This is a genomic window from Burkholderia sp. BCC1988, assembly GCF_905339895.1.
Lineage (GTDB): Bacteria > Pseudomonadota > Gammaproteobacteria > Burkholderiales > Burkholderiaceae > Burkholderia.
Map to the genome: position 1 here is coordinate 112,328 of NZ_CAJPHA010000009.1, position 57,671 is coordinate 169,998.

A 57,671-nucleotide genomic window follows, 5' to 3' on the forward strand; every position below is an offset into this window, starting at 1 on the left:
GATCGGCGCGCTGTTTCCGCTGTCGCTGATCGTCACGGTCGATCATGCGGCGACGCCGGCCGACGCGGCATCGCTGACGGGGTTCGTGCAGGGCGTCGGCTATCTGGTTGCCGGGTTGTTTCCGTTCGCGGCCGGCATCGTGCGCCAGCATCTCGCGGATCTGACGCCGGCATGGATCGCGATGGCATGCCTGTGCGTCGTGCTGTTCGCACTGGCGGCGGGCTTCGCGCCGCAGTTTGCGCGGCGTGTCGCGCGTGCGTAGCGCCGATCAGACGCGGCGCGTGAAGGCGTCGACCCGGTTCGTGGCCGGCGCGCGGTTGCCCGTTGCCGGTTCATGCGGTGCCGTTCGACGATGGGTATTGATCGGCGGCCCGGCTCGCGAGGCAACCCATTGTCGCGATGCCTCGCAACGCGAAGTGCGTTGCGTTCCGTACACGCGTCATCACCCCCCGCTCGCGTACAGCGTCGAATCCGCGAACCCTTCCGCGTCGAGCACGCGCCCGATCAGGATCAGCGCGGTGCGTTCGATCTGCGTGCCCTGCACCTTGCCGACGATGTCGGCCAGCGTGCCGGTCACGCGCTCCTCGTCGGGCCAGCTCGCGCGGTAGATCACCGCGACCGGGCACGCGGGCCCGTAATGCGGCAGCACTTCGTCGACGATCCGCGCGAGATGCCGCACGCCGAGGTGAATCGCGAGCGTCGCGCGATGCGCGGCGAGCGCGCCGAGCGCTTCGCCTTCCGGCATCGTCGTCTTGCCCGCGAAGCGCGTGAGGATCACCGTCTGTGCGACACCGGGCAGCGTCAGCTCGACCCCGAGCGTCGCCGCGCAGGCGGCCGTGGCCGTCACGCCCGGCACGATTTCATAGGGAATCCCGAGCGCTTTCAGCCGGCGGATCTGTTCGCCGATCGCACCGTACAGCGACGGATCGCCCGAATGCACGCGCGCGACGTCCTGCCCTTTCGCATGCGCGTCGGCGAGCAGCGCGACGATTGCGTCGAGGTCGAGCTCGGCGGTATTGACGACCCGTTCCGCACGATGGCCGTCAAGCACGGCCGGCGGCACGAGCGACCCTGCATACAGGATCACCGGGCACGTGCGCACGAGGCGCTGGCCCTTTACCGTGATCAGCTCCGGGTCGCCGGGGCCCGCGCCGATGAAATACACCGTCATCGAAAAATCTCCGTCAATTCATGGGTCAGCCGGGTCGCGTGGCATCAAGCACGCGCGGCCGGGTCGAGCGCATCGAGCAGCGCGGCGGCCGAGTCGAACGCGCGGTCGGCGTCGGGCAGCGGCGGCCGGCGCAGCATCACGACCGGCAGCCGGCGTTCGCGCGCGACGTCGAGCTTGGCTTCGGTCGCGGCGCCGCCGCTGTTCTTGCTGACGACGACGTCGATGCCCGCGAGCGCGAACAGCGCGCGTTCATTCTCGAGCGTGAACGGCCCGCGCGCGGCGACGATCTGCACGCGCGCGTTGCCGGGATGCGCATCGAGGCAGCGCACCAGCCAGAACTGGTGCGGCGGGATCGCGTCGAGATGCGCGAGCGGTTCGCGGCCGAGCGTGAACAGCGGCCGCCGGAACGGCGCGAGCGCGGCCTCGATGCCGGCCCAGTCGTCGACCATCCGCCAGTCGTCGCCGGGTTGCGGCGCCCACGGCGCGCGGCGCAGCGCCCACAGCGGCACGCCCGCGTCGCGCGCGGCGGCCGCCGCGTTCGCACTGATGCGCGCGGCATACGGATGCGTGGCGTCGATCACGAGGCCGATGCCGGCACCGCGCAGATACGCGGCGAGCCCGGCCGCCCCGCCGAAGCCGCCGACGCGCACGTCGCAGCGCAGGTCGTCGGGCACCTTGCCGAGACCCGCGAGGCTATACACGTGCCGCGGACCGAGCGCGCGTGCGATCTTCAGCGCGTCGCCGGTGCCGCCGAGCAGCAGGATGCGCGCGCTCATCGTGCGATCCCGACGAAGCGGCCCTGCCGGTCGATCGCGAACATCTCGACGGCGACCGATGGCGGCACGATGTCGCGCGCGACCCGCAGCGCGTGCGCGCAGACGAGGTCGCCGAGCGGCACGCCTTCGGCCTGCGTGAGCTTCAGCGCTTCCTGGCTGGTGTTCGCCGCGCGCATCGCGGCCTGCAGCGCGTCGTTCGCGCCCGCCTCGGCCGCCCACTGCGCGAGCAGCGGCAGATCGATGCTCGAATGGCGGCTGTGCAGGTCGAGATGGCCGGCCGCGAGCTTGCTGAGCTTGCCGAAGCCGCCGCACATCGACAGGCGCGCGACCGGCGCGCGGCGCAGGTGCTTGAGCACCGCGCCGGCGAAATCGCCCATTTCGATCAGTGCCATGTCGGGCAGGCCGTAGTGCGCGCGCATCGCATCCTCGCTCGCGTTGCCGGTGCACGCGGCGATGTGCGCGATCCCGTTCGCGCGCGCGACGTCGATGCCCTGATGGATCGACGCGATGTACGCCGAGCACGAGAACGGCCGCACGATGCCGGTCGTGCCGAGAATCGACAAGCCGCCGACGATGCCCAGCCGCGGGTTCATCGTCTTCAGCGCGAGCGCCTCGCCGCCCTCGACACCGATCGTCACGTCAAAGCCGCCCGTGTAGCCGTATTCGGCCGCGAGCGCGTCGAGGTGCGCGGTCATCATCTGGCGCGGCACCGGATTGATCGCCGGTTCGCCGACCGGCAGCGTGAGCCCCGCGCGCGTGACGGTGCCGACCCCCGGCCCCGCGTGAAAACGCACGCCGGGCGCGGCGGCGAGCGCGACCCGCGCGAAGATCAGCGCGCCGTGCGTGACGTCCGGATCGTCGCCGGCATCCTTGATCGTGCCGGCTTCCGCGCCGTCGGCCGTGGCCCGGCAGAACGCGAGCCGCATCATCACGCGCTGCCCCTTCGGCAGCACGATCTCGACCGCATCGTCCGCGCGGCCCGCGAGCAGCACGCGTGCGGCGGCAAGCGACGTCGCGGTCGCGCAGCTGCCGGTCGTGTAGCCGAACCGCAGCGGTGCCGGTTGTTCGGGGGTCTCGTCGCGCATCAGGCAGGGTCCGCGAGGTCGGTCGCCGTGGAAGCGGGCTTGTGCACGTCGTACAGCGTGACGGGCAACGGCTGCCGCCACGTGTCGAAGCGGCCGAGCGGCTCGGCGTGCGCGAGCGATACGCGCGTGAGCGTGCCGCCGTGCGCGTCGCGCCACGCGGCGAGCGCCAGCTCGCCCTGCAGCGTGACCGCGTTCGCGACGAGCCGGCCGCCGGGCTTCAGTGCCGACCAGCACGCGTCGAGCACGCCGGGCACGGTCGCGCCGCCGCCGATGAAGATCGCATCGGGCGCGGCGAGCCCCGCGAGCGCATCGGGCGCGCGCCCGGCCACGAGTTGCAGGCCCGGTACGCCGAGCGCGTCGCGGTTGTGCTCGATGAAGCGCTGCCGCTCCGCATGCGACTCGATCGCGATCGCCTGGCACGACGGATGCGCGCGCATCCACTCGATGCCGATCGAGCCGCTGCCTGCGCCGACGTCCCACAACAGTTCGCCGGGGGCAGGCGCGAGGCGTCCGAGCGTCAGCGCGCGCATGTCGCGCTTGGTGAGCTGGCCGTCGTGGCGGTACGCGTCGTCGGGCAGGCCGGGCGTGAGTGCGCGGCGCGGCGCATCGGGGCCGGCCTGGCAGTCGAGCGCGACGAGATTGAGCGCGGCGGTTTCGTCGATGTGCCAGTCTTGCGCGAGCCCGTCGATGCGCCGCTCGAGCGGGCCGCCGAGGTGCTCGAACACGCTGATGCGCGTCGGGCCGAAGCCGCGCGCGGCGAGTTCGGCGGCGACCGTGGCCGGCGTGCGGCCGTCGGCGCTCAGCACGAACAGGCGCCGGCCCGGCAGCAGGTGACGCGCCAGCGTCGCGAGCGGCCGGCCGACGAGCGACACCGCGCCGACGTCCTGCAACGCCCAGCCGAGCCGCGCGGCCGCCAGCGACAGCGACGACGGTGCGGGCAGCACGCGCCATTCGTCGGGGGACAGTTCGCGCGCGAGCGTCGCGCCGACGCCGAACAGCATCGGGTCGCCGCTCGCCAGCACGCAGACGGGTGAACCGCGCTGCGCGAGCAGGCCCGACAGGTCGAACGGCGACGGCCATGCGGCGCGTTCGGCCGGCAGCCGCGCGGGCAGCATGTCGAGGTGCCGCTTCGCGCCGACGACCCGCTTCGCCTCGAGCAGCGCGCGCCGCGCGCCGCGCCCGAGCCCCGCGTAGCCGTCGTCGCCGATGCCCACTACCGTCAGCCACGCCGTCATGCACCCTTCCCCTTCGTCCGATTCCATCGAGTCGCCGCACGGCGGCCGTGAAGGCGCCGGTGCGGCCGTCCGCATTGCGAAAGTCGGCATGGTACCGTGTTCCACCGCGCGTTTCATCTGCGAGCCCGCCGACGCCGGGCCGCGTTTCGCGTCGGCCACGGCGCCTGCCCGACGGTCGCCTGGGGGGCCCGAAACGCCGGTGAAATCGGGTATCCTACGGCCGTTCGTTCGCCGGTGCCCTTCGGGGCCGAAGAGGGAACACAGGGCGCGCCTCGCGCCGCTGTGGCTGCCCCCGCAACTGTAGACAGCGAGCCGATCTCCCCCCTCATGCCACTGGTTTCACCGGGAAGGCCGGGAGCCGGCGCCGACCTGTCAGCCAGGAGACCTGCCGGCCTGAAAGTGCGTGCGTGCCAGTCGGCGTCGGGCGGGGTGTACCGATGCGTTGGCCGCGGCGCGACACTGTCCCGGTATCCCGTTGAGATCCGCCCCCGATTCGAATCCTGCTTCGCCCGTCGTGCGCCCTTCGGCTTGCCCGGGGCTCGTGCGCGTCGTCGCGGCCGCCGACGGCGGGCTGTGCCGGATCAAGCTGCCGGGCGGCCGGTTCGACACGCGGCAGGCGCGCGCGATCGCCGCCGTCGCGCGTGCCTGCGGCTCCGGCGCGATCGACGCGACCAATCGCGCGAATCTCCAGCTGCGCGGCATTCGCGACGGCACGGCCGATACGCTGGTCGACGCGTTGCTCGACGCGGGCCTGGGCCCACGCATCAACGCGGGCGAGGCCGCTGACGACCGCGCCGCGCTTGCCGCAAGCGACGACGTCCGCAACCTGATGCTCAGCCCGCTTGCGGGGCGCGATCCCGACGCGCTGCTCGACAGCCGCACACTCGCGCTTGCGCTGCTCGACATGCTGACGCACGAGCCGCGCCGCGGCGAACTGTCGCCGAAATTCTCGATCCAGCTCGACGGCGGCGAATCGGTCGCGGCGCTCGATCATCCGCACGACATCTGGCTCGCCGCGTGGCGTCGCGGCGACGGCGCGGTCCGCATCGCCGCGGGCCTGGCCGGCTGTCCGCCGGTCGCGCCCGGCGATCCGCCCGCCGCGTTCGACGTGGCGCCGGACCAGGCCGTCGCGCTCGTGCGCGCGTTGCTGCTGGCGTTCCTCGATCTCGCGCCGGCCGACGTCACGCGGATGCGTGCGTGGCTCGCGACCGGCGGCGCACGCGCGTTGCGCGAGCGTGCGCAGCATTACGTACCGTTCCCGCTCGAAGCCGATCCGGCACTGGCCGGCTGGCGGCGCACGCAAGCGGATGCCGCGCTGCGTTTCGGCGCACGGCCGTCGCGCGACGCGGATCGCTGCAGCGTCGGCGCGCAGTTCGTGCTCGGCCGGCTCGACGCGTCGCAACTGGAACGGCTCGCGGCACTGGCCGACGCCGACGGCGACGGCACGCTGTCGATGACGCCGTGGCAAGGCGTGTTCGTGCACGGCGTGCGGCACGAACGTGCGCCGGCCGTGCTCGACGCGCTCGCGTCGCTCGGGCTCGTGTGCACGACATCCGACCCGCTGGCGGCGCTGGTCGCCTGCACCGGCAGCGCGGGCTGCGCGAAGTCGCGCGCCGATACGAAACGCGATGCGCTCGCGCTGGCCGCGCGCGTCGGCCATCCGGTCGACGTGCACCTGACCGGCTGCGAGCGCCACTGTGCGCTGCCGCACCCCGCGACGCATACGCTCGTCGCGGTCGCGCCCGCGCGCTACGACCTTTACCGGCGCGACGCCGCCGCGGGCCTCGGCGCCCCGCTCGCGCGCCATCTGACGATTGACCAGGCCGCGGCCCGACTGACGGGCGCGCGCCACAGCCAGGACACCACCGATGCTTGACTACATTCGCGACGGGCAGGAAATCTACCGCCAGTCGTTCGCGACGATCCGCGCCGAGGCCGACCTGTCGCAGGTTCCGCCCGATCTCGAGAAACTCGCGGTGCGCGTGATCCACGCGTGCGGGATGGTCGATGTCACCTACGACCTGCGCTTCTCGGCCGGCGCCGGCACGGCGGGCCGTATGGCGCTCGCGGCCGGCGCGCCGATCCTGTGCGACGCGAAGATGGTTGCCGAAGGCATCACGCGCGCGCGGCTGCCGGCCGGCAATCGCGTGATCTGCACGCTCGGCGAACCGGAAGTGCCCGACCTCGCGCGGCATCTCGGCAACACACGCTCGGCCGCGGCGCTCGAACTGTGGCGCCCGCATCTGGCCGGCAGCGTCGTCGTGATCGGCAATGCGCCGACCGCGCTGTTCCACCTGCTCGACATGATCGACGCCGGTGCGCCGCGCCCAGCGCTGATCCTCGGCTTTCCGGTCGGCTTCATCGGCGCGGCCGAATCGAAGGCGGCGCTCGACGCCGACAGCCGCGGCGTGCCGTACGTCGCGCTGCTCGGCCGGCGCGGCGGCAGCGCGATGGCGGCTGCCGCGGTCAACGCACTCGCGACGGAGGCCGAATGACGGCCCCGCGCGGACGCCTGTTCGGGGTCGGCGTCGGCCCCGGCGATCCTGAACTGATGACGATCAAGGCGCTGCGCGTGCTGCAGGCCGCGCCGGTGGTCGCGTATTTCGTCGCGAAGGGCAAGAAGGGCAATGCGTACGGAATCGTCGAGGCGCACCTGCGCGACGCGCAGACGCAATTGCCGCTCGTCTATCCGGTGACGACCGAGGCGCTGGCGCCGCCGCTTTGCTACGAGACCGTGATCGCCGACTTCTACGACACGGCGGCCGAGATCGTCGCGTCGCATCTCGACGCCGGGCGCGACGTCGCGGTGATCTGCGAAGGCGACCCGTTCTTCTACGGGTCGTACATGTACCTGCACGATCGCCTCGCGCCGCGCTACGACACCGAAGTGATCCCGGGCGTGTGCGCGATGCTCGGCGGCACGGCCGTGCTCGGCCAGCCGCTCGTCTATCGCAACCAGAGCCTGTCGGTGCTGTCCGGCGTGCTGCCGGAGGACGAATTGCGCGCGCGGCTCGCGCAGGCCGACGCGGCCGTCGTGATGAAGCTCGGCCGCAACTTCGACAAGGTGCGGCGCGTGCTCGACGAACTGGGGCTCGCGAAGCGCGCGCTGTACGTCGAGCGCGCGACGATGGCGGCCCAGCGCATCGTGCCGCTCGACGAAGTCGATCCGATGGCGTCGCCGTATTTCTCGCTGCTCGTCGTCCCGGGGGAAAAATGGCAAGGATGACGACCCCGCCCGCGATCGTGATTCTCGGCGCGGGCGCGCTCGATACCGCGCGGCGCATCCAGGCGCGTTATCCGGGCGCCGCCGTGCACGGGCTCGCGTCGCGCGTCGAGGCCGACGTGCCGTTCGACGAACTCGGCGCGCACCTGCGCGAACTCTACGCGCGCGGCTTGCCGATCGTCGCGCTGTGCGCGGCCGGCATCGTGATCCGTTGCGTCGCGCCGGCACTCGCCGACAAGGGTGTCGAACCGCCGGTGCTCGCGGTCGCGGAAGACGGTTCGGCCGTCGTGCCGCTGCTCGGCGGGCTGACGGGCGTCAACGTGATCGCGCGCGAAATCGCCGAATGCCTCGGCGTCGCGCCCGCGATCACCACGAGCGGCGAGCTGCGCTTCGGCGCATGCGTGCTCAACCCGCCAGACGGCTATGCGCTCGCCGATCTCCAGCAAGGCAAGCGCTTCGTGTCCGACCTGCTCGCGGGCGCGGCCACGCGCGTCGACGGCGCGGCGCCGTGGCTCGACGACGTCGCGCTGCCGCGCGACGACGCGGCCGCGCATGCGATCCGCGTGACGCCCGATGCGTGGCGCGGCGCGCGCGACGAACTCGTGATCCATCCGCGCAGCGTGGTGGTCGGCGTCGATACGCGCGGCGTGCGGGCCGATGCGGCGCCGTCGCTTGCCGAACGCATCGACGCGCTGCTCGACGCGCACGGCCTCGCGCGGCTGGCGCTTGCCGCGCTCGTCGCACCGGCGACGTTGCTCGGCGATGCACGGGTCGAAGCCGCCGCACGGACGCTGGACGTGCCGCTGCGCTTTGCCGATGTCGAAGGCGATGGTGATAGCGATGGCGATGGCGATAAGGCCCGCGCTGGCAACACCGCTGCCGCCACCCTGCTCGCCCGCACGTTGCGCGTCGCGCATACGCTGCGCGCAGCGACCGATGGCCTCGCGTGCGCGGTCGCGGCGCAACCGGTCGATCCCGCCACGCTCGGCCGTGCACGCGGCCGCCTGACGGTGCTCGGCCTCGGCCCGGGCGACGCCGCATGGCTCACGCCCGCGGCGCGCAGTGCGCTCGCGGACGCCACCGATATCCTCGGCTATACGACCTACGTGACGATGGCCGGCCCGTTCCGCGCGGAGCAGCGCGTGCACGGCACCGACAATCGCGAGGAAATGCAGCGCGCGCGTCATGCGTTCGAATTGGCGGCCGAGGGCCGGCGCGTCGCGGTCGTGTCGTCGGGCGATCCCGGCGTGTTCGCGATGGCCGCGGCCGTGCTCGAAGCCCTCGACGAAGCGCGCGATCCGCGCTGGGCCGCGGTCGAACTGCGCATCGAACCCGGCGTATCGGCATCGCTCGCGACCGCCGCGCAGGCCGGCGCGCCGCTCGGCCATGATTTCTGCGCGATCTCGCTGTCGGACAACCTGAAGCCGTGGGACGTGATCGAGACGCGCCTGCGGCATGCGGCCCAGGCCGATCTCGTGATGGCGTTCTACAACCCGATCTCGCGTGCGCGGCCGTGGCAGCTCGATCGTGCGCTCGATGCGGTGCGTGCGCACCGCGCGGCCGATACGGTCGTCGTGCTCGGCCGCGACATCGGCCGGCCCGGCGCGACGCTCGCGACGACGACGCTCGGCGCGCTGCGCAGCGATCAGGTCGACATGCGCACGATGGTGATCGTCGGTTCGTCGACGACGCGGCGTTTCGCGATCGGCGACGGGCGTGAGTGGGTGTATACGCCGCGCTGGTATCGCTGAACTTTGATGCGGATTGAGCCACAGTCCAGCCTTGCTGGCCGGGGCGGTGGCGTGGTTCGGGCGTCGAGCTGCCCGGATATCGCGCAGCAGCCGTACGCGTTCGCAGCGACCTTCGGGAAGCTCGACGGCGAGCGGCGTACCGGCATGTGATGCGATGCGGCCGTTCCCGGTCGCTATCCTGCATCGCGGTGAACGGGACGCGAAGCGAAGCAACCACTCCGCCCCGCTTCGCGGCCTTTGCTAGCCGCGCCCCTGCTCGGCCAGCAGCCGCGCCTTCGCATCGACCAGCAGCGCTGCATGCGTGTCGCGATGCTGGCGGATCCGCTCGGTCGGCCCGACGACCGACAGCCCGTACCAGTCGCCGTCGAGCGTCAGCGCGACCGCGATCGCCGACAGCTCGGGCGCGCTCTCGCCGAAGTTCTCGGCCCAGCCGAGTTCGCGAAACCGCGCGGTTTGCGCGACGAGCGCCGGCAGGTCGGCCACCGTCGCATCGGTGAAGCGCTCGAACGACAACTGTGCGCCGAGCGCCTGCTGCGCATCGCTCGCGAGTTCCGCGAAGATCGCCTTGCCGATCGAGTTCGCATGCAGCGGGCGCAGTTCGCCCGGCTGGCGCGTATAGCGGATCGCCTGCTCCGACTCGACGACGTCGAGATACGTGACCGACGCGCCCTGGATCTTGCCGAGCACGGCCGTCTCGCGGCTCGCGTCGCGCAGCGCGACGAGATGCGGATGCACGATGTCGACGACGGGATCGGTCGCGTCGATCGCGGCGGCGATCGTCTGCAGGCGCCGCGTCGGATAGTAGCCGCCGCGCTTGCGCACCTCGTACAGATAGCCGCGGCTCACGAGCGTGCGCGCCATCGCCAGGCAGCTCGACGCCGGCACGTTGAGCAGGCGCGCGAGTTCGGTGAGCGGCAGCGGCCGCCGTTCGGCGGCGAACAGCTCGAAGAGATCGAGCGTGCGGGCAACGAGTTTGACGTCCATGACGAGCGCTTGATTCGGAACGGGAAACGCGCGCCGGGCGAGCCGCCGCGTGTCAGTACGACTTCGGCAGCCCGAGCACCTTCTCCGCGATGTAGCACAAGATCAGTTGCGGACTCACGGGCGCGAGCCTCGGAATCATACACTCGCGCAGGTAGCGCTCGACATGGTATTCCTTCGCATAGCCCATCCCGCCGTGCGTCGCGATCGCCGTCTGGCACGCCTGGAACGCGGCTTCCGCGCCGAGGTACTTCGCGGCGTTCGCCTCCGCGCCGCACGGCTGCCCCGCGTCGTAGCGCGTCGCGGCCTTCATCACCATCAGCCACGCGGCCTCGAGCTGCATCCACGCCTGCGCGAGCGGATGCTGGATCGACTGGTTCTGCCCGATCGGCCGGCCGAACACGACGCGCTCGCACGCATACTGCGTCGCGCGTCGCAGCGCGGCCTGACCGAGGCCGATCGCCTCGGCGGCGATCAGGATCCGCTCGGGGTTCAGCCCGTGCAGCAGGTAGCGAAAGCCGTCGCCTTCGTTGCCGATCAGGTCGTCGCGCGGCACGCGCAGGTTGTCGATGAACAGCATGTTCGAATCGACGGCCTTGCGGCCCATTTTCTCGATCTCGCGCACCTCGACGCGCGAACGGTCGAGGTCGGTGTAGAACAGGCTCAAGCCGTCGGTCGGCTTCGCGACCTGGTCGAGCGGCGTCGTGCGCGCGATGATCAGCATCTTGTTCGCGACCTGCGCGGTCGAGATCCAGATTTTGCGGCCGCTCAGCACGTAGTGGTCGCCGTCGCGGCGCGCCTGCGTGCTCAGGTGCGTCGTGTCGAGGCCGGCGTCGGGCTCGGTCACCGCGAAGCAGGCCTTGTCGCGCCCGGCGATCAGCGGCGGCAGGAAGCGCGCCTTCTGCGCGTCGTTGCCGAACACCTGCACCGGGTTCAGCCCGAAGATGTTCATGTGGACGGCCGAGGCACCCGACAGGCCGGCGCCCGACGCGCTGATCGCGCGCATCATCAGCGCGGCCTCGGTCATCCCGAGACCGGCGCCGCCGTGGGCCGGATCCATCGCGATGCCGAGCCAGCCGGCCTCGGCGAGCGCCGCGTGAAAGTCGGACGGAAATCCGCCCGCGCGATCGCGCTCGAGCCAGTAATCGTCGCCGAAGCGTTCGCAGATTTTCTCGATCGCGCTTTCGATCGCGCGCTGGTCGTCGGTCAGGTCGAACTGCATGGATTGCTCTCCAGGAAAACGTGAACGGCCGCGCCGCGCTCGAGACGATGTCGGGCTTCGAGGCGCGTCGGTGGCGGCCGGCGCGGCGCGACAGGCACGCGGACGCTCACAACGGAAACACGCCCGCCACGACCGCGGCGAAGACCATCAGCACGGTGGCGGCGAACAGGAACGGGATCGTGAACTTCTGGTGCTCGGCCAGCTCGACGCCGGTCAGGCCGACGATCAGGAACGTCGCGGGCGTGAGCGGACTGACCGGGAACCCGGTGGTCATCTGGCCGAGCAGCGCGGCCTGCGCCATCTGGATCGGCGGTACGCCGAGCAGCTTCGCGCTTTCCGCGAGCACCGGCAGCACGCCGAAGTAGAACGAATCGGGATCGAACAGCAGGCTGAGCGGCATCGACAGCAGGCCGAGCACGAACGGCATGTGGCGCGCATGCTCGACCGGCACGTGCGCGACGACGACCTCGGCCATCGCCTTCAGCATCCCGGTGCCGGACATGATCCCGGTGAACGCGCCGGCCGCGAGCAGCACGCTCGCCATCATCAGCGCGGCCTTCGCGTGCGCGTCGATCCGCTCGCGCTGCGCCTGCACGTCCGGATAGTTGATGACGAGCGCGGCGACCGTGCCGAGCATGAACATCACCATCGGGTCGACGATGCCCGACACCAGCGTGCCGAGCACGACGAGCGTCAGCGCCAGGTTGATCCGGAAGCGGCCGGGCCGGCGCAACGCGCGCTCGGCGTCGGTCAGCTCGCGCGGCGCGACCGCGAGCGACGCCGCGCCGGCGCGATCGAGCCCGAGCCGCTTGGCCTCGCGCACGCCGAGCACGTAGGCGGTGCCGAACACGAACGCGAGCCCGACGATCTGCACCGGGATCATCGGCATGAAGATCGCCGAGCCGGGAATGTGCAAGGCCGCCGACGCGCGCAGCATCGGCCCGACCCACGGCAGGAAGTTGACCCCGGCCGCCATCGACGCGACGCACGCGAGAATCCGCCGGTCCATGCCGAGCCGCGTATAGAGCGGCATCATCGCGGGCAGCGTGACGAGAAACGTGACGGCGCCCGAGCCGTCCAGGTGGATCAGCAGCGCGAGCAGCGCCGAGCCCGTCACGATGCGCGGCGGATGGCAGCCGATCACGCGCAGCACGCCCGCGATGATCGGGTCGAGCATCCCCGCATCGGTGAGGATTCCGAAAAATAGAATCGCAAAAACGAACATCCCGGCGATCGGGCCGATGTTCTGCACGCCGCGCACGATGAACGTGCCGGTCGAGAGTCCGAAGCCGGCCGCGAGCGACGCGGCCACCGGCACGACAATCAGTGTGACGAGCGGCGACAGCCGCTTCGTGATGATCAGGCCGAACAGCGCGACGATCGCGATCGCGCCGATCCATGCGAGCATGATGTGTCTCCTCTGGCGCCGGCGCGCGTCGGGCGCGGTGCGGCGCGATGTCCGAAGCGGCGTGCGGGCGTGCGGCGGCGTCGGGCGCCTTCGCACGGCCGCCGGCCGCCACGCGTGTCAGTTGCGGCGCGTGCGGCCGGCGTTGTCGTTGGCGTCGTTGCCGTGGCCGGCGTCGCATGCATCGGCGAACACCTGAGCCGCGTGTTCGTTCAGCGCCGGCGGCGGCCGCCGGTACGTAGCCGGTGTGCGGCCGAGCTTGATCGGCGACGCGATGCCGCGATGCCGGCCCAGTTCGACCTTCATCTGCCGATGCGCGACGTGCGGATGGTCGAGCGCCGCATCGAGCCCGAGCACCGGCGCGCACGGCACGCCGCGGCGCATCAGCTGCTCGGCGAGCGCCGCGCCGTCGTGCGCGGCCAGCACCGTTTCGAGCAGCGCGCGCAACGCGGCGCGGTTCGCGCTGCGCGCGCGGTTGTCGGCGAAGCGCGGATCGGCGGGCCAGTCGCGCGTGCCGAGCACGTCGCACAGCGCGGCGAACTGCCCGTTGTTGCCGACCGCGAGAAAGATGTCGACGCTCGCGGTCGGAAAACTGTCGTACGGCGTGATGTTCGGATGCGCGTTGCCGGTGCGCGCCGGCGCCTTCCCGGAATGGAAGAAATTCGGCGTATGCGGATGCAGGATCGACAGCGCGCAGTCGAACAGCGTCGCTTCGACGAACTGGCCGCGCCCGCTCGCATCGCGTTCGCGCAGCGCCATCAGCACGCCGAGCGCCGCGTTCAGCCCGGTGACGAGATCGACGATCGGCACGCCGACGCGTAGCGGCGCGCCGCCCGCCTCGCCGTTCACGCTCATCAGCCCGGCCAGCGCCTGCACGGCCGCGTCGTAGCCGGGCAGGCCGCCGAGCGGGCCGTCCGCGCCGAAGCCCGAGACGCGGCAATGGACGAGGCGCGGAAAGCGCGCGTGCAGCGTGTCGAAGCCGAGGCCCCAGCGCTCCATCGTGCCGATCTTGAAGTTCTCGACCAGCGCATCGGCGTGCTCGAGCAGGCCGAGCAGCCGCTCGCGATCCGCCGGCTGCGTCAGGTCGAGCGCGATGCCGAGCTTGTTGCGGTTCACGCCGAGGAAATACGACGCCGTGTCGCCGTCGAACGGCGGCCCCCAGGTGCGCGTCTCGTCGCCCGACGGCGGTTCGACCTTGATCACCTCCGCGCCGTGGTCGGCGAGGATCTGCGTCGCGTACGGGCCGCCCAGCACCCGCGACAGATCGATGATGCGCAACCCCGCCAACGCGCCCTGCTGCTCCAGTTCCGCCATGCGTCTCGCTCCTGCTTCCGGTTGATCGGACCGCCGGTTCCACCGGGCCGACAGCAGCGGCACGGCTTTCCGGATTCGAAGAATAATTCTTGTGTGTGAATTTATATTCACACTCGCGAATTTTATTGTCAAGCCGGAGATGCCCCGGCGGCCGCGCCGAGAACGTGGCCGGCCGCAAGTGGGGACGCCACCGAACGCCGGCCGGTTGCCTCGCCGGGCCGCGATTCGCTAAGCTGGCGGACGGTGCTCAACTGAAGAAAGACGGAGATTTCATGAAACGCATGCTGCTCGCGGCCATCCTGCTGGCGTCGACGCTGGGCGTCGCCCGCGCGCAAACCCAGACCTTCCATTTTGGCGAGGGACAATTACAGCCGCGGGCCGCCGCGCCGGTGGCACGACCCGCGCCGGTGCGCCCGCATGTGACGCCGCCGCATCACCACCGGCGTGCCGTCCACAAGCAGCGCCACGGGCGGTCCGGAAAGCCGCCGCGCGCGGGGATCGACACGCACGCGTGAGGTGATCCGCGTTGCGCGCGGCAACGCACGGAACTGTCACGAACGGCCGGTATGATCGGCGCGGCGGCTTGCATGCCGTCGTGCCCGGCGATCGGCCGACGTGCATTTCCCTTCACGATTGAGCACCAGTTTTGTTTTGCCGAACATGAATACCGGGCCGGATACCGTCGTCAGCATCAAGGAACGCGCCACGATCGTGTGCCGCCAGCGCAGCAGCGTGCTGCTGGTCGCCCGTACCGCGGCGCGCTGGTCGCTGCCGGGCGGCACGATCCGGCGCGGCGAGACGCCGCTCGAGGCCGCGCAGCGGGAACTGGCGGAGGAAACGCGGCTGGAGGGGCTCGCGCTCGACTACGCGGTGCAATTCGGCGGCCTCACGAAGCTCCATCACGTGTTCGTGGCCGACGTGCCGAAACACCTGACGCCACGCGCGAGCAACGAGATCGCGCGCTGCAAGTGGTTCGACGTCGAGCGGCTGGAGACGCTGCGTGCGAGCGTGCCGACCCGCAAGATCATCGAGCTGCTGCACCTCGACCGCTTTTCCGCGCTCGCGGACGGGCCGCTTCGCTCGCGCTGAACCGGCCCGCGCGGCTCACGCGCGCAGCAATGGCCCGGCCTTGCGCTCGAGCAGTGCGACCAGTTCGGGCTGCATGTAGGCGTAGCGATCGGGGATGTCGAGACAGACGATCTTCTTGTGCTTCAGCCATGCGCCGAATCGGGCGTGCAGCTTCGCCTGGTGCGCGCGTTCCATCACGAACACGATTTCGGCCCACTCGAGCTGTTCCGCGGACAGACGCGTTTCCGCGTCGGGCGCGAGGCCCGCGGAGTCGGTTTCGACGCCCGGCCACGCGGCGAACACCGCCTCGGCCGTCGGGCTGCGCAGCCGATTGCGGCTGCAGATGAACAGGGCGCGTGTCATGCCGGTGCGCGGCGGCGGGATCGTCCGCTCGACCGTTCAACCCTGCGGAATCGTGCCGGGCCGCACGTAGGCCAGCATGTGCGGCACGTAGTCGGCCTTGCCCAGCTCGACGCCGTGATGACGCAGGATCGCGTACGCCGCAATCGAATGAAAATAGAACTGCGGCAGCGCCCAGTCGCGCACGTACTGCTCGCCCGTCATGTCGAACGCGATGCCGTTCGGCAGCGCGAGGGCGATCGGCAGCGCGGCGCCGCCGTCGAGTGCGTCGGGCGCGAGTTCGCCGAGGAACGCGATCGTGCCGGCGAGGATGCCCTGTGCGTCGCCCAGCGTGCCAGGCTGCGCATCGGCATGCCAGCCGGCTTCCCGCAACGCCAGCAGCGCGTCCGGCAGCGGTTCGCCGCGCAGCCGGTAGACGGGTTCCATCGCCTGGAAACACGAGAACCGCACCTGCGCCGCAAGCGGATACATGTCGGGCGCGAGCTTCAGCGCGAGCACCGCATCGGGCGCGTCGCCGGCTCCTGCCGGTGCGCCACGGCCTTGTCGAGCCACGCGGATTGCGCGCGCAGCATCTGGGTGAACGTTGGAACGAGAAGTTGAGTCGGTGACATCCATGCCCTCCGGTGGGTCGTTCGCGCCACGACATCGATGCCGGGGCAGCATCCGTATTCTGCCGTAGCGGACGGTTCGACGCGAAACCGGTGGCGTATCGCACGACCCACCCGTGGGGCCTGATGGGTCAGGGCTTGCCGTGGCGTGCCAGGAACCGGTCGAGCTGCGACGCGAACGCCTTGCCGTCGCGTGCGCTGAACGGGGCCGGCCCGCCCGTATCGATGCCCGCGCTGCGCAGCTGATCCATCATCGCGCGCGTCGACAGGCGCTCCTCGATGTTCTCGCGGCTGAACCAGTTGCCGCGCGGGTCGAGCGCATGCGCGCCCTTGTCGAGGACGGCGGCGGCCAGCGGGATGTCGGCGGTGATCACGAGATCGCCGGCTGCCGCGAGCTCGACGATCCGCGCATCGGCCACGTCGAAGCCGGCCGGCACCTGCAGCGCCTTGATGAACGGCGACGGCGGCGTGCGCAGGAACTGGTTCGCGACCAGCGTCACGCAGATCTCGGCACGACGCGCGGCGCGAAACAGCATGTCCTTGATGACGGCGGGACACGCGTCGGCATCGACGAGTACTTGCATGGCAGGCATTCCGGTGAGTAGAAACGGCGATCATAGCGCAGCGCCGGCAATCGACCCGCCCGGCCCGCGCGCCCGATCACCGGATCAGCCGGCCAGCCCTGGGCACAGCGACGCGGCCGTCATCCATTGCGCGCCCCATGCATCGGCGAGCCGCCTGCCCTGCCCGATCCGCACGGCTGCATCGTCGAAATCGACGAACACGACGTGATCGGCGGCCGCCGGTTTCGGCGGTGTTTCGCGCGTGCGCCCGTCGGACAGCACCCACAGCCAGCGCTGCTGGTCCGGCGTGCGCCGTGCGGCGCCGGCGAGCAAGTGTGCGGCGGCGGCGATGCCGTCCGCAAGCGGCGTGCCGCCACCGCCGTCCACCGGCTCGAGCCAGCGCGCATTCCACCAGCGCGGCACGGCCGGGCCGAAGCGCCGCGCGGCGCCGTTGCCGCCGAAACAGATCAGCGCGGTTGCCACGCGGTCGCGCGCGGCCTGGTCGAAGTACGCGACGATCAGCCCTTTCGCGAGCGCGAGCCGTTCGTGCGACAGCATCGACGCCGAACAGTCGAGCACGAAGCAATGGAGTGCGCGCGGCGTGCCGGCCTGCTTGCGAAAACGCAGGTGGTCGGCGTGCAGCGGGCCGCCGCGCTTCGCGGCGAGCGTCGCCGGCCATGCAACGGCCGTGCCGGCACGCACCGTACCCGGCACGCGCGCGGCAGCGCCTGGCAGCCATCGAGGACCGCGAACGGTGTTCGCGGCGGCGTCGGCTCGATGGCTCAGCGTTTTTTTAGCGGCAGCGGCACCACGCCTTTCACGTCGCGCAGTCCGGCGGGCTCGGGCGGCAGGTAGCCCCAGTCGCCTTGCGACGCCGTTGCATCGTTGCGTGCCGCGCCCGGTCGATGATCGGCCTGTCGGTGCAGGTCCGGCGGCGCAGGGTCGTCGTGGTCGCCGCCGCCCTCTGCATTCGACTGCGACGCGCCCGACGACGGCGGCGCACCCGCATGACGCCGATGCCGCAGCACCGCGTCGGCCACGCGTTCGACATGGGACACCGTCACCGCGTCGGCCTGTTCCAGCGCCGCGAGCGCGCGCGCGGCGCGCAGCATCACGAGGTCGGCGCGCAGGCCGTCGACGGCCGCGTCGATGCACAGCGCGCTGACGCGCGCGTGAACCGCATCGTCGAAATCCAGCGTCGACAACTTTGCCCGCGCCGCGTGGATGCGGTCGCGGAGGTCACGCTGTGCAGTCGCGTGACGTGCGCGAAACGCATCCGGATCGAGATCGAACGCGAGGCGCGCCTTCACGATCTGCTCGCGCTGCGCGGCGTCGAAGCAGTTCGCGAGTTCGACCATCAGCCCGAAGCGGTCGAGCAATTGCGGGCGCAGTTCGCCTTCCTCGGGGTTCATCGTGCCGACCAGCACGAAGCGCGCGTCGTGCGCATGCGACACGCCATCGCGCTCGACCACGTTCACGCCGCTCGCGGCGACGTCGAGCAGCGTATCGACGAGCCCGTCGGCGAGCAGGTTCACCTCGTCGACGTACAGCACGCCGCGATGCGCGCGCGCGAGCAGGCCCGGCCGGAAGCGCACGCCGTTTTCGGCGAGCGCATGCGCGAGATCGAGCGTGCCCGTGACCTGCTCGTCGCTCGCCGACAGCGGCAGCGTGACGAATGCCCCTTCGGGCAGCAGTTCGGCGAGCGCGCGTGCGGCGGTCGATTTCGCGGTGCCGCGCGGCCCGCTGACGAGCACGCCGCCGAGCGACGGGTCGATCGCCGCGAGCAGCAACGCCTGCTGCAGCGGTTGCTGCGCGACCAGCGCCGCGAACGGGAATACCGCGCGTGCGTGCTGCGTCGTCGGATCGGTCATCGCCGTCCTCCTTCCTGAAGTTGTTCGCTGTCGAGCCAGACCGCTTCGATCCGCTCGCGATAGTCGCCCGGCTGCTGCCACAGCCCGCGCTGCATCGCTTCGACGAAGCGTTCGCAGATGCCGTGCAGCGCCTTCGGGTTGTGGCGTTCGAGGAACGCGCGCGTGTCGTCGTCGAACAGGTACGCGTCGGCGACGAGCGCGTACTGGTGATCCGACAGCACGCGCGCGGTCGCGTCATAGCCGTACAGGTAGTCGACGGTCGCGGCCATTTCGGCCGCGCCCTTGTAGCCATGGCGCTTCACGCCGTCGAGCCATTTCGGATTGACGACGCGCGAGCGGATCACGCGCGCGATCTCCTCGCGCAGCGTGCGCATCTTCGGCGCGGCCGGGTTCGCATGGTCGCCGTGATAGATGCTCGGCTGCTGCCCGGACAGGTGCCGCACGGCCGCGGTCATCCCGCCCTGGAACTGGTAGTAGTCGTTCGAATCGAGGATGTCGTGTTCGCGGCTGTCCTGGTTCTGCACGACGACGTCGATCGTCGCGAGCCGCTCGCCGAACACGTCGGGGGCCGCGTCGCCCGCGCTGTTCTGCGCGTACGCATGGCCGCCCCACTGGCGGTACGCATCGGCGAGATCGGCGTCGCTCTGCCAGCGGCGCCGGTCGATCAGGTCCTGCAGGCCGGCGCCGTAGCTGCCCGGCCGCGCGCCGAACACGCGCCAGCCGGCACGGCGCCGCGCTTCGTCCGGCGCCACGCCCCGCTCGATCCATGTTGCGCGTTCGCGCTCGACGCGCGCGCGGATCGGGTTCAGTTCCTCGGGTTCGTCGAGCGCGGCCACGGCCTGCACGGCTGCGTCGAACAGGTGCATCAGGTTCGGGAACGCGTCGCGGAAGAAGCCGGACACGCGCAGCGTCACATCGATGCGCGGCCGGTCGAAGATCTCGATCGGCAGGATCTCGAAGTCGGTCACGCGATGGCTGCCGTGCGCCCATTTCGGCCGCACGCCGAGGAGCGCGAACGCCTGCGCGATGTCGTCGCCGCCGGTGCGCATCGTGGCCGTCCCCCAGACCGACAGCCCGATCGCGCGCGGATAGTCGCCGTGATCCTGCAGATGACGTTCGATCAGCTGCTGCGCGGATTTCAGCCCGAGCGACCACGCGGCCTGCGTCGGCACCGCGCGCGTATCGACCGAATAGAAGTTGCGGCCCGTCGGCAGCACGTCGGGGCGGCCACGCGACGGCGAGCCGCTCGGCCCCGGCGGCACGAAGCGGCCGTCGAGCCCGCGCAGCAGCTGGCGCAGTTCCTCGCCGCCGCACGCGTCGAGCGCGGGCATCAGCGCCGCGCGCACGCGTTCGATGACGGCGAGCGTGTGCGGCCAGTCGCCGGGCGGCGTCGTACCGATCCCGGAAGCGCCGGACGTGCCGGCCGCGCACACGCCGTCGAGCCACTGCTGCGCAAGCCGTTCGAGCCGCTCGCGCGTGTCGCCCGCATGGCGCCACGGCGATGTGTCGAGCGCCTGCAGCACGGCCGGCCGTGGGCCCGTCCATGGTGCGGCCCAGTCGGCCGCGAGCGGATCGAAATCGTCGCCGAGCGCGAGATCGCGCGCGAGCGCGCCGATCAGCCCCGCACGTTCGCCCTTGCCGTCGCCGACCGGAAAGCGCGCGAGCGCGAGCAGCGTGTCGCGGCGCTGACGCTCGGCCGGCGACGCGCCGAACACATGCAGCCCGTCGCGAATCTGCGCTTCCTTCAATTCGCACAGCCACGCGTCGACGCGCGTCAGCAGCGCATCTTCGTCGCCCGCATCGCGCGGCGGCGACACGCTCAGTTCGTCGTGCAGCCGGTGTTCGGCGATCGTCGCGAGGATCGTCTTGCGCAGCAGCTTCGCGCGCCGCGCATCGACCATCAGCGCCTCGTAGTATTCGTCGACCTGCCGTTCGAGATCCTGCAGCGGGCCGTAGTTTTCCGCGCGCGTGAGCGGCGGCATCAGGTGATCGATGATCACCGCCTGCGCGCGGCGCTTCGCCTGGCTGCCCTCGCCCGGATCGTTGACGATGAACGGATACAGGTGCGGCAGCGGCCCGAGCGTCAGGTCAGGCCAGCACGCGTCGGACAGCGCGACGCTCTTGCCCGGCAGCCATTCGAGGTTGCCGTGCTTGCCGAGGTGGATGACCGCGTCGATGCCGAACGCATCGCGCAGCCAGAAATAGAACGCGAGGTACGCGTGCGGCGGCACGAGATCCGCATCGTGGTAGCTCGCATAGTCGTTCTCGCCGCGCGAACGCGACGGCTGGATGCCGACGAACACGTTGCCCGCGCGCCAGCCGGCGATCGTGAAGCGCCCCTGCCGCAGCGTCGGATCGGCTTCGGGCGGGCCCCAGCGTGCGTTCAGCGCGTCGCGCACGGCGGCCGGCAGCCGCGCGAAACGCGCAATGTAATCGGCCAGCGCGAAACTCTGGAACGCCGGGCGCAATGCGCGCACGGCCGGGTCGTTGGTCACGCCTTCGGTGAGCCGCGCGATCAGCGCGTCGCCGTCGGCCGGCAGGTCGGCCACGCTATAGCCCGCGTCGCGCAGCGCCGCCAGCACGCGCAGCGCGGACGCCGGCGTGTCGAGCCCGACGCCGTTGCCGATCCGCCCTTCGCTTTGCGGATAGTTCGCGAGGATCAGCGCGATGCGCTTGTCGGCAGGGTCGAGCGTGCGCAGCCGGCACCAGCCGCGCGCGAGTGCCGCGACGAACGCGATCCGTTCGGCGTCCGGCTGGTAGCGCACGACGTCGACTTCGGTGTGCGGACAACGATATGCCAGCCCCTTGAAGCTCACCGCGCGGGTGACGATGCGCCCGTCGACCTCGGGCAACGCGATGTGCATCGCGATGTCGCGCGCATGCAGGCCCTGGTTGTCGGCCACCCACGCGTCGCGGTTGCCGCCGGACAGGATCACCTGCAGCACCGGCGCGTCGCCGGCGAGCACGTCGGGCTCGGGGCTGTCGATCGCGCCGGCCGCGAAGGCCGTGGTGTTCAGCACGAGCGCGACACCGTGCGTGTCGCACAGCCGCGTGATGACCTCGCGGCTCACGGCATCCTTCAATGACGTGACGGCGATCGGCAGCGGATTGAGCCGGTCGCGTACGAGCGCATCGGCCAGCGCGTCGAACACGGCGGTGTTCGCGGCCTGCCAGTGCGCGCGATAGAACAGGATCGCGACGACGGGCGCGCCGGGCGTCCAGCGCGGACGCCAGTCGTCGACGCTCGCCGGGTCGCGCGCCGGGTGATACAGCGCGGCGGCCGGCAGCGGGCGCGGCAGCTCGGGTTCGTCGCCGACCCCGAGCGTATGGAACGCGATGCTGCGCAGCAACGCTTCGGCGTTGTGCATCCCGCCTTCGCGCAGATAGCGCCACCACAACCGGCACAGGTCGGGCGCGACTGTGCTCTTCGCGACGAGGTTCGGATCTTCCTGCAGGTCGCCCGAGAACATCGCGAGCTGCTGCCTGCGTTTCGACGCGAGCGACACGGCCTGTTCGATCCCGTACGGCCAGTACGCTTCGCCGCCCAGATGATCGATCACGACCGTCTTCGCATGACGCAGCACGTCATCGACATAGAAATCGACCGACGCCGGCTGCCGCAGGAACGTGACGTTCGCGAGCCGCACGCTCGGAAAGCCGGCCGGCAGCTTCGGCACGACGCTGGCCAGCAGCGACAGCGTCGTGTCGGCCGAGCTCAGGATCACGATGTCGGCCGGCTGCTGGTCGATCCGGACGACACCCTGCGTATCGTCGACGAAGCCGCCCGGCGTGGTGCGCAGCAGATGCATCGTGCGTTACGCCTGTTGCGGCTCGGCCGCGCACGCGACCTCGAACGCGCGCTGCAGCGCGGCCGCGTCGAGATCCTCGCCGATCAGCACGAAGCGGCTCGCACGCGGCTCGCCGTCCTGCCAGCGACGGTCGAAATAGCTGTCGAAGCGGCGGCCGACGCCCTGGATCACGAGCCGCATCGGCGCATCGGGCAGCGCCGCGAAGCCTTTCGCGCGGTAGATCGTGTGCGTCTCGACGACACGCTGCAGCGCGGCGATCGTCGCTTCGCGCGAGCCGGCGTCGCCCGACACCACCACCGAATCGAATTCGTCGTGGTGATGGTCGTGATCGCCGTCGTCGGCCGAGCCGTGATGGTCGTGCCGCAGGTGGATCGTTTCCTCCGATGCCGATTCGAGGCCGAGCAGCATCGCGACGTCGAGCTCGCCGCGCGTCGCGCGCACGATCTTCACCTGCGGCGGGATCTCCTCGCGAATCGCGGCTTCGACTTCGGCGAACTGCGTGTCGCCGACGAGGTCGGCCTTGTTCACGATCACGAGATCGGCGGACGACAGCTGGTCGGCGAACAGTTCATGCAGCGGCGATTCGTGGTCGAGGTTCGGATCGGCGCGGCGCTGCGCGTCGACGGCCTGCGGGTTCTCGGCGAACTGGCCGCTCGCGGCGGCCGGCCCGTCGACGACGGTCACGACCGCGTCGACCGTGAAGCTGTTGCGGATGGTCGGCCAGTTGAAGGCCTGCACGAGCGGCTTCGGCAGCGCGAGGCCCGACGTCTCGATCAGCACGTGATCGATGTCGGCGCGGCGCTCGACGAGCGCTTCCATCACCGGATAGAACTCCTCCTGCACGGTGCAGCACAGGCAGCCGTTCGCGAGTTCGTACAGCTGGCCCGACGCTTCGCTGCGGGCGCCTTCTGCGCCGTCTGCATCCTCGCAGCCGATCCCGCAGCCCTTGAGGATTTCGCCGTCGATGCCGAGCTCGCCGAATTCGTTGACGATCACCGCGATGCGGCGGCCTTCTGCATGCTGCAGGATGTGGCGCATCAGCGTGGTCTTGCCGCTGCCGAGAAAGCCCGTGACGATCGTGACGGGAAGCTTGCGTAGGGTCATGGTGGGTCCTGTGTCTAAAAGGGAGTCAGGCCGAGAGCGTCACGTCGATCTCGTCGTAGCGTTTGAGGCGGTAGATCGCGGCCGATACGATCCAGCACGCGACGAACAGGCCGATCACGACGTAGCCGAGCATGCCGAAATGCGATGCGACCATCGTCGCGAAATCCCATACCGGGCCCTGCAGCGAGAGTTTGTCCGCGAGCAGCGCGAGCACCTCGATGCCGCCGATCAACGCGGCAACCAGCACCGACACGAACGTGATCGTCATGTTGTAGTAGATCTTGCGGATCGGCCGCACGTACGCCCAGCGGTACGCGCCCATCATCAGGATGCCGTCGGTCGTGTCGACGAGCGTCATGCCCGCGGTGAACAGCACCGGCAGCACCATCACCGACCAGAACGACAGGCCGCCCTGCACCTGCGTGGCCGAAATGCCGAACAGCGCGATCTCGGTCGCGGTATCGAAGCCGAAGCCGAACAGGAAGCCGACCGGATACAGGTGCCAGCTGCGCGACACGAGGCGGAACAACGGCCGGAACAGGCGGGCCAGCACGCCGCGCTGGTTCATCAGCATGTCGAGGTCGGCGTCGACGATCGGCTCGCCGCGGCGGGCCGCGCGAAACGTCCGGTACACGGAGATCAGGATCAGCAGGTTCGCGGCCGCGAGCACCAGCAGGAAGAACGCCGACACGCTCGTGCTGATCACGCCGCCCCAGGTCTTCATGCTCTCGAAGCGCGCGAGCGACGCCGCGGTCAGCGCGACCGCGACCGACATCACGATCACCACCGTCGAATGGCCGAGCGAGAAGAACAGGCCCGCGCCGAGCGGGCTGCGGCCCTCCTGCATCAGCTTGCGCGTGACGTTGTCGATCGCGGCGATATGATCGGCGTCGACCGCGTGGCGCAGCCCGAACACGTAGGCGAGCAGCGCGGTACCCAGCAGCACGGGCTGGTCGCGAAACGCGATGAAGGCCCAGATCCACGCGCCGACGTTGAATGCGACGAGCAATGAATAGATCGCGACGATTTTGCCGCGCAGCCCGGACGGGCTGTCGTTGAACAGGCGGAAGAACGAGTCGAGCATGATGCTCCTTTGCGAACGGTCGACATGATGAATGCCAACACGGCCGTCGTCGGCCTGCCCGCGGCGCTGGCCGTTCTTCGCCCCGGCCCGCACGCGTGCAGCGGCTGACGGATCGGCGAAGGAAGGGCAACGCCCGGGCGTCCGGCGAACTGCGGCCGTGGACGATGCGCCGCCTCCCCGCGGCGCTGAACCCCAACGTCTCGGCCGGTATCCGGGCTGACGAACACGCCGCTTCGCCTTCCCGGATGCGCGGCATCCAGTGGCGGTCGTCCGCATGCGGCAGGCATGCGGCGAAGCGGCGCTGCATCGCGCTGGGCGCGACGCGTTCGCTTACCGTTGCGGGGGCAGCACAGGATGGCCCGACTGCGGCGCAGGCAGGCTCCCTGTTTCCCGTTTAACTGCGCGCGCCGGAGGAGCGCGCGCGAGCACCGAAACGCGTGCGAGTGTAGGCGGCGGTGCGGGGAGCGTCAAGGTAAAGGCGGAACGGCCCGCCGCGGCGCGTCCGGCGTGGTGGCGGCATCGCACCGGGGGCGCTTGCGGCGCCCGCGCGGCGGGTTCGCGCGGGCCGACCGCTGTGCTATCGTATGCGCCGCGTTCGGTGCTCGCATGCGCATTCCGCGCACGCAGTTAAACGGGAAACAGGAGGCGGAAGTCCGCCCGGCCTGTGCTGTCCCCGCAACGGTACGCCGCCCGCGCGCCGCGGTTCCCCCCGCACGCGCCCAGGCCGCCCGCGATGCCACTGCCCTTCAGCGGGCGGGAAGGCTGCGGCCTGGCAAGCGGCCAGCCCGGATACCGGCCGACGCAAGGGGCGAGCCCGCTGCTCGCCGAACGCCCGATCCGCGGGGGACGGATGGGGTGCGCTTTCCGCCCGCGTTCGCGCGGGCTTCGCCCGATCCGTCATGCCTTGCCTGTCCGCCGGCCGCCGATGCGCCGCTCGCTGTCCCCTTTCCACTGCCACGACACGGTGTGCGCCGTGCCGCGTCCGATGAGCCGCGCCTGGCTCGTCGGCGCCGGCCCCGGCGACGCCGATCTGCTGACGCTGAAGGCCGTGCGCGCGATCGCCGCGGCCGACGTGCTGCTCGTCGACGATCTCGTGAACCCCGATGTATTGCGCCATGCGCGCGCCGACGCGCGCATCGAGCACGTCGGCAAGCGCGGCGGCCACGCGTCGACGCCGCAGGAAACGATCGTCGCCGCGATGCTCGCGCATCTGCGCGCGGGCCGCAGCGTCGCGCGGCTCAAGGGCGGCGATCCGTTCGTGTTCGGCCGCGGCGGCGAGGAGCTGCTCGCGCTCGGCGCGGCGGGTTTCCCGGTCGAGGTCGTAAACGGCATCACGGCAGGTATCGCGGCCCCGGCCGCACTCGGCATTCCGGTCACGCATCGCGGCGACGCGCAGGGCGTGATCTTCGTCACGGGCCACGGCGCGGGGGCCGACGAGCCCGACTGGCGCGCGCTGGCCGCGACGCGGATGACGATCGTGATCTACATGGGCATACGCCGGCTCGACACGATCGTGGCCGCGCTGCGTGACGGCGGCGTGTCCGGCGACATGCCGTGCGCGGCGATCGAGAACGCGACGCGCGACGGGCAGCGGCACGCGCTCGCGACGCTCGACACGGTCGTCGAACGCGTGGGCGCCGCCGGTATCGGCTCGCCCGCGATCGTCGTGATCGGCCGCGTCGCGGCGCTCGCCGACGATCCGGCGGTGCGCGCGGCGCTCGGCGGCCGCGCATGATGCGCGTCGCGCTCGGCGTCGGTTTCCGCGCGGGCGTGACGGCCGCGCAACTCGATGCCGCGATCCGCGCGGCGCTGGCGCGCTACCCGGGCGCCGAGCCGGCCGTCGTCGCGACGCTCGCCGACAAGGCGCGTGCCCGGCCGCTGCGCACGCTGTGCGCACGCCGCGGCTGGCCGCTCGTCGCGTTCGACGCGGCGCAGCTCGCGCGGTGCCCCGAACCGGCCTTGAGCGGCCCGTCGGCTGCGGCGCTCGCGCGTTTCGGCGTCGCGGGCGTGGCCGAGCCGTGCGCGCGGCTCGCGGCGCCCGATGGCCGGCTGCTCGGCCCCAAATCCATCCGGGACGGCGTGACGGTCGCGCTCGCCGGCCCGCTCTGAACCTTTTGTTTCGCTTTCGACAGGACGATTCCCGATGAAGACCGATGCCGAATCCCATCAGCGGATGACCGAACGCCGCCGCGCCGGCCATGAAAAGAAGCAGGCTGCCGCCACGCTGGAAAAGGGCCTGCTGATCGTCAATACCGGCAACGGCAAGGGCAAGAGCACGGCCGCGTTCGGCATGGCCGTGCGCGTGCTCGGCCATGGCATGCGGCTCGGCGTCGTGCAGTTCATCAAGGGCGCGCTGCACACGTCCGAGCGCGACTTCCTCGGCGCGGTCGCGCAATGCGACTTCGTGACGATGGGCGACGGCTATACGTGGAACACGCAGAACCGCGACGCCGACATCGCAACCGCGCGCAAGGGCTGGGACGAGGCGCGCCGGATGATCGAAAGCGGCGAGTACCGGATGGTGATTCTCGACGAGCTGAACACCGTGCTGAAGTACGAATACCTGCCGCTCGACGAAGTGCTCGCGACGCTCGTCGCGCGCCGGGAATCGGTGCACGTCGTCGTCACCGGGCGGCATGCGCCCGATGCGCTGATCGACGCAGCCGACCTCGTCACCGAAATGCGGCTCGTCAAGCATCCGTACAAGGAGCAAGGCGTGAAGGCGCAACCCGGCGTGGAGTTCTGAGCGATGCCGGCCTGCCCCGCGCTGTTCGTCAGCGCGCCCGCGTCCGGCCAGGGCAAGACGTCGGTGACGGCCGGCCTCGCGCGGCTGCACCGGCGGCTCGGCCGGCGCGTGCGCGTGTTCAAGACCGGGCCGGATTTTCTCGATCCGATGCTGCTCGAACGCGCGAGCGGCGCGCCCGTGCACGCGCTCGACCTCGGCATGGTCGGCGAAGCCGGCTGCCGCGCGCTGCTCGCCGATGCGGCGCGCGACGCGGACCTGATCCTGATCGAAGGCGTGATGGGGTTGTTCGACGGCACGCCGAGCAGCGCCGATCTCGCGGTCGCGTTCGGCGTGCCGGTCGTCGCGGTGATTGCCGCGAAGTCGATGGCGCAGACGTTCGCGGCGATCGCGTTCGGGCTCGCGCGGTTCCGGCCGGAGGTGCCGTTTCACGGCGTGCTGGGCAATCGTGTCGGGTCGCCGCGACACGCGGAACTGCTGCGGCAGGCGCTGCCGGACGACCTGCGCTGGCTCGGGCACGTGCCGGCCGATGCGGGCATCGCGCTGCCGGAACGGCATCTCGGCCTGCACCAGCCGGCCGACATCGACGATCTCGACGCGCGGCTCGAGCGCGCGGCCGACGTGCTCGCGCAGACGGCGCTCGCCGAATTGCCGCCGGCCGTCGCGTTCGCGGAGCCGGACGTTCACGCCGCGCTGCCGCGCGTGCTCGCCGGCAAGCGGATCGCGATCGCGCGCGATGCCGCGTTCTCGTTCATCTATCCGGCCAATCTCGCGCTGCTCGACGCGCTCGGTGCGCAGCTGACGTTCTTTTCGCCGCTTGCGGACGAACCCGTGCCCGACGATTGCGATGCGCTGTTCCTGCCGGGCGGCTATCCGGAGCTGCATGCGGCGACGCTCGCAGCGAATGCCGTGACCGCGCGGACGATTCGCACGCACGCGGCGGCCGGCCTGCCGATCGTCGCGGAATGCGGGGGGATGGTGTATCTGTGCGAATCGCTGACCGACGTGGACGGCGCGACGACGCCGATGCTCGGACTGTTGTCAGGCCATGCGACGATGCAGCGCCGGTTCGCGGCGCTCGGGATGCAGCAGCTGGACACGCGCACCGGGCCGATGCGCGGTCATACGTTTCATTATTCGCGGCTCGATACGCCGCTGGCGCCGGTGGCGACGGCTGCGCGTCCCGACGGCGGGCCCGGAAGCGGCGAAGCCGTATATCGCGCGGGCCCGATCGTCGCGACCTACATGCACATGTACTGGCCGTCGAATCCGGAGATGGCGGCCGCGCTGTTCGGCGGCACGGCATTCTGACGAAAAATACCCCGGGACACCGCGCGGCTGCGCGGTCAGGGTTTTTCGCGGCCCGGCGCTTCCGAGCGCGAAGTCCGGATCACGGTGCCGTCGGGGGAGAAATGCGCGTTGAACATCGCGTCGCCCGATACGCCGCCCTCGGCCCAGTGCCAGCTCCACACTTCCTCATGGCTCAACGCGTATTGCGCGACCTCGGTCGGCTTGCCGAGCAGTTGCCGTACGTCGTCCTTCGACATCCCCGGCACGACCTTCGCGATGTTCGCCGCCGTCAGCGCCTGCGTGATCGACACGAGCCTGCCGTCGGGCCCGAAATCGAGCATGTACGTGCTCGTGCCGTACGGGCCGCGCGGATACTCGAAACGCTGCGAGCCGTCGTCGCCCTGCCGGACCATCTCAGGCTTGCCCGCCTGGCGCAGCACGTCCTCGGTCGTCGAGACGCCCGGCTGCAGATTGCCGAACGCCATTGGATCGGGCTTGATCGCATTCACCGCGTCAGCCACCTTCTGGTCGTCGCATCCGGCCGCCAGAACGCCGACCGCGCAAGCCGTCAGCACGGTCAGAAACTGTTTTCGCATGTCGTCCACACCTGTATTCATCGAGCCGATCCGGCGTCGCGCGCAGCGTAGCACGCGGCCCGTGCCGTCGATGTCAAGGAGCGTCAAATTCGCGTGAGCGCTTTCCAATGGAACAGGAGCCTGGGCGGGGGTTTGCGGTAGCTCTTGTGTAGCGCCTTTGGCGCGTTTCCAATGCGTCCCGTGCGGCCGGTGTCATGGCCGCGCGGGCGTGCACCGGGCGGCGGTGCCCACGTCGATGCGCCGCGGCGTCACACCAGGAAGGTCTCCGCCAGCTTGACCCAGTACGATGCGCCGATCGGCAGCGCCGCGTCGTTGAAGTCGTAGCCGGGGTTGTGCACCATGCAGCCGCCCTCCCCGTCGCCGTTGCCGATGATCAGGTAGCAGCCCGGCCGCTTCTCGAGCAGGAATGCGAAATCCTCGCTGCCGGTGAGCGGCACCATCCCGTCGATCAGGTTCGCTTCGCCGACCCACCCGCGCGCGACGCCGCGTGCGAACGCGGTCATCTCCGCATCGTTGACGAGCACCGGATAGCGACGCTGGTAATCGATCGTCGCGGTCGCGCCGAACACGGCCGCCTGCGCATGAACGACTTCCTTGATGCGTGTCTCGAGCAGGTCGCGCACCTCGGGCTTCAGCGCGCGCACGGACAGGCGCATCTGCGCACGGTCGGGAATCACGTTCGGCGCCTCGCCCGCGTGGATCGCACCGACCGTGACGATCGCCATGTCGAGCGGCGATACGTTGCGCGAGACGATCGTCTGCAGCGCGATGACGATCTGCGCGCACACGACGACCGGGTCGATCGCCTTGTGCGGCACCGCGCCGTGGCCGCCGCGCCCCTGCACGTCGATGGTCACGGTATCGGACGACGCCATGAACGGCCCGGGCAGGAAGCCGAACTTGCCCGTCGGGAAGCCCGGCATGTTGTGCATCGCGAAGATCGCGTCGCACGGGAACTGCTCGAACAGCCCGTCGTCGAGCATTTTCTTCGCGCCGCCGAGCCCTTCCTCGGCCGGCTGGAAAATCAGGTTCAGCGTGCCGGAAAAGCGGCGCTCGCGCGCCAGGTGCTTCGCGGCCGCGAGCAGCATCGCCGTGTGGCCGTCGTGACCGCACGCGTGCATCTTGCCGGGGATTGTGCTCTGGTACGGCAGGCCGGTCGACTCGTGGATCGGCAGCGCATCCATGTCGGCACGCAGGCCGAGGCGCTGCGTGCCATTGCCCACCTTCAGCTGCGCGACGACGCCCGTGCCGCCGAGCCCGCGCTGCACCGTGTAGCCCCACGCCTGCAACTGCCCGGCGACGAGATCGCTCGTCGCGAATTCCTCGAAGCCCAGTTCGGGGTGGGCATGAATGCGGTGCCGGATCTCGATCATTTCGTCGGCGAGGCCTGCGGGGATCACGCTGTGCGTCACGGTGTCGTCTCCTGGGTTCCGTGGGGAATGTGCAGGCAAGGATAGTCGGTTGAGCGGCAACCGGACAGACAGAAAGTCGTCGCTGAGACAACCTTGAGTTGCCGGTCTATCCTCCGGCACAAGACGAATCGCACGGCGGGAGGAAACCGGCCATTCGGGCGACTGCCGGCCACGCATCGGGATGCGGGACACTGCGAGTTCGTCTTGATTTCTCGGGTGGGAGTGCACGTTGAGTTCCGTTCGTCATTCCGGAATAATCCCGTCCCATCAAAGGGTTGAGCGTTCTTGTTCATTTTTTGACGGTTGTACATTTTTTGTGTACGCTGGCAGAAAAGTGAACAAGCGATCCACCCCGATGCCCGAGAACGCCACCCTGCCGATAGCGGAACAGCACGTGCTCGACGAAGCCTGCGCCGCGTTCGAACGCGCGACCCGGCGCTTCCGTGCGCGGCCCGTGCGCGTGCCGGCCGCCTATGACGCGCATGCCGACGCGATGATCCGTTTCGCCATTGCCGGGCAGGCCTTCGAGATGCCGGCGGCGGTGAGCGTCGGGGTCGAATCGGTGCAGGACGCACGCGCGGCGCTGCGCCGGCGCGGCGGCGCCCCGCTGCCCGGCGAGCGGCCGCTGATGCTGGTTGCGCCGTACGTATCGGTCGAGCTGGCCGCCCGCCTGACCGATCAAGGCATCCCGTTTCTCGATACGGCCGGCAATGCGTGCCTGATCCAGCCGGAAGCGACCGTGATGATTTCCGGCCGGCCGAAACCCGCCCGCACGCCGCGCCGGCAGGCATCGCGCGCGACGACGCCCAAGGGGCTGGCCGTGATGTTCGCGCTCGCGACGCAGCCGGGCCTCGTCGCGCAACCGTACCGGGCGATCGCTGCCGCGTCGGGCGTCGCGCTCGGCACGGTCAATCTCGCGATGGACGACCTGCTCGCGCGCGGCCTTCTCGCACAGCGGCGCAACGGCGAACGGCTGATGCCCGACTGGCCGCGCTTCATGCAGGAATGGGTCGCGCTGTATCCGAGCCGCCTGCGCGCGAAACTGCCCGCCCGGCGGTTTGCCGCGCTCGCGCCCGACTGGTGGCGCGGCTTCGATTTCGCGGCATTCGACGCGCGGCTGGGCGGCGAACCCGCGGCCGACTTGCTGACGCACGACCTGAAGCCGGCCGCGATCACCGTCTATACGCATGGCGCCGTGTCGAACCGCCTGCTGCTCCAGGCACGCCTGCGCCCGGACGAGCGTGGCGACGTCGAGCTGCTCGAAGCCTTCTGGCCGCCGTCGCCGGCGCTCGACTGGCGCGAGCAGGACGTGCCGCTCGTGCCGCCGCTGCTGATCTACGCGGATCTCGTCTCGTCCGGGGACAGTCGCAATCTCGCCGCCGCCGAACACATCCATGACCGATACCTCGCCCGCCCGCCCGCTTGAAGTCGACGCGCGCCGGCCGCTCGAGCCGGCGGCGGTCGCGCTGCTGCAGGCGGTCCGCGCGGCCTGCGCGCAGCTCGACGCGGCATTCGTCGTCGCGGGTGCGACCGCGCGCGACATCCTGACGTGGCATGTCCACGGCATCCGCCCGGTGCGTGCGACGCGGGACGTCGACGTCGCGGTGTGCGCGGTGAGCTGGCCGTTTCACGAACGGCTCGTCGACGCGCTCGTCGCGACCGGGCGATTCGCGCGTGCGCCGAAGCATCAGCAGAAACTGCTGTTCGACAGCGGGACGCAAGGCTTTCGCACGGAACTCGATCTCGTGCCGTTCGGGCCGCTCGAAACGCCGCCCGGCGAAATCGCGTGGCCGCCTGGCGGCGATTTCGTGTTGAATGTGCTGGGCTTTCAGGAGGCGATTGATACGGCGCTGGTCGTGTCGATCGCGGCCGACGTCGCGGTGCCGGTGGCGAGCCTGCCGGCCCTTGCGCTGTTGAAGTTGCTCGCGTGGAAGGACCGGCGCGCGCGCCAGAACAGCGACGCGTACGACCTGTTGTTCCTGCTCACGCATTTCCACGACGCAGGCAATCGCGAGCGCATCTGGGACGTGGCGCCCGACCTGCTCGAGCAGCACGGTTTCCAGCCTGAGGTGGCGGCGGCTGCGCTGCTGGCGCGTGATGCGCAGCGGATTGCTTCGCCGCCGACGTACGATGCGATCCGCGCGCTGTTGTCCGACGAAGCAATCTACGCGACGCTCGGGCAGGATCTGCAGGCCCGCGCGTTCGCGCTGCTGCCGGGGGAATTCAGCGCGGACGCCGACCGGTATCTCGACGCGTTTCGCAGCGCCTTCCTCGCGGATCCGCCTGTTCCTCGCGTGTGACGTGCGACCGCGCGGGCGCCACGCCATCGCGCATTCACGACCTCAGGCCGAGGCCGCCCAGTCTTCGAGCGACAACCCCGCGACGCGGCCGAACTCGCGACGATTGTTCGTGACGAGCACGGCACCGGCCGCGATCGCGTGACCGGCGATCGACGCATCGTTTGCGCCGATCGGTGTGCCGCGCGCGGCGAGGTCGGCGCGAATCGCCGCCGTTGCATCGACCGCCGCGGTATCCCACGACAGCACGCCGTCCAGCCGAGCGACAAAGGCCGTCACGAGTTCCGCATGCTTCGGCGATGCCTTTCTGCCGACCGCGCCGAACCGCATTTCCGCATAGGTAATCGCCGACACGACGATCCGGTGCTGCGCATTGACGCACGACTGCAGCCGGGACAACACCACGGACGGTCGCTCGCGCATGATGAACGAACAGATGTTCGTATCGAGCATGTAGAGCGTGGTCACCGGCCCGACTCCGTCGGTGCGGCGTCATCGGCGCCGGACAAGTCGAAACGGCCGGACTCGACGACGGCCGGGCGCTCGACGAGGAAGTCGGCATCGGCCAGCGGTTCACTCGCGAGCGACAGCCACGTCGGCCGCACCGGCCGCAGCAGCAGCGTGTCGCCCTCGCGGCGGATCTCGAGTTCCGTCACCCCCTCGAATTCCATGTCCTTCGGGATGCGGATTGCCTGGTTACGGGCGTTCTTGAAAATGGAAACGGTGCGCATGAGCCACTCCAAGGGAGTACGATGCGTCCATTCTAGGCATATGCTGGCATATGTCAATATCGGGCGGCGCGGATGCGGGATCGCGCCTGATGCTGTCGCGGGTGTGCTTGCCATGTCGTCACGACCTGTCTGCGATGAGGGAGCGACCATTCTTCCTCATGCCGCCCACCCGATCCATATCCCGAACGGCCGATGCGCGCCCCCTGCAAGCCGCGCGAAACGTCGACGCTTGCGAATCGACGTTTCGACGAATCGACACTTCGCGCCCCCGTCCCCGTCACGGCAACCGGAAAGTGTCGAAGAATGTTTCGCGCTCCATCACGGTAAGCGCCGCGCGCTTGTGCGGGAAATCGAACTCCTTCAACGTATGGAACCCGAGCCGGTGCATGTACGCGATATGCCGCACGTGATCGACGCGCGGCTCGCCAACGAGCCGCTGCGTGCGCGGTTCGTCGACGAACATGTAGTGCAGCACCCCGCTCCACCATGCATGCAGCTTGCCCGCGCTCTGGAAGCGCGAGTCGCCGATCAGCAGGTGCAGCCCGCGATCGTAGTCGTGCGCGTCGTAGAACGGCGCGAGGCGGTCCTCCTTCGCCCAGTAGAACTCGAAATAGCCGAACGGCGTGTCGTCGAAATAGCCGATCATCGGATGCATGTGCGGATCGGCGAGCCGCTCCGCGAGATACGCGGCGTGCTCGTCGAGCGTGCCGCGCTGATCCCAGAAATGCGCGACGCGATCGAGGTTCATCCAGTCGCTGAACAGCTGCGCATGTGCAGCGATGTCGACGGTGCGCAGGCTGAACGTCATCCCGACCTGCGGCATGTAGCGCGCATAGATCTCGCCGGCCGGCGACGGCGGCCGCACCGGGTGCCGGTGGCCGTTCGTGATCGTGTAGCGCAGCGGCATCCCGCCCGACGCGGGGGCCTTCAGCCACGGCCGCGGGTTCTGCCAGAACGTCGCGCGCGATGCGGTGACGCGCAGCCGGTCGCCCGCGATCCGCGCGCCGTCGATCACGCCTTCGCGCACCGCGCGCGCGACGTACGACGCGACGGCCGCCGGATCGGCGCCGCCGAGCGGCACCGACACCGTCGCCGCGTCGTGCCGCGTGTCCGTGTTGAACAGCGCGACAAATTCCGCGAGCAGCGCCGCCGGCGGATCGCCGGGCCGCCACGCGTCGAGCGTGCGCTCGACGGCGGGCGGCTCGTGCCCGTGCGCGGCGCCGTCGAGTGCCGCGGCCACCTCGCCTTCGACCGCGTCTGCCGCGTTGGCCGGTTTCGTCAGCGTGTCTTCCATCACAGTGCTCCCGCGTCGTGGCGGTCGGCGAGGATGTGCAGCCCCCGCTCGAGCGCCGGAAACAGGCTGCGCTGGAAGTTGTTCCAGCGCAGTTCGAGAATCGTGTCGTCCGGCGCGATCGGCGTGTCGAGCACGTCGCAGATCACCTCGCCGGAATCGATGCCGTTGTCGACGTAGTGGAACGAGGCGCCCGTCATCGTCACCGGTTCGACGCGCGAGGTCGCGCCGCTCGCCCAGTCGACCCGTTCGCCGCGCGCGCCGTGCAGCGCGTCGAGCGTCGCCCACGCACCGCGCCGCTGGTACGGCGAAGCGTCGGCCGTAATGCCGGGGTGGATGTTCGCGATGCGGCGGTGAAAGCGCGCGCCGGGACGCACGAGCTCGTCGAGGATCACGAGCAGCCCGTCGAGCACGACCACGTCGGCGTCGAGTTCGAGCAGGCGTTCGAGCAGGCGGCGCTCGAACGCCTGCTTGCCCGTCACGCGCTCGCGCGCGTCGCGCGGCAGCCGGCGGTACGTCGATGCAATCGTGCAGAACAGTTCGTCGACCGGCCGGCCCTGCACCGTCAGCCCGTCGGGCAGGATCCACGGGCGGCCCGGCGTGCGCGCGAAGCCGTAGTCGGCGACCTTCGCGCGGTCGGCCGGCGAGCCTGCGTCGTCGTCGACGATCACGCCCTTGAGCGCATAGCGTTCGCCGAGCGGCGAGTCGTTCAGGCGTTCGACGAGGAATTCGAGCGGCGCCTTCATGTAGCGCGTGCCGCCCCGGTAGGCGACCGGCTGGCCGGCGCGATCGGCCGCGCCGTTGCGCAGCGACTGGATGTAGACGAGATTTTTCTTCGGCATGGAGGCGTCGTGGAAAAAACGGACGACGGCGCCGCGGCCCGCCCGCGCCGGCCCGAAGGCCGGCCGGCGCGCCGCGGCGCGCGGCGTCACCAGTTGTATTTCGCGGTGGCGAGCACCGTGCGGTCGGTCCCGAAAATGCAGACGCTCGTCGACTGGCAACCGCTGATGTAGTGGCGGTTGAACAGGTTCGTCCCGTTCACGGCGAAGCGCCAGTTGCGCGTGTCGTAGTGCACGCCCGCGTCGAACAGCGTGTAGCTCGCGACCGTCAGCGAGTTGTCGGCCGCACCGGCCGACGCGCTCTGGTAACGCACGCCGCCGCCCAGGCCGAAGCCCGTGAGCGGCCCCGTGTGCCACGTCCAGTCGGCCCACAGCGACGCCATCTGGCGCGGTCGCGGAATGTCGACCGGCCAGTTGTTCAGCGATGCGTCGTTCGCCTTCACGTTCTTCACGTCCTGGTAGACGTAGGACGCGATCAGCGACAGGTTGCGCGTGAGCTTGCCGGTCGCGTTCAGCTCGATCCCGCGCGAGCGCACTTCGCCCGTCTGGACCGACGTCGTGCCGGACGAATCGAGATTGAGCGGCGTCGACGTGAGCACGTTGGTCTGGTTGATCTGGTAGATCGCCGCGCTCAGCATCAGGTTCTTGCCGGGCGGCTGCCAGCGCAGGCCGGCCTCGATCTGCTTGCCGCGGGTCGGCTGCGGCAGGCCGCCGCCGTACAGGTTCACGCCGATCAGCGGGTTGAACGACGTCGCGTAGCTGACGTACGGCGACAGCCCGTAGTCGCCCTGGTAGGTGAGGCCCACGCGGCCGGTGAACGCACTGATGTCGGCCTTCGACTGCGTGCCGCCCTCGCGGTCGTCCATCCGCTGGTTGACCCAGTCCTCGCGGCCGCCGAGCGTCAGCGTCCAGCGGTTCCACTTGACCTGGTCCTGCACGTACAGCCCGAACGTGTTCATCGTCGTGTACGTGTTGGTACGGTACGTGGTGTTCGGCGGCGAGAACACGGACAGCGTGACGGGCGTGTAGACCGGGTTGTAGATGTTCAGCGTCGGCGCGGCGGCCAGCCATTCGCTGTCGGTCGCGGTCTGCCGGTTGTACTGGAAGCCGAGCAGCAGCGTGTGCTCGAGCGGCCCCGTGCCGAAGCGGCCCTGCAGGTTGTTGTCGATGTCGAAGCGGCTGTAGTTCGTCTGGAACACGCCGGCCCAGCGGTTGATGTCGGTCAGGCTGCCGTCCGCGAAGCCCGCGCCGAACACCGAGCCGTTGTCGAGCGACAGGTGCATCCAGCGCACGTTCTGGCGGAACGTCCACATCGAATTCAGATTCCGCTCGAACTGGTAGCCGAGCGACCACTGCTTCTTGCGGTAGTAGTTGAAATCCGGATCGCCGCCGTAGACGTCCTTGTCGAGCTGCCCGTTCGGGTTCGGCAGCACCGTGCCTTGCGCCGGCAGGAAGTTCGACGAGATGTCGCCCCAGTCCTGCAGGTACGTGGCGGACAGCGTCAGCGACGTGTCCGCGTCCGGACGCCAGCGGAACGACGGCGCGAGCGCGACGCGCTGGTCGTTGTTCGGGCCGGTCAGCGCGTTGCCGTCGCGCGCGACGCCGACGAACCGGTACGCATACTTGCCGTCCGCATCGAGCTTGTCGCCGACGTCGATCATGAACTGCTTGCGCGCATAGTTGCCGAACTGCACGCCGGCTTCGCGCACGCGCTCGCCGTCGGCCGTCTTGGTCTGCACGTCGATGATCGCGCCCGGGTCGCCGGCGCCGTAGAGCACCGACGTCGGCCCGCGCAGCACGGTGATGCTGTCGATCATGTACGGATCGACGCGCCAGCTCGACAGGTTCAGCGTGTTCGGCACCTGCAGGCCGTTCACGTACGCGGTCGGCGTGAAGCCGCGCAGCGCCGCGTACCAGTCGGAACGGTTGTCCGAGCCGTACGACGAGAAACCCGGCACGTAGCGCAGCGCCGCGTTCACGTCGGTCGCGCCGGTCATCTCGATCTGCTGCGCGGTGACGATGTTGATCGTCTGCGGGATTTCGTTGATCGACGTATCGGTCTTGGTGCCGGTCCGGCTGCGCTTCGCGACGAGCCCGACCGTGCCGTCGCTTTCTGAGCCCGCGTTGACGTTGATCGCCGGCAGCGTGCCGGTCGTCGAGCCATTCTGCGCGCCGGTCGACGTGCTTGCCGCCGCACTGGCCGCCGCACCGTTCTGCGCACTGCCGGCCGACGCCGCGGCACCTGCGTTCACGGCCGGCGCCGTCTGGGCGTATGCATGCCCTGCCGCCATCCCGAACGCCACGCTCGCCGCGGCTGCGATCGCACGCACACGCGTGCCTGTTGCCCACTCCATCTTTCTCTGCTCCACTTTCTTGATGCGGTCTCCGACCGCGCCTTTGTCAAAGAGCGAAAGCCATGCGGCCCGCGCTCGCCCCGTTTTGGTGTCGTTGTTCATGCAGCGCCCGGACCGCCCCGTCGTCATGGCCGGGTGCGATCCCTTCCTCGAGCGACGCACAGATCTCGTCCGCACGGCGCGCGAGGACCGACAGCAGCGTGTCGGACAGGCCGTGGCTGTCTTCGCAGCAGCCTTGCAGGTAGATGCGCGGCGCGAAGTGCTCGGGCGTCGCGAGCAGGTAGTCGCGCGTGACGTCGCCGCGCGTGAGCGCATCGCCCAGGTGCGGCGCGAGTCCTTCGAGCAGCGCCGAATGCGTGTCGCGCCGGTAGCCGGTCGCCAGCACCAGCGCGTCGAAGCGTTCGACGTGCGTCGCGCCGTTCATCCGGTCGCGCAGCGTCAGCTCGATGCGGCCGTCGGCGGTGCGCACCGCGGCCTCGATCGCGCTGTTCGCGCGCAGCGCGTGACGCGGCGTGCCGTCGATGCGCTGCAGGTACAGCATTTCGTAGATCTGCTCGATCAGCGGCCGGTCGACCACCGCGTAGTTGGTGTCGCGATAGCGCTCGAGCAGCGCGCGGCGCGCGTCGTGCGGTTGCGCATAGACGACGTCGGTGAACGCCGGGCTGAAGATCTCGTTGACGAACGGGCTGTCGTCGGCCGGTTTCAGTGCGCCCGCGCGCATCACGAGGCTCGCGTCGACGTGCGGGAAGCGGCGCGCGAGGTCGATGAACACCTCGGCCGCGCTCTGCCCCGCGCCGATCACCGCGACGCGGCGGCGCTCGCCGTCCGGCGACGCGACCAGCCGGTCGATGTCGGTCAGGTAGGACGACGAATGGATCACGCGATCGCGGCCGAGCGCGGCGAATGCGTCCGGCACCGCCGGCGTGCCGCCGACGCCGACCGACAGCGCACGCGTCACGCGCTGGCGTTCGCGGCCGGCCGCATCGCGCGACAACACGCGCAGCGCATCGACGCGCGCGCCGTCGCCGTGAACGGGCTCGATCGCCGTGACGGTTTCGCTGTAGTGGACGTGCTCGTCGAACGCGCCGGCGACCCAGCTCAGGTAGTCGTGGAATTCGACGCGGGTCGGATAGAAGTTCTTCAGGTTGACGAATTCGTTCAGCCGGCCGCGTTCGAACAGATAGTTGATGAACGTGTAGCGGCTCTTCGGATCGCGCATCGTGACGAGATCCTTCAGAAACGAGATCTGCATCCGGCAGTCGTCGAGCAGCATGCCGCGGTGCCAGCCGAATTCCGGCTGGCGTTCGACGAAGCAATGCACGAACGGACGCGTGCCGCGGCGTTCCGCGAGGCGCACGGCCAGCGCCAGGTTCGACGGCCCGAAGCCGACGCCGATCAGGTCGAATACGGTTTCTCTCTGCATGTCTCTCAGCTCCCTTGTCGGTGAAACCGGCCCGTCAGACGTGACGGCCGGAGAAGAAGGTCTCGCGCAGCGTGCGCATCCACAGCGGCTGCCCGTCGGCGAGCGCCAGGCGGCGCTGCCGCGCGAAGCCGTGCCGCGCGAGGGTATCGACGACCCGCGCGCGGCCGGCCGGGACCGCGCAGCCGACCGCTTCGGTGCGCGGGTCGTCGAGAAACAGGTAATGCACGACGGACGGCAGCCAGCCCGCCACGCAATGCGGGCCGCGCCAGCGCGATGCGCCGACCAGCATCCGCAGCCCGCGGTCGTAGTCGCGCGCGCCGACGTGCGGCGCGAGCGGGTCTTCCTTCAGCCAGTACGCCTCGACGTACGCGAACGGTTCGCCGTCGAAGCAGCCGACGAGCGGGCTCACGTGCGGATCGGCATCGGGCGCCGTGCCGTGCGCGCCGGGCTGCGCGCCCGGCCAGCCGTCGCGCACGCGCGGCTCGTCGAACCAGTGCGCAAGGCGCGCGGCATCCTCGCCCGGCTGCCAGCCGCGCAGCGTGAAGCGCACGCCGAGCGCCGGCAGGTCGCGCGCATACACGTCGCCGCGCGGCGCGGGCGGCCGGCGCGGATGACGCCGGCCGTCGGTCAGCATCGGCAGCGTCGCGCACGGCAGATGCGCGCCGACGCGCCACAGATCGGCCTGCTGGGCCCAGCCCTCGCGCATGCACCGGCCGCCGTCGGCCAGCACGCCGCTCGCGCGCAGCGCATCGAGCGCGACCGCCGGCCATGCGGCCGGGTCGAGCCGGATCGCCGCGTGGCGCGCGCTGTCCGAAAACGCCGCGGCGAGCGCGGCCAGCAGCGCGCGGCGCTGGTCGGCCGGCGCCGCGCGATGGTTGTAGGCGACGAGGCGCAGCGCGCCGTCGTCGCCGAGTTGCGCACGCAGCAACTGCGCGCCGATGCCGTCGCCCTGTGCGACGCGGATCTCCGTGCCGTCGCGCACCGCGAACAAGCCGTCCGCGAACGCGAGGCGGTACGTATCGAGCATCGTGAATCCGTCCGGGCGCACTTCAGCCAGCATCGCGCACCTCCAGCCGCGTGTGCGCCGCTGCGTCGAGATGCGTGCCGAGCGCCGCGAGCGTCGGCGCCGCGAACACGTCGGCCACCGTCAGCGCGTGCCCGGCGCGGCTCGCCGCATCGACGAACCGCACGACGTCGAACGACGTCGCGCCGGCCTCGAACAGATCGGCATCGGGCGCGGGCGCGGCCGTCGCGAACGTGTCCGACCACAGCGCGGCGAGCCCGGCAGCCGTGTTCGGCACGCGCGATGACGCCGCCGCATGGGTCGCGTTGCCGACCGGTGCGACCGCGACCGCTGCCGGCGCGGCGAACAGCGCATCGGGCACGCCGAGCGGCGCTTGCGCCGCACCGGCGAAACGCGCGACTTCGTCGTGGTAAAGATCGACGAGCGCATCGACGAAGCGGCCGTCGAGCAGTTCGTCCGCATAGGAGAACGCGGCGCTCACGCGGCCGTCCGGATGCTCGACGACGTCCAGCTCCAGCGTGAACACGACGCGATGACGCACGTCGTCGAAGCCGGCGAGCGTCAGGCCGGCCCAGTCGCGTGCGGCCGCGCCGGTCGGACGCAGGTAGTTGAACATCACCTGGAACAGCGGATTGGCCCGCGCGGCACGCGGCGCGCGCAGCGCCGCGACGACGTCGGCGAACGGCACGTCCGCATGCGCATACGCGGCGAGCGCCGTGTCGCGCACCTGGGCGAGCACGTCCGCGCGGCGGGCCGTGGAATCGATCCGCGTGCGTACGACCACCGAATTGATGAAGAGACCGAGCGCGTCGCGTGCGGCTTCACCCGTGAGTTCGCGCGTCGATGCCAGCACGCCGACCGGCTGGTCGGCCGCGCCGGTCACGCGGAACAGCGCGGTATTGAGCGCCGCATGCAGCAGCATCGGCAACGTCGCGTGCGACGCCGACGCGGCATCGCGCGCGGCACGGATCAGCGACGCGTCGAACTCGAACGCGATGCGCGCCGCACGCCATTGCGGCACGGCCGGCGCGTCGGCGCGCTGCGGCAGCATGGGCGGCGGCAGGTCGGCCAGCGCGTCGCGCCAGTACGCGACGCGGGCCGGCTGGCACGGCGCGGGCAGCACGAGCGGCGTGTTTTCTGACGCCGTTGTCGTCGTCGAAGAGGCCCGGGCCGCTTCGCCGCGCACGAGCGCGACATAGCGCGCGCGCACCGCGTCGAGCCACAGCTCGATCGATTCGCCGTCCGACACGATGTGATGGATCGTCACCGACAGCACGTGATCGTCCGCGCCGAGCCGCAGCACGCGGGCGCGCCACAGCGGCGCGTCGGCCGCGAGATCGAACGGCGCGAGCGCATCGGCGCCGGTCAGCGCCGCCGCGCGCGCGAGCGCGTCGGGCTGCGCAGACAAGTCGACGACCGGCAGCGCGACGCTCGCCGCGGCGTCGATCCGCTGGCCCGGCAGCATGCCGTCGCGCGCGACGAGCCGCGTGCGCAGCGCCGGATGCGCGGCCGCGACCGCCGAAAACGCCGCGCGCAGCGCATCGACATCGAGCGGGCCGCGCACGCGCAGCGCGACCGGAATGTTGTATGCGGCGCTGTCCGGCTGCGCGCGCCACAGGAACCACAGGCCGAGTTGCGCGGGCGACAGCGGCCACACGCCGTGCGCATCGGGCTTCACCATCGCGACGCCCGGCGCCGCGGCGCCGGCGTGCGCGGCGCGCGGCGCATCGGCCACCTGGCGCGCGTATTGCGTGAGCACCGGCGCTTCGAACAGCGCGCGCACCGGCACGTCGCGGCCGAGCCGCTCGGCAACGCGCGTCGCGACGCGCACCGCCGCCAGCGAATGGCCGCCGAGTTCGAAGAAGTGATCGCCGCGGCCGACGCGCTCGACGTTCAGCACGTCGCGCCAGATCGCCGCGAGCGCGGTTTCGTCGCCGTCGTGCGGCGCCTCGTAAGCGCGTTCGACGCGCACCGGCGCCGGCAGCCGCGCCCGATCGACCTTGCTGTTCGCGTTGCGCGGCAGCGCGTCGAGCACGATCAGCTGCGCGGGCACCATGTAGTCGGGCAGCGTGCGGCGCAGATGCGCGTCGAGCGTCGCGGCCTCCACCGGTTGCGCGGCCGCCTGCGCGTCGGCGGTCAGTTCGACGTACGCGACGAGCTGCGCCTGCGCGCCCTGCCCGTGCACGACCGCGCACGCTTCGCGCACCGCATCGTGCGCGGCCAGCTGGGCCTCGATCTCGCCGAGTTCGATGCGCAGCCCGCGCAGCTTCACCTGGTGATCGACGCGGCCGATGAAGTCGAATACGCCGTCCGCGCGCCGCCGCACGAGGTCGCCCGTGCGATACAGGCGTGCGCCCGGCGCGCCGTACGGATCGGGCACGAAGCGCTCGGCCGTCAGCGCGGGACGGTCGAGATAGCCGCGCGCGACGCCGATCCCCTCGCCGCCGAGGTACAGCTCGCCGATCACGCCGACCGGCAGCGGATGCAGCCGCGCGTCGAGCACGTGCGCGGTGCGCGCGCCGACCAGCGTGCCGATCGGCAGGTACGCGGCGTCGCCGAGCGTCGCGAGATCGTCGCCGGGACGGAACATCCACAGCGTCGGCGTGATCACGGTCTCGGTCGGGCCGTAGCCGTTGACCACGCGCACGTTCGGCATCGCGCGGCGCAACATCGCGAAGGCTTCGCGCGACGTCGCCTCGCCGCCGACGGTCAGCGAGCGCAGCGTCGGCGGCGCGCCATGCACGAGCGCCCATTCGGCAAGCTGCGCGGCGCAGCCGGGCGGCACGTAGGTCATCGTCACGCCGTCGCGAATCATCATCGCGCAGGTCTGCGCGGGCGGCCACAGCACGTCGGCCGTCACCGACACGGCGGCACCCGACAGGTACTGCGAAAACCAGCCTTCGTGCGCGCCGTCGAAGTTGACCGACTGGAACAGCAGGAACACGTCGTGCTCGCCCGCGCCGTAGCGCTCGGCGATCGCCGCGCAATGCCGCGCGAACGCCGCGTGATCGACGACCACGCCTTTCGGCTTGCCGGTCGAGCCGGACGTGTAGATCGCGTACGCCGCATGGCCGGGCAGCACGTCAGGCAGCGCGACGTCCGCGGCTTCGTCGAGCGCGTCCACTTCGTCCGCGCGCCAGACGCGCAGCGCCGGTAGCTCGGGCAGCGACGCGGCGCTCGCGGCGTCGGTCAGCACGTGCGCGATGCCCGCGTCGCCGACGATCTGCGCGAGCCGTTCGCGCGGATGCGCCGGATCGAGCGGCACGAACGCGGCGCCCGACTTCAGCACCGCGATCAGCGCGACCAGCAGGTCGACCGAGCGCTGCAGCGCGACGCCGACGCGCATCTCGGGCCGCACGCCGGCCGCGACGAGATTGCGCGCGATGCGGGCCGCGCGCGCGTCGACCTCGCCGCGCGTCAGCGCGCGATCGATGTCGGCGACACCGCGTACGTCGGGCCGTGCGTGCGCGTGTGCGGCGATCCGTGCGTGCACCGGCACGAACGGTTCGGCTTCGGCCGCGCGTGCCGGCGCATTCCACGCGAAGAGTTGTGCGAGTTCGTCGGCCGGCAGCCAGTCGAGATCGCCGATCGGCATGTCGGGGCGCGCGAGCGCATCGCCGAGCAGCGTGACGAAGCGCGCGGCCAGCCGCGCGATCGCGTCGCCGTCGAACAGGTCGAGCGCGTAGATGAATGCGGCGTCGAACGTGCCGTCGGGCGTCGCCTCGACGGCAAGCGTCAGGTCGAATTTCGCGGAAGGCGTGCCGGACGGCAGCAAGGTTGCCGATGCCGCGCCCAGCGCCGGCAGCGCGCGGCGCTCGCCGTACGCGGCCATCACCTGGAACAGCGGATGGTGGCTGGCGCTACGCGGCACGCCGAGCGCGTCGACGACCTGCTCGAACGGCACGTCCTGGTGCATCTGCGCATCGACGAGCGCGCGCTGCGTGCGCGCGACCAGCGACGCGAAATCGCCGTGCGCGGGCACGTCGACATCGATCGCGAGCGTGTTGACGAAAAAGCCGATCAGGCCGGCCGTTTCCGCGCGCTCGCGGTTCGCGGCCGGCACGCCGACGCAGATCCGCGCATCGCCGGTCGCGCGCGCGAGCAGCGCGTCGAGCGCCGCGAGCAGCACCGCGAACGGCGTCGCGCCCGACGCGGCCGCGAACGCGCGCAGCCGCGCACCGGTGTGTGTGTCGAGGGAAAACACGTGACGTGCGCCGCGTGCGCTGCGACGCGCGGGCCGTGCGGTCGCGCCGGGCAGCGTCAGCACGCCGCGTTGCGGGTCGAGGCGCTCGCGCCAGAACGCCAGCTGGCGATCGCGCTCGCCGGCATCGAGCCAGCGGCGTTGCCACAGCGCATAGTCCGCATACTGGATCGGCAGCGGCGCGAGCGGCACCGGCGCGCCCGACGCATACGCGCGATAGAACGCCGCAAGTTCGAACCGCATCACGTCCGACGACCAGCCGTCCGACACGATGTGGTGAACGGTCAGCGCGAGCCAGTGATGCGTCGCGTCGAGACGGATCAGGTGTGCGCGCATGAGCGGCGCCGCGCCGAGATCGAACGCGGCGGCTTCGTCGGCCGTCGCGATGCTTTCGGCGCGTGCCATGCGCTGCGCGTCGGGCAGCGCTTCGAGACCGGTCTCGCGCCACGGGCAGCGCAGCGGCGGATGGATCGTCTGCGCGACGCCGTCCTCCGCTTCGTCGAAGGTCGTGCGCAGCGCTTCATGGCGCGCGATCAGCGCATCGCACGCGAGCCGCAGCGCGTGCGCGTCGAGCGGGCCCGTCAGCGCGAGCCGCTCGGTGATGTGATACGCGTCCGGCGCGTCGATCAGCCGCGCGTGCAGCCACAGCCGCGTCTGCGCGAACGATGCCGGCACACGGTCGCCGCGCGGCGTGCGCGGCGGGATCGGCAGCATGCGAAAGTCGATGCCGGCCGCGCCGAGCTTGTCGATGAACACCGCGCGCTGCGCGTCGGGCAATTGCGCGAAACGCGTCGCGAGTGCGAGCCAGTCGGGTTGCATCCTCGTCATCCGTCGTCCTTATTGGGTTTCCAGTTCGCCGAGCAGCGCGTCGATCGCGCTCGCCGCGTCGGTCGCGCCGCGTGCCGCGCAGGCCGCATCGATCGCGTCCGCGCAGCGTGCGAGCGTGCGGGTGTCGAACAGCGTGCGCAGCGGCAGCGCGAGGCCCCAGTGCAGGTTCGCCTGCGCATGGGCTTGCGTCGCGAGCAGCGAGTGGCCGCCGAGCAGGAAGAAATCGTCGTCGCGGCCGATCGCGTCGACGTGCAGCACGCGTTGCCAGATCGCCGCGAGCGCGCGCTCCGTGTCGGTCACGAGTTCGCTGGCCGCGGCCGCCTCGCGCACCGGTGCGGGCAACGCATGGCGGTCGCACTTGCCGTTCGGCGTGACCGGCAGCGCGTCGAGTTCGATCAGCTGCGACGGCACCATGTAGGCCGGCAACTGCGCGCGCAGCGAATCCAGCAGGGCCGCACGGTCGAGCGGCCCCGCGTCGCCGCGTGCGACATAGCCGATCAGCTGCTCGTCGCGCACGATCACGACCGCGTCGTGCACGCCGGGCGCTGCGCGCAGCAGCGCCTCGATTTCGCCCGGCTCGATCCGCTGGCCGCGCAGCTTCACCTGCGTGTCGACGCGGCCGAGGTAGTCGAGCGCGCCGTCGGCGCGACGCCGTGCGAGGTCGCCGGTGCGATACATGCGCGCGCCCGGGACGAACGGATCGGGCACGAAACGCTCGGCGGTCAGCCCCGGGCGGCCGAGATAGCCGCGCGCGAGCCCCGCGCCGGCCAGATACAGTTCGCCGGTCGCGCCGGCCGGCACCGGCTGCCAGGCCGCGTCGAGCACGTGCAGCTGCAGGTTCGCGATCGGATGGCCGATCGGCACCGCGAATGCGTTGGCGTCGTCGGGGCCGCAGGTCCAGTGCGACACGTCGATCGCGGCTTCCGTCGGCCCGTACAGGTTCACGAGCGTCGCGTTCGGCACGAGCCGCGCGACCTTCGCGACGAGTTCCGGCGCGAGCGCCTCGCCGCTCGCGACGATCAGGCGCACGCTGTCGCATTGCGCGGCGGCCTGGAAATCGTCGAGATACGCGGCGAACGCGGCCAGCATCGACGGCACGAAGTGCAGCACCGTCACGCCGTGCGCATGGATCGCGGCCGCGAGGCGGGCCGGATCGCGGTGGTCGCCGGGCGCGGCGATCGCGAGCTTCGCGCCGGTCGCGAGCGGCCACACGAATTCCCACACCGACACGTCGAAGCCGAACGGCGTCTTGTGCAGCACGACGTCGTCGCGCGTCAGCCGGTACGCGTGCTGCATCCACGCGATCCGGTTCGCGAGCGCGCCGTGCGAGTTGCCGGCGCCCTTCGGCTTGCCGGTCGAGCCGGACGTGTAGATCAGGTACGCGAGCTGGGCGGCGTCGATGTCGGTCGCGATCTCGGCGGCATCGCCCGCTTCGCCGTGCTCGCCGCCATCGTTCGCGTCATCGGCGAGCAGATCGGCGACCGTCAGCAACTGCGTCGTCGCGTCGTCGCCGAGCGCGGCCTCGACTCGCGCGCGCAGATGGGCCTGGGTGATCGCGACCGCGGGCCGCGCGTCGCGCAACAGGTACGCGATGCGCTCGGCCGGATAGTCGGGGTCGACCGGCAGGTACGCGGCGCCTGCCTTCAGCACGCCGACGAGCGCCGTCACCATGTCGAACGAACGCTCGACGCACAGCGCGACCGGCGTGTCGGTCTGCACGCCGCGCCGGCGCAATGCGGCGGCGACGCGTGTCGTGTTCAGGTCGAGTTCGCGATATGTCGCGCGTTGCACGTTACCTTGCGCATCCGCATATTCGAGTGCGATCGCATCGGGCGTTGCGCGTGCAGCGTCCGCGAATTGCAGATGTAGCGGTTGCCGTTGCGCGTCCGGCCAGCTCCGTGCGGTGTCCTGCGCGCGGGCCAGCGCGTCGCGCGTCGCGTCGTCGGCGATCGACAGCGTGCCGAGCAGCGCGTCGGGCGTGCGGGCCAGCGCATCGAGCGCGCACGCGAACGCGCGGTGCCAGGTCTCGACCTGGTGCGCATCGACGCGCGCGGTGTCGTAGCCGTAGTCGATCGTCAGCTCGGCGCCGCTTTCGATCACGAGCGTCAGCGCGAAATCGGTCGACTCGATGCTGCGCACGCCGCTCAGCGCGAGCGCACGCGGATCGGCATCGCGCGCCGTGTCGTCGACCGGGTAGTTCTCGAACACGACCAGCGTGTCGAACAGTGCGCCGCCGGCGCCGCGCGCCCAGCGCTGGATGTCGGCGAGCGGCGTATGCGCATGCTCGGCGGCCGCCGCGTTCTCGCGCTGCAATCCTTGCAGCCAGTCGGCCGCGCGTTGTTGCGGCGCGGGCGCCGTGATCACCGGCAGCGTGTTGATGAAGAGGCCGAGCACCGTATCGACGTCCGCGAGCGCATCGGGACGGCCCGCGACGGTCGCGCCGAACGCGACGGCCGGCTGGTGCGTCATGCGCTGCAGCGCGAGCGCCCACGCGCCCTGCACCAGCGTGTTGACGGTCAGCTTCAGCGCGCGCGCCGTGTGCGCGATACGCGTCGTCGCGGCTGCGTCGATCGTCGCGCGCCACGTGACCATCTCGGCGTCCGCGCGGTCGGCCATACGCTCGGCGATCAGCGTCGGCGCGTCGAGACGCGCGAGCCGCCCGGTCCAGAAGCGTTCGTCGGCGTCGCGGTCGCGCGTGCCGAGCCACGCGATGAAGTCGCGATAGCGCAGCGCCGGGCGGCTCGCGAACGGCGACACCGCATCGGGGTCGCGATAGTCGCGCAGCACGTCCGCGAGCAGGCGCGCGGTGCTCCAGCCGTCGAGCAGCACGTGGTGGCGCGTCCACACGACGCGCCACGCGTCGTCCGTTACGCGGATCAGCGTGAGCCGCATCAGCGGCGGCTCGCGCCAGTCGAAGCCGCGTGCACGGTCGGCCGCGAGCCACGCGTCGAAGTCGGTATTCAGCGTGTCGCCGCATGTACGCCAGTCGAGTTGCTCGACCGGCATCCGCGCATGGCGATGCACGCATTGCAGCGGTGCGGCCTCGTCGGGCATCACGCTGGTGCGCAGGATGTCGTGACGTGCGACCGAGGCGGCGAACGCGGCCGCGAGCCGGTCGGTATCGAGCGCCGTCGCGGTCGCGACGAGCTGGTTCACGTAGCTCGCATGACCGGGCGCGAACAGCGCATGGAACAGGATCCCCTGCTGCATCGGCGACAGCGGATACACGTCGTCGATCGTGCGCCAGTCGAGCGGCGCGCGCTCGATCGCGGCCTGCGTGAGGCCGGCGGCCTGCGCGAGCGGGAAGTCGCCTGGCGTCGCGCCGCCGCCGCGATGCGCGACACGCGATGCGCATGCGTCGGCGAGTTCGCGCAGTGCGGCCGCAAAGCGTTCCGCGAGCGCATCGATCGTCGCGCGCTCGAACTGCGGCGCGCCGTATACCCAGTGAACCTTCAGCGTGCGCGCGCCGTCGCGGTCGGTATCGAGGTACGCATGGATCGCGAGCGTGTTGCCGAGCGGCCCTTGCGGGTCGCGCTCGATGCCGGTGCCGCCGAAGCGCGGCACGAGCGCTGCGTCGCGCGGCGCATCGAACTGGCCGAGATAGTTGAACGTGACGCGCGGACGCGGCACGGCGGCCAGCGCCGCACGCGTCGCCGCGTCGCCGTAGTGCGCGAGCACGCCGAAGCCGAGCCCCTTGTGCGGCACCGCGCGCAGCGTGTCCTTGACCGCGCACAGCGTGTCGCGCGCGGTGGCTTCGACCGGCAGCGTGACCGGATAGTGGCTCGTCAGCCAGCCGATCGTGCGGCTCGCGTCCGCATCGTCGAACAGCGGCTCGCGGCCATGCCCTTCGAGTTCGACGCGGCACGACGCGGCGCCGTCGGCACCGGCCAGCGCCAACGCGAGCGCCGCGCCCAGCAGTTCGATCGTCTGCGTGCGATACGCGGCGTGCGCGTCGGTCAGCGCGGCGCGGGTCAATGCCGCGTCGATGGTCTGCACGACGACGGCCGCGTCGGCGTTCGTCGCCGGCGCGTCGGGATGATCAGGCACCAGGTCGTCGCCCTGTGCCATGCCGGCCCAGTAAGCCGCTTCAGCGGCGAACGGCGATGCCGGCTCCGTCGCGGCACGCGCGAGGCGCGCGGCCCACGCAGCCGCGCGCAGGCCCGGCTGCGACAGGCGAACGGGCGTGCGCTCGCATGCGGCGCGATACGCGGCGTCGAGGTCGTCGAGCAGGATGCGCCACGACACGCCGTCGACGATCGCGTGGTGAATCGCCAGATACAGCCGCGTCGCACCGTCCGCCAGCCGCGCCGCGCATGCGCACGCGAGCGGCCCGCGGCCGAGGTCGAGGCGACGCTGCAACGCGTCGAAGCGCGCCAGCGCGTCTGCTTCGTCGCGCGCGGCGACTTCGACGAACGGCAGCGCGTCGTAGGGTTTCGGCGCATCGCTCGCGCGCCACTTGCCGTCCGCGCCACGCGCGAAGCGCTGGCGGAATGCGTCGTGATGGGTGAGCAACGCGTCGAATGCACGCGCGAATGCGTCGGCGTCGAACGGACCGCGCACGTCGAACGCGACGGACTGGTTCCAGTGGCCCGGATGCGGCACGTCGAGCGCGAAGAAGCGCTGCTGTGCAGGCGTCAGGACCGCTGCGGAAACCGTTGCGGACCAAGCCGGCGCGGTCGATGTCGTTGCGGCGGCAACGTCCTCGATCTTCGCGATGCGCGCGAGTTCGGCGACCGTCGGGCCGTCGAACAGCTGCTTCGGCGTGAAGCGCACGCCGCGCTTGCGGGCGCGTGCGATCAGCTGCAGCACCAGAATCGAATCGCCGCCGAGTTCGAAGAAATTGTCGTCGCGGCCGACGTGCGGCGCCTTCAGCACCGCTTGCCAGACTTCGGCGAGCGCCGTTTCGACCGGCCCCTGCGGCGCATCGCCGGCGGCCACCGCCACCGGCGCGGCGGCCAGTTCGCGCAGCGCCGCGCGATCGAGCTTGCCGTTCGCGGTCACCGGCAGGCGTGCGAGCACGACGAACTGCGCGGGCACCATATAGTCGGGCAACGTCGCGCCGAGCGCCACGCGCACGGCCGCTTCGTCGAATGCCGCGCCGTCGCGCATCACGACGAACGTGGCGAGCCGCAGGCGGGCGTCGTGCTCGATCGCGAGCGTTTCGGCCTGCGCGATCGGGCCGGCCGCGCGTACCGCCGCGCTCACCTCGCCCGGCTCGACGCGATAGCCGCGAATCTTCACCTGGTCGTCGATGCGGCCGAGGAACGCGAGACGGCCGTCCGCGCGCAGGCGCACGCGGTCGCCGGTTCGATACAGGCGCGCACCGGCCGCGAACGGATCGGGCACGAAGCGCTCGGCGGTCTGCGCGGGCCGGTTCAGGTAACCGCGCGCCACGCCCGGGCCGCCCAGATACAGTTCGCCCGCCGCGCCGGCCGGCACGCACGCGCCGAACGCGTCGAGCACCAGCGCGCGCGCATTCGGCAGCGGACCGCCGAGCGGCACGCTGCTCGCGGGATCGCGCGCATCGGCGGCGATCGACGCGGTGTCGCACGCGATCGCGCCGACGGTCGCCTCGGTCGGCCCGTAATGGTTGATCACGCGGCAGGCCGGCGCGAGCGCGGCGATTCGCGCGACGAGCGCCCACGTCAGCGTTTCGCCGCCGGTCACGAGCGCATGGCGCGGCAGCACGTCGGCCGGCACGCGCGCGTCGAGCAGCGCCTGCAGGTGGCTCGGCACGATCTTCAGCACGCCGACGTCGCGGCGGCGCATCTCGTCGGCGAACAGGTCCGGATCGAACGCGCACGCGGCCGGCAGCAGGTGCAGCGTGCGGCCCGCGCACAGCGCGCCGAACAGCGTCGTGTGGCCGAGGTCGGCGGCAACCGTCGACACCATCGCGAACGACGCGTCCGGTGCGAACGCGAGTTCGTCGAGCATCCCCTGCACGTAGTCGGCCAGTGCGCCGTGCGACACGACGACACCCTTCGGCGTGCCGGTCGAACCCGACGTATAGATCAGGTACGCGCCCTGTTCCGGATGCGGCGCGACGCGGATGCCGGCCGCATGCGCGAGCGTCGCGTCCTGCGCAAGCGTGTCGACGTCGAGCGGCTGTGCGGCGCTGCCGGCCGGCCACGCGGCCCCGTCCCGCTGCTGCGCGACGAACGCCCAGCGTGCGCCGCAATCGGCGGCCGCGGCCGCGAGGCGCGCGGCCGGCTGGGCCGGGTCGAGCAGCACGGCCAGCGCGCCGGCCTTCAGTGCGCCGAGCAGGCCGACGACGAAGCGGGCCGAGCGCTCGATGCAGACGATGACCGGTGCTTCGGCCGTCGCGCCGCGCAGTTTCAGCGCATGTGCGATACGGTTCGACGCATCGTCGAGTTCGGCGAACGTCAGCGACGCCGACGCATCGGCGAGTGCGACGCGATGCGGATACGCGGCGGCCTGCCGCGCGAACGCGGCGACGATGTCGGCGTGTTCGAGCTGCAACGCACGGCCGTCGCGCGGCTGGCGCGATTCCGGCGACGCATCGCATGGCAGCGCGGCCGTCGCGCGGTGCGGTTCATGTGCGGCGGACGCGACGAGCGCCGCATAGCTGTCGAGCCATGCGCGCGCGGTGTCGGATTCGATGCAGTCGGTCGCATAGGCGGCGACGAGTTCGATCCCGTGCGCGTCGTCGGTGAAATCAAGCGCGAAGTCGAAGCGCGCGGCGAGATCGGGCCCCGGCGTCGCAACGGCGGTCGCGCCCGGCAGCACGCTGTCGTACCGCGCATCGAACTGCTGCGCGAATTTCACGCGCAGCCATTCGTCGCCGCGCCTGACGGGCGGTTTCACCGCATCGACGACGCGCTCGAACGGCACGTCCTGGTGCGCGACCGCGTCGAGTGCCGCCGTACGTGCCGCGTCGACCAGCGCGCGGAACGGCAGCGTCGGCGCCACGCGCACGCGCAACGCGACCGTGTTCAGGAACAGGCCGAGCAGCGCGCGGGTTTCCGGGCGCTGCCGATGTGCGACCGGCACCGCGACGACCACGTCGGTCTCGCCGGTCAGGCGCGACAGCCATGCGTCGAGCGCGGCCAGCAGCACCGTGAAGACCGTGGCCTGTGCGTCGCGCGCGAGACGCCGAACATCCGCCGCGACCGCGTCGGCCAGGCGAACCGACACGCGTGCGCCCTGCAGCGTGCGCGTCGCACCCGGCTTCCGATCGACCGGCAGCGCGAGCGGGCCCGGCACGTCGCGCAAGGCGCCGCGCCAGTAATCGAGCTGGCGCTCGCCTTCGCCGCCGGCGAGCATGTCGCGCTGCCAGTCCGCATAGTCGGCGTACTGGATCGGCAGTGGCGGCAACGACGGTTCGCGCCCTTCCGCATACGCACGGTACGCGGCCGACAATTCGTCGAATGCGCAGCGCGAGCTCCAGCCGTCGGTGATCGCGTGGTGCGCGGTCAGCAGCAGCCGGTGGCGATCGTCGGCGAGCACGACGAGCGTCGCGCGCAGCAGCGGCCCGTTCGACAGATCAAACGGTGCGCCCGCGTCGTGCTCGGCGATACGCGCGGCTTGCGCGTCGCGAGCGGCCGGCGGCTGGTCGCGCAAGTCGAGCGTCGCGATCGTAACCGGCAGACGGGCATGGATGCGCTGCATCACGATGCCGTCGTCGTTGTCGACGAGCGTCGTGCGCCACGCGTCGTGCCGCCCGATCACGTGATCGAGCGCACGCTGCAGCGCAGCGCGGTCGAGCGCGCCGTCGATCGTCCAGTGCGCGGCGATGTGATACGCGGCGCTGGCATCACGCGTTTGCGCGAGCACCCAGAAGCGTTGCTGTGCGAGCGATGCGGCACGATCGACATGCGGGGCACCCGATGCGGCGGCGTCGCCCGGTGCGCGGCGCGCGGCAATCGCGGCCAGCGGCTCACCCGTCTCGCGCTCCGCCTGATCGACGCGCGCGGCCAGCTCGGCCAGTGCCGGATCGGCGAACAGCGTGTCGAGCTGCAGGTTCACGCGCAACGCGGCGCGGATCGCGGCCTGCAGTTGCATCGCGGCGAGCGAATCGGCGCCCAGCGCGAAGAAGCGGTCGTCGCGCGACGGCGTCGCGTCGAGGCCGAGCAGCGTCTGCCAGAAGCCGGCGATCTGCGCTTCGGTCGGCGTGCGCGGCGCGGCGCCGGCGGGAGCTTCGGCGTCGCGCGCGGCGGCGCTGCGCTCGCGCAGCGCGGCACGGTCGAGCTTGCCGTTCAGCGTGTACGGCAGCGCAGCGCAGCGCACGAAGCGGTGCGGCTGCCACGCGGCGGGCAATTGCGCGCCCACGTGCGCCTTCAGCGCCGCATCGTCGACGGCCGCGCGCAGCGCGACGCACGCGATCAGCCGCGTCGGCCCGTTGCCGGTTTCGGCGATCACGGCCGCGTCGGCCACTGCCGGATGCGTGCGCAGGCACGCGGCGATTTCCGCGGGCTCCACACGCACGCCGCGCACCTGGACCTGATCGTCGAGGCGGCCGAGATAATCGAACGCACCGTCGGCGCGCAGGCGCGCGAGGTCGCCGGTACGGTACACGCGGGCACCGGGTTCGCCGTGCGCATCGGGAATGAAGCGTTCGGCCGTCAGCGCCGGGCGGCCGTGATAGCCGCGCGCGAGACACACGCCGCCGAGCAGCAGCTCGCTGCCCTCGCCCACATCATTCGACTCGCCAGCCTCGTCGCCGGCGATGCGCGCGACACGCGGGCCGATCGCGCGACCGATCGGCAGCGACGCATACGCATCGTCCGCCGCCAGCGCGGGCATTTCACCCGGCTCGACCGGCCACAGCATCGGCGAGATCACGGCCTCGGTCGGCCCGTAGCCGTTGATCAGGCGTACCGACGGGAACGTGCGGCGCACGAATTCGAATGCCTGTTGCGGCAGCGCTTCGCCGCCGAACGCGAGCACGCGCAAGGCCGGCGGCACGCCGTCGCGCGCGGCGACGGCCGCGAATTCGCGCAGGTAGGCCGGCGGGAACGCGGCGACGCTGACCGCTTCGCGCACCATCAGCGCATGCGCGGCGTCCGGCGCGAACGGTTGCGGCGGCGCGATCGTCACGCTCGCACCCACCGCGAGCGGCGCGAGCCAGCACTCGTGCGCGGCATCGAAATTGACCGACGCGAAATGCAGCAGGCGGTCGCCGCCCGCGATCGGCAGCGCGGCCGCGAGCGCATCGCAATGCGCGGCGAGCGGCCCGTGCTCGACGACCACCGCCTTCGGCGTGCCGGTCGAGCCCGACGTATAGATCATGTAGGCGGCCGAGCGCGGATGAACGGGCACGTCCTCGTCGTCGACGCAGGCGGCGGCCTCCGCGGAGCTTGCGTCGAACGCGTGTTCGAACGACGCGCCGAGCGCCGCGCGGCCGGCCGCATCGACGACGCCGTGCCGCAGTTGCGCATCGCGGACGATCCAGTCGAGGCGCGCGGCCGGATGACGCGGATCGAGCGGCACGAATACGCCGCCCGCCTTCAGCACGGCGAGCAGCGCGACGAACAGCTCGCACGAGCGCTCGACACAGACACCCACCCGCACTTCCGCGCCGACACCGGCCGCGCGCAGTTGGCGGGCAAGGTGCGACGCACGCGCGTCGAGCGCGCCGCGCGACAGGCGCAGGTCGTTCTGGAAAGGCGCGGCGAGCGCGGGCGCGTCGGGCGCGCGGCGCGCCAGTTCGCGGATTCGGTGATGCAACGCAGTCGGGAAACTCGTCATGTGCGTGAAGTCCTTCGGTCCGGCCGCTTCGGCCAAGTCTCGGGGCCGCATGGGGCGGCTTCACTTGTGTGACGAACGGCGCGACCGATTTTTTACCGTTTTGCGCGCAAAGCCGGCACGGATGCATTTTTTGAAGGCAGGGCTAAATATTTGCGCGGCCCGTTCGTCTATCAGGGAGGAAAGTCGCAACCGGGCCCGCCCCGCGCGCCGCTTTCGCATCAGTCTTGCCGTTTCCGCAGGGTTTGCCTGCCCTTCATTTACCGACGTTGCCGATGACCGCTGCCCACGAGCCTTCTTCCCCGCCGTCCCTCGACGCCTCCCCCGGCCGCCCCGCGGCCCGCCTGATCCTCGCGTTGCTGCGCGAAAGCCGCGCGTCGCTCGCGCTCGCGCTCGTCGCCTGCGTGCTCAACGGCGTCGCGAGCGTGCTGCTCGTCGCGACGCTGAACCGCGCGCTCGCGACGCCCGGCGCGGCCGACGCGGCGCTCGCGTGGCGCTTCGCGCTGTGCGCGGTGATCGCGCTCGTCACGCGGATCGTGTCGGGCACGCTGTTCGCCCGGCTGTCGCAGGACACGATGGCGCGGCTGCGCGTGCATCTCGCGCGGCGCGTCGGCGCGGCCGAGCTGCGCGACATCGAGCGGATCGGCGCGGCGCCCGTGCAGTCGGTGCTGACCGACGACGCGACCAACGTGTCGATGCTGTTCTTCGCGCTGCCGAACCTGGTGATGCACGGCTCGATCGTGTTCGGCTGTCTCGGCTATCTCGCGTGGCTGTCGTGGCCCGTGTGCGTGCTCGCGCTGACCGCGATCGTCGCCGGCTCGCTCGGCTATCACACCGGCGATCGCCGCGCGATCGCGTCGCTGGAGGCGGCCGGCCACGCGCAGGACCGCCTGTTCGGCTATCTCGGCTCGCTGTTCTCCGGCGCGAAGGAGCTGAAGCTGCACGACGCGCGCGCGCGCCAGTTCGTCGACGGCCAGCTCGGCGCCGCGATCGGCGAGGTGCGCGACCACCGCCGCCGCGCGTTCAGCGCGTATGCGGTCGGCGTCGGCTGGATCATCTTCCTGTTCTACGGGTTCCTCGGCGCGGCCGCGTTCTGGCCGCAGCTCGGCGTGCATGCCGATGCGGGCACGGCGGCCGGCTACGTCGTCGTGTTCCTGTTCATGCTGGTGCCGCTCGACGGTCTGCTGAACAACCTGCCGACCGTCAACGCGGCGCGCGTGTCGCTCGGGCGCATCGAAGGCGTGATGGCCGAATTCGGCGCGCTGCGCACGGTGCCGCCCGCGAGCGACGCGCCCGACGTGCCGCCGGCAGGCGCCGTCACGCTGCGCGGCGTCACGCACGCGTATTTCCACGAGCGCGACGAACGGATGTTCCGCATCGGGCCGATCGACCTGACGATCCGGCCGGGCGAACTCGTGTTCATCGTCGGCGGCAACGGCAGCGGCAAAACGACGCTCGCGAAGGTGCTGACGGGGCTCTACGAGCCGGAGGAAGGCACGATCGAGGTCGACGGCCGCCCGATCGGCTGGCGCGAGCGCGCCGCGTACCGGCAGCGTTTCAGCGCGGTGTTCAACGACTTCCACCTGTTCGATGCGCTGCTCGGCATCGTCGATCCAGACGATCCGGCGCGGGCGCAGGCCGATGCGCGCGCGAACGCGCTGGTCGCGAAGCTCGCGCTCGATCACAAGGTGAAGGTCGTCGACGGCGCGTTCTCGAACCGCGCGCTGTCGACCGGGCAACGCAAGCGGCTCGCGCTCGTCGTCGCGTACCTGGAGGACCGGCCGTTCTACCTGTTCGACGAATGGGCGGCCGACCAGGATCCGTCGTTCAAGGCGGTGTTCTACGAACAGTTGCTGCCGGAGCTGCGCGCGCGCGGCAAGGCCGTGATCGTGATCACGCACGACGACCGCTATTTCGGTCTCGCCGATCGCCTGCTGAAGCTCGACAACGGGCAGATCGTCAGCGATACGACGCCCGCGCGGTCACGCGCACGCGATGGTGCGGATGCGCTGAGCGCATAAGTATCGTCAAACACCTGCCGCCTGCGCGCAGCGAATGCTGCACGCAGGCGGTTTCAGGTTCGAAGGATGGTGAGCGTCGGGAAGCACCGGAAATATATCGTTCGGTGTACGTAGTTGTTTACGACGCCGACGTAATGCAGCGGAATAGGCATTCGCGCAACACGCGCGAGACCATGCAATTCGCGACCACGCCGCCCCACCTGCCGACGACCCGCCGCTCGTTCAGCGCACGGCCGGCAGCTTCAGCATCGTATCGGTCATCACGTCGGCCAGCTTCAGCGCCGAC

41 protein-coding genes, 1 pseudogene and 3 riboswitches (2 of these 45 running past the window's edge) are annotated in these 57,671 nt (G+C 71.0%); of the genes and pseudogenes, 14 read left to right on the forward strand and 28 right to left on the reverse strand.

The features are described from left to right. On the forward strand, positions 1 to 262 hold the 3' portion of the coding sequence (locus tag U4012_RS15035) for an MFS transporter (protein ID WP_321799572.1). The gene continues 923 nt to the left of window position 1, outside the view; the window shows 262 of its 1,185 coding nt (coding positions 924–1,185); its start codon lies off the left edge, out of view; it ends in the stop codon at positions 260 to 262. Between the two features lie 180 nt (positions 263 to 442). Here the strand turns inward: U4012_RS15035 and cobM are convergent, their stop codons facing one another. The 4 genes from cobM to U4012_RS15055 are packed head-to-tail and all read right to left on the reverse strand — an operon-like array spanning position 443 to position 4,267. Then, on the reverse strand, positions 443 to 1,171 hold the full coding sequence (gene cobM, locus U4012_RS15040) for a precorrin-4 C(11)-methyltransferase (protein WP_124485487.1): 729 nt from the start codon (positions 1,169 to 1,171) through the stop codon (positions 443 to 445). Positions 1,172 to 1,215: 44 nt separating this feature from the next. Beyond that, entirely contained in the window at positions 1,216 to 1,947 is a 732-nt protein-coding gene (locus U4012_RS15045) for a cobalt-precorrin-6A reductase (protein WP_321799575.1), read from the reverse strand. Further along, positions 1,944 to 3,032, reverse strand: a complete 1,089-nt coding sequence (locus U4012_RS15050; RefSeq protein WP_321799577.1) for a cobalt-precorrin-5B (C(1))-methyltransferase — start codon at positions 3,030 to 3,032, stop codon at positions 1,944 to 1,946. The genes U4012_RS15045 and U4012_RS15050 overlap by 4 nt, the downstream gene beginning before the upstream one ends. After that, positions 3,032 to 4,267: a bifunctional cobalt-precorrin-7 (C(5))-methyltransferase/cobalt-precorrin-6B (C(15))-methyltransferase gene (locus U4012_RS15055; RefSeq protein ID WP_044843625.1), complete on the reverse strand. Its 1,236-nt coding sequence runs from the start codon at positions 4,265 to 4,267 to the stop codon at positions 3,032 to 3,034. The genes U4012_RS15050 and U4012_RS15055 overlap by 1 nt, the downstream gene beginning before the upstream one ends. A gap of 215 nt (positions 4,268 to 4,482) precedes the next feature. Next, positions 4,483 to 4,675: riboswitch (cobalamin riboswitch) on the forward strand. Between the two features lie 106 nt (positions 4,676 to 4,781). Between U4012_RS15055 and cobG the strand changes: the two genes are divergently transcribed. From cobG to cobJ, 4 genes are read left to right on the forward strand one after another with little or no spacing between them, the layout of a single operon-like run. Further along, positions 4,782 to 6,143 carry a precorrin-3B synthase gene (gene cobG / locus U4012_RS15060; RefSeq protein ID WP_321799802.1) on the forward strand — a complete coding sequence of 454 codons (1,362 nt, stop codon included), beginning with the start codon at positions 4,782 to 4,784 and terminating at the stop codon, positions 6,141 to 6,143. Next, a complete protein-coding gene (locus U4012_RS15065; protein WP_044843547.1) occupies positions 6,136 to 6,762 on the forward strand; it encodes a precorrin-8X methylmutase in 627 nt (208 codons plus the stop codon). Before cobG ends, U4012_RS15065 begins: the two co-directional genes overlap by 8 nt. Continuing rightward, complete coding sequence (locus tag U4012_RS15070; protein WP_044843548.1) at positions 6,759 to 7,493, forward strand: precorrin-2 C(20)-methyltransferase; 735 nt, start codon at positions 6,759 to 6,761, stop codon at positions 7,491 to 7,493. The genes U4012_RS15065 and U4012_RS15070 overlap by 4 nt, the downstream gene beginning before the upstream one ends. Next, positions 7,490 to 9,241 (forward strand): precorrin-3B C(17)-methyltransferase, encoded by a 1,752-nt coding sequence (gene cobJ, locus U4012_RS15075; RefSeq protein ID WP_321799581.1) that lies wholly within the window; start codon positions 7,490 to 7,492, stop codon positions 9,239 to 9,241. The genes U4012_RS15070 and cobJ overlap by 4 nt, the downstream gene beginning before the upstream one ends. A gap of 240 nt (positions 9,242 to 9,481) precedes the next feature. On the opposite strand, the gene U4012_RS15080 is transcribed toward cobJ, so the two are convergent. From U4012_RS15080 to U4012_RS15095, 4 genes are all read right to left on the reverse strand, one after another. Further along, entirely contained in the window at positions 9,482 to 10,225 is a 744-nt protein-coding gene (locus U4012_RS15080) for an IclR family transcriptional regulator (RefSeq protein WP_124485494.1), read from the reverse strand. Between the two features lie 52 nt (positions 10,226 to 10,277). Beyond that, positions 10,278 to 11,444, reverse strand: a complete 1,167-nt coding sequence (locus U4012_RS15085; protein WP_321799584.1) for an acyl-CoA dehydrogenase family protein — start codon at positions 11,442 to 11,444, stop codon at positions 10,278 to 10,280. A gap of 106 nt (positions 11,445 to 11,550) precedes the next feature. Next, the gene (locus U4012_RS15090; protein WP_321799586.1) at positions 11,551 to 12,852 is read right to left on the reverse strand and encodes a citrate:proton symporter; all 1,302 of its coding nucleotides are present in this window, start codon (positions 12,850 to 12,852) and stop codon (positions 11,551 to 11,553) included. A 117-nt stretch (positions 12,853 to 12,969) separates the two neighbouring features. Continuing rightward, entirely contained in the window at positions 12,970 to 14,163 is a 1,194-nt protein-coding gene (locus U4012_RS15095) for a CoA transferase (RefSeq protein WP_321799588.1), read from the reverse strand. Positions 14,164 to 14,435: 272 nt separating this feature from the next. Here U4012_RS15095 and U4012_RS15100 point away from each other — a divergent pair, with 272 nt between their 5' ends. Beyond that, positions 14,436 to 14,678: a hypothetical protein gene (locus tag U4012_RS15100; protein WP_321799590.1), complete on the forward strand. Its 243-nt coding sequence runs from the start codon at positions 14,436 to 14,438 to the stop codon at positions 14,676 to 14,678. Positions 14,679 to 14,823: 145 nt separating this feature from the next. Further along, on the forward strand, positions 14,824 to 15,252 hold the full coding sequence (locus U4012_RS15105; protein ID WP_124520781.1) for an NUDIX hydrolase: 429 nt from the start codon (positions 14,824 to 14,826) through the stop codon (positions 15,250 to 15,252). 15 nt (positions 15,253 to 15,267) lie between these two features. Here the strand turns inward: U4012_RS15105 and U4012_RS15110 are convergent, their stop codons facing one another. The 8 genes and pseudogenes from U4012_RS15110 to U4012_RS15145 all read right to left on the reverse strand — a co-directional run bounded on the left by U4012_RS15110 (position 15,268) and on the right by U4012_RS15145 (position 24,630). Beyond that, positions 15,268 to 15,594, reverse strand: a complete 327-nt coding sequence (locus tag U4012_RS15110) for a low molecular weight protein tyrosine phosphatase family protein (RefSeq protein ID WP_321799593.1) — start codon at positions 15,592 to 15,594, stop codon at positions 15,268 to 15,270. A gap of 36 nt (positions 15,595 to 15,630) precedes the next feature. After that, positions 15,631 to 16,202: pseudogene (locus tag U4012_RS15115) on the reverse strand (DUF1993 domain-containing protein). Positions 16,203 to 16,330: 128 nt separating this feature from the next. Continuing rightward, positions 16,331 to 16,783: a YaiI/YqxD family protein gene (locus tag U4012_RS15120; protein ID WP_044843557.1), complete on the reverse strand. Its 453-nt coding sequence runs from the start codon at positions 16,781 to 16,783 to the stop codon at positions 16,331 to 16,333. An 84-nt stretch (positions 16,784 to 16,867) separates the two neighbouring features. Further along, the gene (locus tag U4012_RS15125) at positions 16,868 to 17,476 is read right to left on the reverse strand and encodes a vWA domain-containing protein (RefSeq protein ID WP_321799596.1); all 609 of its coding nucleotides are present in this window, start codon (positions 17,474 to 17,476) and stop codon (positions 16,868 to 16,870) included. Between the two features lie 68 nt (positions 17,477 to 17,544). Then, entirely contained in the window at positions 17,545 to 18,633 is a 1,089-nt protein-coding gene (locus U4012_RS15130; RefSeq protein WP_321799598.1) for an ATP-binding protein, read from the reverse strand. Then, positions 18,630 to 22,442 carry a cobaltochelatase subunit CobN gene (cobN, locus tag U4012_RS15135; protein WP_321799600.1) on the reverse strand — a complete coding sequence of 1,271 codons (3,813 nt, stop codon included), beginning with the start codon at positions 22,440 to 22,442 and terminating at the stop codon, positions 18,630 to 18,632. Before cobN ends, U4012_RS15130 begins: the two co-directional genes overlap by 4 nt. Before the next feature lie 6 nt (positions 22,443 to 22,448). After that, positions 22,449 to 23,546 (reverse strand): cobalamin biosynthesis protein CobW, encoded by a 1,098-nt coding sequence (cobW, locus tag U4012_RS15140; RefSeq protein ID WP_321799602.1) that lies wholly within the window; start codon positions 23,544 to 23,546, stop codon positions 22,449 to 22,451. Between the two features lie 25 nt (positions 23,547 to 23,571). Beyond that, the gene (locus tag U4012_RS15145; RefSeq protein WP_044843562.1) at positions 23,572 to 24,630 is read right to left on the reverse strand and encodes a HoxN/HupN/NixA family nickel/cobalt transporter; all 1,059 of its coding nucleotides are present in this window, start codon (positions 24,628 to 24,630) and stop codon (positions 23,572 to 23,574) included. Positions 24,631 to 24,814: 184 nt separating this feature from the next. Beyond that, positions 24,815 to 25,078: riboswitch (cobalamin riboswitch) on the reverse strand. 131 nt (positions 25,079 to 25,209) lie between these two features. After that, positions 25,210 to 25,446: riboswitch (cobalamin riboswitch) on the forward strand. Between the two features lie 109 nt (positions 25,447 to 25,555). Between U4012_RS15145 and cobA the strand changes: the two genes are divergently transcribed. From cobA to U4012_RS15165, 4 genes are read left to right on the forward strand one after another with little or no spacing between them, the layout of a single operon-like run. After that, a complete protein-coding gene (cobA, locus tag U4012_RS15150; RefSeq protein WP_415750380.1) occupies positions 25,556 to 26,365 on the forward strand; it encodes a uroporphyrinogen-III C-methyltransferase in 810 nt (269 codons plus the stop codon). Then, entirely contained in the window at positions 26,362 to 26,739 is a 378-nt protein-coding gene (locus U4012_RS15155; protein WP_124892200.1) for a cobalamin biosynthesis protein, read from the forward strand. The genes cobA and U4012_RS15155 overlap by 4 nt, the downstream gene beginning before the upstream one ends. 34 nt (positions 26,740 to 26,773) lie before the next feature. Continuing rightward, positions 26,774 to 27,376: a cob(I)yrinic acid a,c-diamide adenosyltransferase gene (gene cobO / locus U4012_RS15160; RefSeq protein WP_321799607.1), complete on the forward strand. Its 603-nt coding sequence runs from the start codon at positions 26,774 to 26,776 to the stop codon at positions 27,374 to 27,376. Between the two features lie 3 nt (positions 27,377 to 27,379). Beyond that, positions 27,380 to 28,684 (forward strand): cobyrinate a,c-diamide synthase, encoded by a 1,305-nt coding sequence (locus tag U4012_RS15165; RefSeq protein WP_321799610.1) that lies wholly within the window; start codon positions 27,380 to 27,382, stop codon positions 28,682 to 28,684. Between the two features lie 35 nt (positions 28,685 to 28,719). On the opposite strand, the gene bamE is transcribed toward U4012_RS15165, so the two are convergent. Beyond that, the gene (gene bamE / locus U4012_RS15170) at positions 28,720 to 29,259 is read right to left on the reverse strand and encodes an outer membrane protein assembly factor BamE domain-containing protein (protein ID WP_321799611.1); all 540 of its coding nucleotides are present in this window, start codon (positions 29,257 to 29,259) and stop codon (positions 28,720 to 28,722) included. 248 nt (positions 29,260 to 29,507) lie between these two features. Beyond that, positions 29,508 to 30,671, reverse strand: coding sequence for a M20 aminoacylase family protein (locus U4012_RS15175; protein WP_124485510.1), 1,164 nt, complete (start codon positions 30,669 to 30,671; stop codon positions 29,508 to 29,510). A gap of 355 nt (positions 30,672 to 31,026) precedes the next feature. Between U4012_RS15175 and U4012_RS15180 the strand changes: the two genes are divergently transcribed. Next, positions 31,027 to 32,097, forward strand: coding sequence for a type IV toxin-antitoxin system AbiEi family antitoxin (locus U4012_RS15180; protein WP_321799803.1), 1,071 nt, complete (start codon positions 31,027 to 31,029; stop codon positions 32,095 to 32,097). After that, positions 32,066 to 32,971, forward strand: a complete 906-nt coding sequence (locus U4012_RS15185) for a nucleotidyl transferase AbiEii/AbiGii toxin family protein (protein ID WP_321799614.1) — start codon at positions 32,066 to 32,068, stop codon at positions 32,969 to 32,971. Before U4012_RS15180 ends, U4012_RS15185 begins: the two co-directional genes overlap by 32 nt. A 42-nt stretch (positions 32,972 to 33,013) precedes the next feature. Here the strand turns inward: U4012_RS15185 and U4012_RS15190 are convergent, their stop codons facing one another. The 9 genes from U4012_RS15190 to U4012_RS15230 all read right to left on the reverse strand — a co-directional run bounded on the left by U4012_RS15190 (position 33,014) and on the right by U4012_RS15230 (position 55,367). Next, on the reverse strand, positions 33,014 to 33,436 hold the full coding sequence (locus tag U4012_RS15190; protein WP_082088439.1) for a PIN domain-containing protein: 423 nt from the start codon (positions 33,434 to 33,436) through the stop codon (positions 33,014 to 33,016). Beyond that, positions 33,433 to 33,699: a type II toxin-antitoxin system VapB family antitoxin gene (vapB, locus tag U4012_RS15195; RefSeq protein WP_044843570.1), complete on the reverse strand. Its 267-nt coding sequence runs from the start codon at positions 33,697 to 33,699 to the stop codon at positions 33,433 to 33,435. The genes U4012_RS15190 and vapB overlap by 4 nt, the downstream gene beginning before the upstream one ends. 277 nt (positions 33,700 to 33,976) lie before the next feature. Beyond that, positions 33,977 to 34,993, reverse strand: a complete 1,017-nt coding sequence (locus U4012_RS15200) for a GNAT family N-acetyltransferase (protein ID WP_321799618.1) — start codon at positions 34,991 to 34,993, stop codon at positions 33,977 to 33,979. Then, positions 34,993 to 35,832 carry a formyltransferase family protein gene (locus U4012_RS15205; RefSeq protein ID WP_124485516.1) on the reverse strand — a complete coding sequence of 280 codons (840 nt, stop codon included), beginning with the start codon at positions 35,830 to 35,832 and terminating at the stop codon, positions 34,993 to 34,995. Before U4012_RS15205 ends, U4012_RS15200 begins: the two co-directional genes overlap by 1 nt. A gap of 86 nt (positions 35,833 to 35,918) precedes the next feature. Beyond that, positions 35,919 to 38,183, reverse strand: coding sequence for a TonB-dependent siderophore receptor (locus U4012_RS15210; protein ID WP_321799621.1), 2,265 nt, complete (start codon positions 38,181 to 38,183; stop codon positions 35,919 to 35,921). Between the two features lie 46 nt (positions 38,184 to 38,229). Further along, on the reverse strand, positions 38,230 to 39,606 hold the full coding sequence (locus U4012_RS15215; RefSeq protein ID WP_321799623.1) for a lysine N(6)-hydroxylase/L-ornithine N(5)-oxygenase family protein: 1,377 nt from the start codon (positions 39,604 to 39,606) through the stop codon (positions 38,230 to 38,232). Between the two features lie 34 nt (positions 39,607 to 39,640). After that, complete coding sequence (locus U4012_RS15220) at positions 39,641 to 40,666, reverse strand: GNAT family N-acetyltransferase (RefSeq protein WP_321799625.1); 1,026 nt, start codon at positions 40,664 to 40,666, stop codon at positions 39,641 to 39,643. Next, positions 40,656 to 45,659, reverse strand: coding sequence for a non-ribosomal peptide synthetase (locus U4012_RS15225; RefSeq protein ID WP_321799627.1), 5,004 nt, complete (start codon positions 45,657 to 45,659; stop codon positions 40,656 to 40,658). Before U4012_RS15225 ends, U4012_RS15220 begins: the two co-directional genes overlap by 11 nt. Before the next feature lie 9 nt (positions 45,660 to 45,668). Beyond that, positions 45,669 to 55,367, reverse strand: a complete 9,699-nt coding sequence (locus tag U4012_RS15230) for a non-ribosomal peptide synthetase (RefSeq protein WP_321799804.1) — start codon at positions 55,365 to 55,367, stop codon at positions 45,669 to 45,671. Between the two features lie 272 nt (positions 55,368 to 55,639). Here U4012_RS15230 and U4012_RS15235 point away from each other — a divergent pair, with 272 nt between their 5' ends. After that, a complete protein-coding gene (locus U4012_RS15235) occupies positions 55,640 to 57,385 on the forward strand; it encodes a cyclic peptide export ABC transporter (protein ID WP_321799630.1) in 1,746 nt (581 codons plus the stop codon). A gap of 222 nt (positions 57,386 to 57,607) precedes the next feature. Here the strand turns inward: U4012_RS15235 and U4012_RS15240 are convergent, their stop codons facing one another. After that, positions 57,608 to 57,671, reverse strand: the final stretch of a protein-coding gene (locus tag U4012_RS15240) for an iron-siderophore ABC transporter substrate-binding protein (RefSeq protein ID WP_321799632.1). The gene runs 968 nt beyond the window's last position; only the last 64 of its 1,032 coding nucleotides appear in the window; the start codon falls outside the window, past its right edge; it ends in the stop codon at positions 57,608 to 57,610.

What these genes read in the sequence shown, in the direction of transcription:
- cobM (WP_124485487.1), bottom strand. Translation starts at nt 1,171, where the DNA reads ATGACGGTGTATTTCATCGGCGCGGGCCCCGGCGACCCGGAGCTGATC.
- U4012_RS15045 (WP_321799575.1), bottom strand. Translation starts at nt 1,947, where the DNA reads ATGAGCGCGCGCATCCTGCTGCTCGGCGGCACCGGCGACGCGCTGAAG.
- U4012_RS15050 (WP_321799577.1), bottom strand. Translation starts at nt 3,032, where the DNA reads ATGCGCGACGAGACCCCCGAACAACCGGCACCGCTGCGGTTCGGCTAC.
- U4012_RS15055 (WP_044843625.1), bottom strand. Translation starts at nt 4,267, where the DNA reads ATGACGGCGTGGCTGACGGTAGTGGGCATCGGCGACGACGGCTACGCG.
- U4012_RS15065 (WP_044843547.1), top strand. Translation starts at nt 6,136, where the DNA reads ATGCTTGACTACATTCGCGACGGGCAGGAAATCTACCGCCAGTCGTTC.
- U4012_RS15070 (WP_044843548.1), top strand. Translation starts at nt 6,759, where the DNA reads ATGACGGCCCCGCGCGGACGCCTGTTCGGGGTCGGCGTCGGCCCCGGC.
- cobJ (WP_321799581.1), top strand. Translation starts at nt 7,490, where the DNA reads ATGACGACCCCGCCCGCGATCGTGATTCTCGGCGCGGGCGCGCTCGAT.
- U4012_RS15080 (WP_124485494.1), bottom strand. Translation starts at nt 10,225, where the DNA reads ATGGACGTCAAACTCGTTGCCCGCACGCTCGATCTCTTCGAGCTGTTC.
- U4012_RS15085 (WP_321799584.1), bottom strand. Translation starts at nt 11,444, where the DNA reads ATGCAGTTCGACCTGACCGACGACCAGCGCGCGATCGAAAGCGCGATC.
- U4012_RS15090 (WP_321799586.1), bottom strand. Translation starts at nt 12,852, where the DNA reads ATGCTCGCATGGATCGGCGCGATCGCGATCGTCGCGCTGTTCGGCCTG.
- U4012_RS15095 (WP_321799588.1), bottom strand. Translation starts at nt 14,163, where the DNA reads ATGGCGGAACTGGAGCAGCAGGGCGCGTTGGCGGGGTTGCGCATCATC.
- U4012_RS15100 (WP_321799590.1), top strand. Translation starts at nt 14,436, where the DNA reads ATGAAACGCATGCTGCTCGCGGCCATCCTGCTGGCGTCGACGCTGGGC.
- U4012_RS15105 (WP_124520781.1), top strand. Translation starts at nt 14,824, where the DNA reads ATGAATACCGGGCCGGATACCGTCGTCAGCATCAAGGAACGCGCCACG.
- U4012_RS15110 (WP_321799593.1), bottom strand. Translation starts at nt 15,594, where the DNA reads ATGACACGCGCCCTGTTCATCTGCAGCCGCAATCGGCTGCGCAGCCCG.
- U4012_RS15120 (WP_044843557.1), bottom strand. Translation starts at nt 16,783, where the DNA reads ATGCAAGTACTCGTCGATGCCGACGCGTGTCCCGCCGTCATCAAGGAC.
- U4012_RS15130 (WP_321799598.1), bottom strand. Translation starts at nt 18,633, where the DNA reads ATGACCGATCCGACGACGCAGCACGCACGCGCGGTATTCCCGTTCGCG.
- cobN (WP_321799600.1), bottom strand. Translation starts at nt 22,442, where the DNA reads ATGCATCTGCTGCGCACCACGCCGGGCGGCTTCGTCGACGATACGCAG.
- cobW (WP_321799602.1), bottom strand. Translation starts at nt 23,546, where the DNA reads ATGACCCTACGCAAGCTTCCCGTCACGATCGTCACGGGCTTTCTCGGC.
- U4012_RS15145 (WP_044843562.1), bottom strand. Translation starts at nt 24,630, where the DNA reads ATGCTCGACTCGTTCTTCCGCCTGTTCAACGACAGCCCGTCCGGGCTG.
- cobA (WP_415750380.1), top strand. Translation starts at nt 25,556, where the DNA reads ATGCGCCGCTCGCTGTCCCCTTTCCACTGCCACGACACGGTGTGCGCC.
- U4012_RS15155 (WP_124892200.1), top strand. Translation starts at nt 26,362, where the DNA reads ATGATGCGCGTCGCGCTCGGCGTCGGTTTCCGCGCGGGCGTGACGGCC.
- cobO (WP_321799607.1), top strand. Translation starts at nt 26,774, where the DNA reads ATGAAGACCGATGCCGAATCCCATCAGCGGATGACCGAACGCCGCCGC.
- U4012_RS15165 (WP_321799610.1), top strand. Translation starts at nt 27,380, where the DNA reads ATGCCGGCCTGCCCCGCGCTGTTCGTCAGCGCGCCCGCGTCCGGCCAG.
- bamE (WP_321799611.1), bottom strand. Translation starts at nt 29,259, where the DNA reads ATGCGAAAACAGTTTCTGACCGTGCTGACGGCTTGCGCGGTCGGCGTT.
- U4012_RS15180 (WP_321799803.1), top strand. Translation starts at nt 31,027, where the DNA reads ATGCCCGAGAACGCCACCCTGCCGATAGCGGAACAGCACGTGCTCGAC.
- U4012_RS15185 (WP_321799614.1), top strand. Translation starts at nt 32,066, where the DNA reads ATGACCGATACCTCGCCCGCCCGCCCGCTTGAAGTCGACGCGCGCCGG.
- vapB (WP_044843570.1), bottom strand. Translation starts at nt 33,699, where the DNA reads ATGCGCACCGTTTCCATTTTCAAGAACGCCCGTAACCAGGCAATCCGC.
- U4012_RS15200 (WP_321799618.1), bottom strand. Translation starts at nt 34,993, where the DNA reads ATGGAAGACACGCTGACGAAACCGGCCAACGCGGCAGACGCGGTCGAA.
- U4012_RS15205 (WP_124485516.1), bottom strand. Translation starts at nt 35,832, where the DNA reads ATGCCGAAGAAAAATCTCGTCTACATCCAGTCGCTGCGCAACGGCGCG.
- U4012_RS15210 (WP_321799621.1), bottom strand. Translation starts at nt 38,183, where the DNA reads ATGGAGTGGGCAACAGGCACGCGTGTGCGTGCGATCGCAGCCGCGGCG.
- U4012_RS15215 (WP_321799623.1), bottom strand. Translation starts at nt 39,606, where the DNA reads ATGCAGAGAGAAACCGTATTCGACCTGATCGGCGTCGGCTTCGGGCCG.
- U4012_RS15220 (WP_321799625.1), bottom strand. Translation starts at nt 40,666, where the DNA reads ATGCTGGCTGAAGTGCGCCCGGACGGATTCACGATGCTCGATACGTAC.
- U4012_RS15225 (WP_321799627.1), bottom strand. Translation starts at nt 45,659, where the DNA reads ATGACGAGGATGCAACCCGACTGGCTCGCACTCGCGACGCGTTTCGCG.
- U4012_RS15230 (WP_321799804.1), bottom strand. Translation starts at nt 55,367, where the DNA reads ATGACGAGTTTCCCGACTGCGTTGCATCACCGAATCCGCGAACTGGCG.
- U4012_RS15235 (WP_321799630.1), top strand. Translation starts at nt 55,640, where the DNA reads ATGACCGCTGCCCACGAGCCTTCTTCCCCGCCGTCCCTCGACGCCTCC.